General features: G+C 61.4%; 47 protein-coding genes and 3 pseudogenes (1 of these 50 running past the window's edge). 21 read left to right on the top strand and 29 right to left on the bottom strand.

Going from position 1 to position 57,671, the window contains the following annotated elements; translation table 11 throughout:
* The 5 genes from QK293_RS07005 to QK293_RS06985 form a co-directional block, all read right to left on the bottom strand.
* Positions 1–1,229, bottom strand: the 5' portion of a protein-coding gene (locus tag QK293_RS07005) for an ATP-binding protein (RefSeq protein WP_282376429.1). 367 nt of this gene lie to the left of the window's left edge; the window shows 1,229 of its 1,596 coding nt (coding positions 1–1,229); the start codon lies at positions 1,227–1,229; the stop codon falls past the left edge of the window.
* Positions 1,230–1,240: 11 nt separating this feature from the next.
* On the bottom strand, positions 1,241–1,867 hold the full coding sequence (locus tag QK293_RS07000) for a hypothetical protein (protein WP_282376428.1): 627 nt from the start codon (positions 1,865–1,867) through the stop codon (positions 1,241–1,243).
* Entirely contained in the window at positions 1,864–2,463 is a 600-nt protein-coding gene (locus QK293_RS06995; RefSeq protein WP_282376427.1) for a biliverdin-producing heme oxygenase, read from the bottom strand. The genes QK293_RS07000 and QK293_RS06995 overlap by 4 nt, the downstream gene beginning before the upstream one ends.
* A 184-nt stretch (positions 2,464–2,647) precedes the next feature.
* Positions 2,648–3,433 (bottom strand): sulfite exporter TauE/SafE family protein, encoded by a 786-nt coding sequence (locus QK293_RS06990; RefSeq protein WP_282376426.1) that lies wholly within the window; start codon positions 3,431–3,433, stop codon positions 2,648–2,650.
* 101 nt (positions 3,434–3,534) lie between these two features.
* On the bottom strand, positions 3,535–4,284 hold the full coding sequence (locus QK293_RS06985; RefSeq protein WP_282376425.1) for a hypothetical protein: 750 nt from the start codon (positions 4,282–4,284) through the stop codon (positions 3,535–3,537).
* Positions 4,285–4,491: 207 nt separating this feature from the next.
* Between QK293_RS06985 and QK293_RS06980 the strand changes: the two genes are divergently transcribed.
* The 3 genes from QK293_RS06980 to QK293_RS06970 all read left to right on the top strand — a co-directional run bounded on the left by QK293_RS06980 (position 4,492) and on the right by QK293_RS06970 (position 7,029).
* The gene (locus QK293_RS06980) at positions 4,492–5,595 is read left to right on the top strand and encodes an aldose epimerase family protein (protein ID WP_282376423.1); all 1,104 of its coding nucleotides are present in this window, start codon (positions 4,492–4,494) and stop codon (positions 5,593–5,595) included.
* Positions 5,596–5,706: 111 nt separating this feature from the next.
* Positions 5,707–6,528: an aldo/keto reductase gene (locus QK293_RS06975; protein WP_282376422.1), complete on the top strand. Its 822-nt coding sequence runs from the start codon at positions 5,707–5,709 to the stop codon at positions 6,526–6,528.
* 30 nt (positions 6,529–6,558) lie between these two features.
* Complete coding sequence (locus tag QK293_RS06970; RefSeq protein WP_282376421.1) at positions 6,559–7,029, top strand: DUF1810 domain-containing protein; 471 nt, start codon at positions 6,559–6,561, stop codon at positions 7,027–7,029.
* Here the strand turns inward: QK293_RS06970 and QK293_RS06965 are convergent.
* Positions 6,994–9,354, bottom strand: coding sequence for a DNA polymerase II (locus QK293_RS06965; RefSeq protein WP_282376420.1), 2,361 nt, complete (start codon positions 9,352–9,354; stop codon positions 6,994–6,996). The two genes, QK293_RS06970 and QK293_RS06965, sit on opposite strands and share 36 nt — an antisense overlap.
* Positions 9,355–9,438: 84 nt before the next feature.
* On the opposite strand from QK293_RS06965, the gene QK293_RS06960 reads away from it, so the two are divergent.
* Together QK293_RS06960 and QK293_RS06955 are read left to right on the top strand one after the other, a co-directional pair.
* Positions 9,439–9,603: a hypothetical protein gene (locus QK293_RS06960; RefSeq protein WP_282376419.1), complete on the top strand. Its 165-nt coding sequence runs from the start codon at positions 9,439–9,441 to the stop codon at positions 9,601–9,603.
* Between the two features lie 9 nt (positions 9,604–9,612).
* Positions 9,613–10,053 carry a CBS domain-containing protein gene (locus QK293_RS06955; RefSeq protein ID WP_282376418.1) on the top strand — a complete coding sequence of 147 codons (441 nt, stop codon included), beginning with the start codon at positions 9,613–9,615 and terminating at the stop codon, positions 10,051–10,053.
* A gap of 12 nt (positions 10,054–10,065) precedes the next feature.
* Here the strand turns inward: QK293_RS06955 and QK293_RS06950 are convergent, their stop codons facing one another.
* Entirely contained in the window at positions 10,066–10,689 is a 624-nt protein-coding gene (locus QK293_RS06950; protein WP_282376417.1) for a glutathione S-transferase N-terminal domain-containing protein, read from the bottom strand.
* 154 nt (positions 10,690–10,843) lie between these two features.
* Here QK293_RS06950 and QK293_RS06945 point away from each other — a divergent pair, with 154 nt between their 5' ends.
* From QK293_RS06945 to QK293_RS06935, 3 genes are all read left to right on the top strand, one after another.
* A complete protein-coding gene (locus QK293_RS06945) occupies positions 10,844–11,365 on the top strand; it encodes a DUF3455 domain-containing protein (protein ID WP_282376416.1) in 522 nt (173 codons plus the stop codon).
* A gap of 91 nt (positions 11,366–11,456) precedes the next feature.
* A complete protein-coding gene (locus QK293_RS06940; RefSeq protein ID WP_282376414.1) occupies positions 11,457–11,984 on the top strand; it encodes a sigma-70 family RNA polymerase sigma factor in 528 nt (175 codons plus the stop codon).
* Positions 11,981–12,700 carry an anti-sigma factor gene (locus tag QK293_RS06935; RefSeq protein WP_282376413.1) on the top strand — a complete coding sequence of 240 codons (720 nt, stop codon included), beginning with the start codon at positions 11,981–11,983 and terminating at the stop codon, positions 12,698–12,700. The genes QK293_RS06940 and QK293_RS06935 overlap by 4 nt, the downstream gene beginning before the upstream one ends.
* A gap of 173 nt (positions 12,701–12,873) precedes the next feature.
* On the opposite strand, the gene QK293_RS06930 is transcribed toward QK293_RS06935, so the two are convergent.
* Entirely contained in the window at positions 12,874–13,968 is a 1,095-nt protein-coding gene (locus tag QK293_RS06930; protein WP_282376412.1) for a DUF1615 domain-containing protein, read from the bottom strand.
* Positions 13,969–14,125: 157 nt separating this feature from the next.
* Here QK293_RS06930 and QK293_RS06925 point away from each other — a divergent pair, with 157 nt between their 5' ends.
* Complete coding sequence (locus tag QK293_RS06925) at positions 14,126–15,655, top strand: FAD-dependent oxidoreductase (protein WP_282376411.1); 1,530 nt, start codon at positions 14,126–14,128, stop codon at positions 15,653–15,655.
* An 87-nt stretch (positions 15,656–15,742) separates the two neighbouring features.
* Here QK293_RS06925 and hemB read toward each other — a convergent pair whose 3' ends face one another.
* The 3 genes from hemB to QK293_RS06910 all read right to left on the bottom strand — a co-directional run bounded on the left by hemB (position 15,743) and on the right by QK293_RS06910 (position 18,606).
* The gene (hemB, locus tag QK293_RS06920; RefSeq protein WP_282376410.1) at positions 15,743–16,717 is read right to left on the bottom strand and encodes a porphobilinogen synthase; all 975 of its coding nucleotides are present in this window, start codon (positions 16,715–16,717) and stop codon (positions 15,743–15,745) included.
* Positions 16,718–17,032: 315 nt separating this feature from the next.
* Entirely contained in the window at positions 17,033–17,875 is an 843-nt protein-coding gene (locus QK293_RS06915; protein ID WP_282376408.1) for a PhzF family phenazine biosynthesis protein, read from the bottom strand.
* Positions 17,848–18,606 (bottom strand): glutathione binding-like protein, encoded by a 759-nt coding sequence (locus tag QK293_RS06910; protein ID WP_282376407.1) that lies wholly within the window; start codon positions 18,604–18,606, stop codon positions 17,848–17,850. The genes QK293_RS06915 and QK293_RS06910 overlap by 28 nt, the downstream gene beginning before the upstream one ends.
* Positions 18,607–18,973: 367 nt before the next feature.
* On the opposite strand from QK293_RS06910, the gene QK293_RS06905 reads away from it, so the two are divergent.
* Positions 18,974–19,648 carry a histidine phosphatase family protein gene (locus tag QK293_RS06905; RefSeq protein WP_282376406.1) on the top strand — a complete coding sequence of 225 codons (675 nt, stop codon included), beginning with the start codon at positions 18,974–18,976 and terminating at the stop codon, positions 19,646–19,648.
* A gap of 36 nt (positions 19,649–19,684) precedes the next feature.
* On the opposite strand, the gene mnmH is transcribed toward QK293_RS06905, so the two are convergent.
* The 3 genes from mnmH to QK293_RS06890 form a co-directional block, all read right to left on the bottom strand.
* Positions 19,685–20,794 carry a tRNA 2-selenouridine(34) synthase MnmH gene (gene mnmH, locus QK293_RS06900; protein ID WP_282376405.1) on the bottom strand — a complete coding sequence of 370 codons (1,110 nt, stop codon included), beginning with the start codon at positions 20,792–20,794 and terminating at the stop codon, positions 19,685–19,687.
* A complete protein-coding gene (gene selD / locus QK293_RS06895; RefSeq protein WP_282376404.1) occupies positions 20,794–21,828 on the bottom strand; it encodes a selenide, water dikinase SelD in 1,035 nt (344 codons plus the stop codon). Before selD ends, mnmH begins: the two co-directional genes overlap by 1 nt.
* A gap of 130 nt (positions 21,829–21,958) precedes the next feature.
* Positions 21,959–32,374 (bottom strand): autotransporter-associated beta strand repeat-containing protein, encoded by a 10,416-nt coding sequence (locus QK293_RS06890; RefSeq protein WP_282376644.1) that lies wholly within the window; start codon positions 32,372–32,374, stop codon positions 21,959–21,961.
* A gap of 442 nt (positions 32,375–32,816) precedes the next feature.
* Between QK293_RS06890 and QK293_RS06885 the strand changes: the two genes are divergently transcribed.
* The 3 genes from QK293_RS06885 to QK293_RS06875 all read left to right on the top strand — a co-directional run bounded on the left by QK293_RS06885 (position 32,817) and on the right by QK293_RS06875 (position 33,556).
* The gene (locus QK293_RS06885; protein ID WP_282376402.1) at positions 32,817–32,945 is read left to right on the top strand and encodes a hypothetical protein; all 129 of its coding nucleotides are present in this window, start codon (positions 32,817–32,819) and stop codon (positions 32,943–32,945) included.
* 66 nt (positions 32,946–33,011) lie between these two features.
* Positions 33,012–33,239 carry a DUF6555 family protein gene (locus QK293_RS06880; protein ID WP_008152143.1) on the top strand — a complete coding sequence of 76 codons (228 nt, stop codon included), beginning with the start codon at positions 33,012–33,014 and terminating at the stop codon, positions 33,237–33,239.
* Positions 33,240–33,277: 38 nt separating this feature from the next.
* The gene (locus QK293_RS06875; RefSeq protein ID WP_282376398.1) at positions 33,278–33,556 is read left to right on the top strand and encodes a hypothetical protein; all 279 of its coding nucleotides are present in this window, start codon (positions 33,278–33,280) and stop codon (positions 33,554–33,556) included.
* 26 nt (positions 33,557–33,582) lie between these two features.
* On the opposite strand, the gene QK293_RS06870 is transcribed toward QK293_RS06875, so the two are convergent.
* The 3 genes and pseudogenes from QK293_RS06870 to QK293_RS06860 all read right to left on the bottom strand — a co-directional run.
* Entirely contained in the window at positions 33,583–33,747 is a 165-nt protein-coding gene (locus tag QK293_RS06870) for a metallothionein (RefSeq protein ID WP_282376397.1), read from the bottom strand.
* 72 nt (positions 33,748–33,819) lie between these two features.
* Positions 33,820–34,266 carry a DMT family transporter gene (locus tag QK293_RS06865; protein ID WP_282376396.1) on the bottom strand — a complete coding sequence of 149 codons (447 nt, stop codon included), beginning with the start codon at positions 34,264–34,266 and terminating at the stop codon, positions 33,820–33,822.
* A 7-nt stretch (positions 34,267–34,273) separates the two neighbouring features.
* Positions 34,274–34,603, bottom strand: a pseudogene (locus QK293_RS06860) (DMT family transporter); the annotation flags it as partial.
* A gap of 28 nt (positions 34,604–34,631) precedes the next feature.
* Between QK293_RS06860 and QK293_RS06855 the strand changes: the two are divergent.
* Positions 34,632–35,087: pseudogene (locus QK293_RS06855) on the top strand (substrate binding domain-containing protein); the annotation flags it as partial.
* 154 nt (positions 35,088–35,241) lie between these two features.
* Here QK293_RS06855 and QK293_RS06850 read toward each other — a convergent pair.
* Positions 35,242–36,924 (bottom strand): methyl-accepting chemotaxis protein, encoded by a 1,683-nt coding sequence (locus QK293_RS06850; protein WP_282376395.1) that lies wholly within the window; start codon positions 36,922–36,924, stop codon positions 35,242–35,244.
* 73 nt (positions 36,925–36,997) lie between these two features.
* On the bottom strand, positions 36,998–38,314 hold the full coding sequence (locus tag QK293_RS06845) for a Na+/H+ antiporter NhaC family protein (protein WP_282376643.1): 1,317 nt from the start codon (positions 38,312–38,314) through the stop codon (positions 36,998–37,000).
* Positions 38,315–38,507: 193 nt separating this feature from the next.
* Between QK293_RS06845 and QK293_RS06840 the strand changes: the two genes are divergently transcribed.
* Positions 38,508–40,655 (top strand): methyl-accepting chemotaxis protein, encoded by a 2,148-nt coding sequence (locus tag QK293_RS06840; protein ID WP_282376393.1) that lies wholly within the window; start codon positions 38,508–38,510, stop codon positions 40,653–40,655.
* 121 nt (positions 40,656–40,776) lie between these two features.
* Here QK293_RS06840 and QK293_RS06835 read toward each other — a convergent pair whose 3' ends face one another.
* From QK293_RS06835 to QK293_RS06820, 4 genes are read right to left on the bottom strand one after another with little or no spacing between them, the layout of a single operon-like run.
* A complete protein-coding gene (locus tag QK293_RS06835; RefSeq protein WP_282376392.1) occupies positions 40,777–42,090 on the bottom strand; it encodes a sensor histidine kinase in 1,314 nt (437 codons plus the stop codon).
* Positions 42,087–42,755, bottom strand: coding sequence for a response regulator transcription factor (locus tag QK293_RS06830; RefSeq protein WP_282376391.1), 669 nt, complete (start codon positions 42,753–42,755; stop codon positions 42,087–42,089). The genes QK293_RS06835 and QK293_RS06830 overlap by 4 nt, the downstream gene beginning before the upstream one ends.
* Positions 42,756–42,758: 3 nt before the next feature.
* Positions 42,759–43,082, bottom strand: a complete 324-nt coding sequence (locus QK293_RS06825) for a PepSY domain-containing protein (protein ID WP_282376390.1) — start codon at positions 43,080–43,082, stop codon at positions 42,759–42,761.
* Entirely contained in the window at positions 43,082–43,390 is a 309-nt protein-coding gene (locus tag QK293_RS06820) for a PepSY domain-containing protein (protein WP_282376388.1), read from the bottom strand. Before QK293_RS06820 ends, QK293_RS06825 begins: the two co-directional genes overlap by 1 nt.
* 175 nt (positions 43,391–43,565) lie before the next feature.
* Between QK293_RS06820 and QK293_RS06815 the strand changes: the two genes are divergently transcribed.
* The 4 genes from QK293_RS06815 to codA all read left to right on the top strand — a co-directional run bounded on the left by QK293_RS06815 (position 43,566) and on the right by codA (position 47,496).
* The gene (locus tag QK293_RS06815; RefSeq protein ID WP_282376386.1) at positions 43,566–44,645 is read left to right on the top strand and encodes a patatin-like phospholipase family protein; all 1,080 of its coding nucleotides are present in this window, start codon (positions 43,566–43,568) and stop codon (positions 44,643–44,645) included.
* Between the two features lie 93 nt (positions 44,646–44,738).
* Positions 44,739–45,095 carry a 6-carboxytetrahydropterin synthase QueD gene (gene queD, locus QK293_RS06810; RefSeq protein WP_282376384.1) on the top strand — a complete coding sequence of 119 codons (357 nt, stop codon included), beginning with the start codon at positions 44,739–44,741 and terminating at the stop codon, positions 45,093–45,095.
* Positions 45,096–45,178: 83 nt separating this feature from the next.
* The gene (locus tag QK293_RS06805; protein WP_282376383.1) at positions 45,179–46,009 is read left to right on the top strand and encodes an alpha/beta hydrolase; all 831 of its coding nucleotides are present in this window, start codon (positions 45,179–45,181) and stop codon (positions 46,007–46,009) included.
* 239 nt (positions 46,010–46,248) lie between these two features.
* Positions 46,249–47,496: a cytosine deaminase gene (codA, locus tag QK293_RS06800; RefSeq protein WP_282376382.1), complete on the top strand. Its 1,248-nt coding sequence runs from the start codon at positions 46,249–46,251 to the stop codon at positions 47,494–47,496.
* 54 nt (positions 47,497–47,550) lie between these two features.
* Here the strand turns inward: codA and QK293_RS06795 are convergent, their stop codons facing one another.
* The 6 genes from QK293_RS06795 to kdpF all read right to left on the bottom strand — a co-directional run bounded on the left by QK293_RS06795 (position 47,551) and on the right by kdpF (position 55,698).
* A complete protein-coding gene (locus QK293_RS06795; protein WP_282376381.1) occupies positions 47,551–48,249 on the bottom strand; it encodes a response regulator in 699 nt (232 codons plus the stop codon).
* 68 nt (positions 48,250–48,317) lie between these two features.
* Positions 48,318–50,963, bottom strand: a complete 2,646-nt coding sequence (locus QK293_RS06790; protein WP_282376380.1) for a sensor histidine kinase KdpD — start codon at positions 50,961–50,963, stop codon at positions 48,318–48,320.
* 136 nt (positions 50,964–51,099) lie between these two features.
* Positions 51,100–51,648 (bottom strand): potassium-transporting ATPase subunit KdpC, encoded by a 549-nt coding sequence (gene kdpC / locus QK293_RS06785; RefSeq protein WP_282376378.1) that lies wholly within the window; start codon positions 51,646–51,648, stop codon positions 51,100–51,102.
* 174 nt (positions 51,649–51,822) lie between these two features.
* Positions 51,823–53,880: a potassium-transporting ATPase subunit KdpB gene (gene kdpB / locus QK293_RS06780; protein ID WP_282376377.1), complete on the bottom strand. Its 2,058-nt coding sequence runs from the start codon at positions 53,878–53,880 to the stop codon at positions 51,823–51,825.
* A gap of 10 nt (positions 53,881–53,890) precedes the next feature.
* Positions 53,891–55,600 carry a potassium-transporting ATPase subunit KdpA gene (kdpA, locus tag QK293_RS06775; RefSeq protein ID WP_282376376.1) on the bottom strand — a complete coding sequence of 570 codons (1,710 nt, stop codon included), beginning with the start codon at positions 55,598–55,600 and terminating at the stop codon, positions 53,891–53,893.
* Between the two features lie 8 nt (positions 55,601–55,608).
* The gene (gene kdpF, locus QK293_RS06770) at positions 55,609–55,698 is read right to left on the bottom strand and encodes a K(+)-transporting ATPase subunit F (RefSeq protein WP_007899818.1); all 90 of its coding nucleotides are present in this window, start codon (positions 55,696–55,698) and stop codon (positions 55,609–55,611) included.
* A 240-nt stretch (positions 55,699–55,938) separates the two neighbouring features.
* Here kdpF and QK293_RS06765 point away from each other — a divergent pair.
* Both QK293_RS06765 and QK293_RS06760 read left to right on the top strand, forming a co-directional pair.
* Positions 55,939–57,157, top strand: a pseudogene (locus QK293_RS06765) (amino acid permease).
* 138 nt (positions 57,158–57,295) lie between these two features.
* A complete protein-coding gene (locus QK293_RS06760) occupies positions 57,296–57,463 on the top strand; it encodes a DUF2897 family protein (protein WP_009050155.1) in 168 nt (55 codons plus the stop codon).
* Positions 57,464–57,671: the final 208 nt, after the last annotated feature.

Raw genomic sequence — 57,671 nt, 5'->3', positions numbered from 1 at the left:
CTGCTGCAGTTGAGCTCGATGTTTTTGTGGGACGTGAGGGTCACCAGCAACCCACAGACCTCTTGAAGCAGTTTGACCACATCCAGCGGCTTGCACTCGAGTGGGTACTTGCCTGCATCGAGTTTCGACTTGTCCAGCAAATCGGCAATCAGGGTGTTCATCCTTGCGGTGGCTTGCTCCATGGTGCCCAGGGCCGCGCTCAGGCGCACGGTATGCTTGCCTTCGTCCCTGGCAACCAGGCGCTGCATCATTCCGCATTGCATGATGATAATGGTCATGGGATTGCGCAGGTCATGGGATACCACCGCCACCAACTCATCACGCTTGCGGACGGCTTCATGCTCGCGGAGCACCTGACGGGCGAGGTCGTTTTCGATGGCACTGCGGCGTAGCTCTTTGACCGCATAAGTATCCGCCGCGCTCCATTCGCGCGCCCTGCCCTCCACTTGCTGTTCCCACAGCGCAAAGGAAGTACGCGGTTGCAAACGGTTGTCGTCTCCGGCACTGAAATGCTCATCAGGATTGCCGCTCCACTTCCGGCTGGAGCGCAGTTGCGGGCGGAACCACAGGACGCCGTTGTCCACCGGTTTGGGCAGCACGAACGCCAGCAGACCGCTGGCCACGTCACTGTAGAGGGCGCTGGCACCGTGCAGGCCTTGCAGGTGGTCGGTCAACAGCGGCTCGCCGCTTTTCAGGCACTGCTCGCGCACCCACAGGTAAAGCGCGCGTACCTGCTCAACCGTCGGGCACTCACCGAACAGCTGCAAGCGGTCTTCGATCAATACGGCGACGCCACTGGCCCCGGTCAGGGCTTGCAATGGCTCCGGGTGGTTGAGCAACCCCTCCAGCACATCGCGGTCAGCCAGGCGCATCGCTGCGGTCAGTTCATTGAGCAGCCGGGATTTCTGTTCACGCTGGCGCTGTTCGTCCCGGGTGTGCAGTGCCGTGATCTGCACGCTGAGCAACTGGGCGATCGCGGCGCACATCGTGCGCACCGAATGGCTCACCAGCAACGGTTCAGGATGGGCACACGTGATCAGCCCCCAAAGCTGATCGTTCGCAAGCAAAGACAAGCTCATGGAGGCCCGCACGCCCATGTTTTCCAGGTACTGGCAGTGCACCGGCGACACGCTGCGCAGGACCGAAAAACCCAGGTCCAGCGGCTGTCCGGTGTCAGGGCGCAACACCGGAAGAATCGGCACCGGCACATAACGCGCATCCGGGATCACCCGAATCCAGTTCAGGCGATACAGCTCACGCGCCTGCGGGGGAATGTCCGAGGCGGGGAAACATTGCCCCGGTAACCGGGCAGAACCCCGCCCAGCGCCTCGCTGATGACTTGCCCATGCCCCGCCGGCTGGAAGCGATAAATCATCACCCGGTCGAAGCCGGTCAGGCGGCGAATTTCATCGACACTGACGGTGTACAAGTCGTCCAGCGTACTGGCGGCCTGCATCCGCCGCAAGGCCCGAAGCAGCATGCCGGTGTTGTCCGACGCAACGTCGTGCAACGGCTCCAGCTCAAGAATAATCACGCCGTCATGTCGGTTGAGCGATCCGTTGAATCCCCGCCCTGCCATCTCCAGCAACAACGGATTGGCTTCCTCCAGGTCATCCAACAACAGCGCCTGACGGACCTGCTCTGCCGCCGTGGCACCCGACAGCATCGTCAACGGTTGCTGCAATAAAGCCGCCGCCGTCTGACCGAGCAACGACGCACAATTGCGGCTGATCTGCTGGATGATCAACTCAGGCTCACTCAGGACCAGCAGAACGCCATGGGGCTGGATCGACCCCGGAATCCGGATCGCCTCGCGGGCGCATTCGGCGAGCGCGGCGTCGAGTTGCTCATCAGTGAGGCGATTCATACCAATACCTCGCAGCGCTCAAGCCAACCTTCGAAGGCCTCGAACGTCGCCTGGGCTGCGGTCACCGACGCCGCCCGTTCAGCGGGGTCGCACACCTCATACAGGCACTTCAGGAAACCGCGCCACATCAGCAAGGTCGACGTGCCGTACACCGCAAAAAAACGGCCGCCCGTGTGTTCGTCGACACCGAGGCGCGAGTGCAAGCCGTTGTGCAGCGATTGCCCGCCCAGCGTCGCCCCTTCAAGGACGTACAACACACCCAGCACATCGGCAATGGAGCGGGGCTGAAAGGAAAACTGGCAGAGGGGGATGGCATCGATGGCGCCAGCGTCCAGCCCCAAGGCATACAGATCGGCTTCAAGCGACGGGGTTTTGCTACGAATCAGCCAGTCCAGACCGGGAATGGTCATCGCCACCGGGAACAGCAGGTTTTCCAGCGGCCGATAAAAACCGTAGTAGGCCTCGATCAGGCGGGTGTAGAGCAATAAATCGGCGGTGAAAAACGGAATGCGTTTTTCCAGCACTTGATGCTGCCGGGTCGTGGCGGTGCGCAGCTCACTGAGAATCAGCGGCAGGCTTTTGGGCGGGGCGGTCACGACAGTCTGTCGAAGCAATACCCGGCTTCGCGGCTTTGATATTCAGCAATTAGCGTGTACACGTGCCACCTCTTGTCGATCACGGGGAAATGCCGACAGGTCATTCACGGGTAAATGAAGGCGGGCTTTCCACCGTAGCACCTATACGTTGCAGGAGGTGGTTTGTTTCTGGAACCTGTGTCGGCTAAAAGGCCAGCTTGTAACCGATCAGCACCAGCATCGTGGCCAGGCAAGGACGCAACACTTCATCGGAGATGCGGCCCGTCAGGTGGCTGCCCAGGTAAATCCCCGGCAGCGAACCGACCAGCAAGTAACCCAGCACGTGCCAATCCATGTTGCCCATGCTCGCATGGCCGAGGCCTGCAACCAAGGTCAGCGGTACGGCGTGCGCGATTTCCGTGCCCACCAGACGGCGGGTCGGCAGCAGCGGATAAAGAATGAACAATGCCACGGTGCCCAGGGCGCCAGCGCCGATGGAGGTCAGGGCAACCATGGTGCCGAGGACCAGGCCGGTGATCACGGTCAGTACATTCAAGCGGTTGCCGCTGGGGTTGTAATTGCCACCCGCACGCTTATGGGCGAAATCGAGCAGGCGTTTCTTGAAGAAAATCGCCAGCGCCGTTGCAAACAATACAAAGCCCAACGCCTGTTTGATAACAGCGTTCATCGCCTCGGGCGATGTCTGCAAGGTGCTCAGGAACCACAGCGTCAGCGCCACCGCCGGCACACTGCCGAGGGTCAACCAACCGGTAATTGCCCAGTCGATGTTCTTGTTCTTTCTGTGAACCAGCACGCCACTGGACTTGGTAATCGCTGCGTACAGCAAATCCGTGCCCACTGCAGTGGCCGGATTGACGCCGAACCACAACAGAATGGGGGTCATCAACGAACCGCCACCCACGCCAGTCATCCCGACAATAAAGCCGACTACCAGACCTGCAACGACTAAACCGAAATTACCGAATTCCATTAACACGCCCACAAAAAACGCATAAAAATCTGGCCCGCAGCATAGCGATTTTTCTTATAACCACTTATATCGATGCGATCTATCTTTATGCACTTCCTTGCTTACTGCACCGGCAAGAAATTCAAAAACAACAAACTCTGCGCGTAATTCAAACCGATCCGGCGGTAGCGTTCGTCGAGCAACTGCGTCAGCAAGTCCAGCCGCGCGACGATCTTGCCGAACTCCACGGCAAAACTCAGGTTGCTGCCCTCCTCCGATATTTCGTTGGAGAACAGCAAAGGCTCGCCGTGCTTGTTTTGCCGCTGGCTGAGTATCCAGGTGGCTTTCTCGATGTTGCGGGCAGCGTTGCTGACGAACGTCGGGTTGATCGCATCCGTCATGTAGAACTCGAGCCGATTGCCGTGGGCGGTGACGAGCATGCTACCGATGGCATAGATGAAAGCACCGACCCGGTCGCCGAGAAATTCCGGGCTCATGGCGTAACTCAGCGCGGCCAGGTCTTTTTTGCCACCCAGGGTCGGCAGCGGCTGTTGCTGTTCGATGGCCATGCGCACTTGCTTGCCAGCGGTGCGGGCATCGAGGAAGCCGGATTTTTTCAGCTCGTCCGGGTTGCGCAGGTAGAGCTTGCTCATCAGCAGGTAGAGGCTGTCGAGGTTGTCACGCATCGCCAGGGTCGCCATGCGGTCGACGCTGGTCTGGAGAAACTCCTGGGGTTTGCCTTCGCGGAACTGGCTGACGATGTCGCTGCCCTGCTGCTGACTGCACCCGGAGGCTGCGAGCATCGACAAGCAGGCCAACAGCAGGCAATGGCGGCGGATTGGCGTGGTGGTGAGGGGTAAAACTCGAGCCATGGGTTCTCGAACTTGGGTATCTGCCGGCGGTGGGGATCGCCGCAGGCTGGCCAAGGATAGAGCCGTGAATCCTGAAAAAGTGCAGTGCCGACGGTCCGTAAGCGTTGGCCGCCGTTAAGAGGATCATCACATTAGTCATACTTTATAATTGCAACAGCCCATACATAAGCTATAAATCCTTTACTCTGCGCCCTCGGACTGTCCCTGATGATCGCCACCCTCTCCGCCCAGGCTGCGCGCCTGTCCAGCGAACACAAGGCCTTCGGCAAAACCAATGACGGCACACCCGTCGAGCAATACATCTTGCGCAACAGCCATGGCCTGACTGCCACGATCATTACCTACGGCGGCATCCTGCAGTCGCTGAAAGTGCCGGACAAAAACGGTAAGTTCGAGGATGTGGTGCTCGGTTTCGATGACGTGCAGGGTTATCAAAGCGGCACGGCGTACTTCGGTGCGACCATCGGGCGCTTCGGCAATCGTCTGGCCAACGGTGCTTTCGAACTGGACGGCAAGCGCTATCAGGTGCCGCTTAACGATGGTTCCAATTCGCTGCACGGCGGCCCTCAGGGTTTTGACAAACACGTCTGGAAAGCTCAACCGAGAACAGGCAAGGATTCGGTGGGCGTGACCCTGACGTATCTGTCGGTGGACGGTGAAATGGGCTTCCCCGGCAACCTGAAAACCGAGCTCACCTACAGCCTCAACGAGGACAACGAGCTGCACATCGACTACAAGGCTTCCAGCGATAAACCCACGGTGTTGAACCTGACCAATCACAGCTATTTCAACCTGGCCGGCGCCGGTAACGGTGATGTGCTGAAACAGCTCGCCACCTTGCACGCCAGCCATTACACGCCGGTCACGGGCAAGCTGATCCCTACCGGTGAACTGGCCCCGGTGGCCGGCACACCGATGGATTTCACCCAACCGACCGCCATTGGCAAGCACATAAAAGCCGATCACCCACAGTTGAAGTTTGCCGAACCGAAACAGGGTGGCTTCGATTTCAACTGGGTGCTGAACGCCATGGGTGATCTGGGCCAACTTGCTGCCGAAGTCAGCGATGCGCAATCCGGCCGTCGATTGCAGCTCTACACCACCGAGCCCGGGGTGCAGTTCTACACCAGCAACTTCCTCGACGGCTCGGTCAAGGGCAAGGCTGGCAAGGTCTATCCGCACTGGGGAGCGTTCACGCTGGAGACCCAGCATTATCCAGACTCACCGAATCAGCCGACCTTTCCGTCCACGCGACTGGACCCCGGCAAGACCTATACCCAGAGCACTGTCCTGAAGTTCTCTGCCCAATAAACCTGCGACGCCGACGCGTTTGCTGTGACCTCCTTTCTGGTGCTCGACGGAACCACCGGGCTATTCTGCTGCCCACTAAAGTATCGAACGAAATTCAGAAAGGAGGTTTTGATGCGGACCCTAGCGTTGGCTGGCGTCAATGTACCGGTCATCGGCCAAGGCACTTGGCGCATGGGCGAAGACCGCTCCCGACACACTCAAGAAGTGGCTGCATTGCGCCTGGGGATCGAATTGGGCATGACCCTCATCGACACCGCTGAAATGTACGGCGAGGGCGGTGCTGAGGACGTGGTCGGTGAAGCCATCGCGGGCTTGCGTGACGAAGTCTTTCTCGTCAGCAAGGTCTACCCGCACAACGCCAGCCGCAAAGGCATCCCCCAAGCGTGCGAGCGCAGTTTGCGGCGACTGGATACCGATTACATCGATCTCTACCTGCTGCACTGGCGCGGCCAGTATCCCCTCGAAGAAACGGTCGAGGCCTTTGAACGTTTGCGCGAAGAAGGCAAGATTGGTCGCTGGGGAGTGTCCAATTTCGACGTCGACGACCTGGAAGAACTGGCCTCCCCGGCCTGTGCTACCAATCAGGTGCTCTACAACCTGGAGGAACGCGGCATCGATTTCGACTTGCTGCCCTGGTGCCAGCAGCAACACCTGCCAGTCATGGCCTACTGTCCGATTGGCCAGGGTGGGCATATGCTGGTCAATTCAACCCTCAAGCAGGTTGCCGCCCGTCACGGGGTGACGCCTGCCCAAGTATCGCTGGCATGGATTCTGCGACAGGAAGGTGTGATCGCCATCCCCAAAGCGGTCAAACCTGAACATGTGCAACTGAATGCGCAAGCGGCGCAATTACGGCTCGAAGCTGGGGATCTGGAGGCGCTGGACCACGCGTTTCGCGCGCCACAACACAAACAGCGGTTGGCCATGGTCTGAGCCATCGCGGTTTTGTCAGAGGGCTTCTGCATGAGAAGCACCGATCAGCTCGATTCCTTTAATCTGCAACGCTTTATCCTGGCCCAGGACCCGGTGTTTAAACGGGTCCAGACCGAGCTGAAGGAGGGTCACAAGCGTAGCCACTGGATGTGGTTCATCTTTCCGCAATTCGCAGGGTTAGGCGGCAGCGAGATGTCCCGCCACTTTGCCATTCGTTCCAAAGAGGAAGCGGCGGCGTACCTGAATCATCCGCTGCTGGGTTCACGATTGCGCACCTGCACTCAGTTGGTGCTGAACATCGAAAAGAGCTCGATTGCCGCCATCTTCGGCCACCCCGACGATCTCAAGTTTCACTCTTCCATGACGCTGTTTGCCCAGGTTGCCGGCGCTAACAGCGACTTTCATCAAGCACTGGGCCGGTATTTCCACGGCATCCTGGATGACTGGACGTTGTTGCTGCTGGATTCAAAACAGGCCCAACTGCCCACCAATCAAGGTTGAAAAGTCGTCGTCCACGAACGGCAGAATCGCGTCCGCTACCGGTTGCAGTTGCCGGGTGACGTAGTGGTCGTAGTCGATGGGCGCGCTGCGAATTTCCAGCGGTTCGGGCCCGGCGACGGTGATCACGTAACTGATCCAGCCACCGTTCTGATATTGCCGCGGGCGACCCTGCTGGTCGTTGTAATCATCGGCAATCCGCGCGGCCCGCACGTGGGGCGGCACGTTGCGCTGATAGTCATCGAGGGTGCGGCGCAGGCGCTTGCGGTAGATCAGGCGGTCGTCGAATTCTCCCGCCAACGTCTTGCGCACGTAGTCGCGTACATAGTCCTGATAGGGTTTGCGATTGAAGATGCGCAGGTACAGCTCCTGCTGGAACTGCCGGGCCAGCGGCGACCAGTCGGTGCGCACGGTTTCCAGGCCTTTGTAGATCATTTCATCGGTGCCATCGGCGCGGGTCACAAGCCCCGCATAGCGCTTCTTGCTGCCCTCCTCGGCACCACGAATGGTCGGCATCAGAAAGCGCTTGTAGTGGGTTTCGAACTGCAACTCCAGCGCACTGTCCAGACCGTATTCCTGCTGCACATGCTCGCGCCACCACTGGTTGACGTGATCCACCAGCGCGCGGCCAATCTGTGCGGCTTCCTGCTGACCGTGCGCGCGGCGCAGCCAGACGAAGGTCGAGTCAGTGTCGCCGTAAATCACCGTGTGGCCCTGGGCTTCGATCAGCTGTCGGGTACGCAGCATGATCTCGTGGCCGCGCAAGGTAATGGACGACGCCAGGCGTGTATCGAAGAAGCGGCAACCGCTGGAACCGAGCACGCCGTAAAAGGCGTTCATGATGATCTTCAGGGCCTGGGACAGCGGCGCGTTGTGTACGCGCTTGGCGGTTTCGCGACCTTCAGCAACCCGGGCAACGATAGCGGGCAGGCAATGCCGGGTTCTTGAAAATCGCGCACCGCGAAAACCCGGCACCGACTCGCTGTCATCGGGATGTTTAAGCCCCTCGATCAAGCCCACCGGGTCGATGAGGAAGGTACGGATGATCGATGGATAGAGGCTTTTGTAGTCGAGCACCAGCACCGACTCGTACAGGCCCGGTTGCGAGTCCATGACAAAACCGCCGGGGCTGGCTTGCGCAGGCTTGTTCCCGAGGTTCGGCGCAACGAAACCCTGGCGGTGCATCAGCGGCATGTAAAGGTGAGTGAACGCCGCCACCGAGCCGCCGCTGCGATCAGCCGGCAACCCGGTGACGCTAGCCCGTTCCAACAAGAAGGTCAGCAGCTCGGTCTTGGCGAAAATCCGCGTCACCAGCTCGCAGTCCTTGAGGTTGTACTTGGCCAGGGCCGGTTTGTCCTCGGCGAACATGCGGTTGATTTCGTCCATGCGCTGGTACGGATTGTCGATCGACTTGCCCTCGCCGAGCAGGGTTTGCGCGACGTTTTCCAGGCTGAACGAGGGGAAACTCCAGGTCGCCGAGCGCAGGGACTCGATGCCGTCGATGATCAGCCGGCCGGCGGCCGAGGCGAAGTAATGGTTGCGGCTACCGTGTTCGCGCCATTGCATTTCCTCGCCACCACGGCCCAGCTTCAGCGGCACCGCCAGGCGCCGGGCGTGTTCATGGAGTACGCGCAGGTCGAACTGCACAACGTTCCAGCCGATGATCGCGTCGGGGTCGTGGCGGGCGAACCACTCGTTGAGTTTTTTCAGCAGCAGGGTTCGGGAGTCGCAGTATTCGAGCTGGAAATCCACCTCGCTGTCATCACCGTTGGGCGGGCCGAGCATGTAGACCTGGCGCTCACCACAGCCTTCCAGGGCGATGGAGTACAACTCGCCCTGAGCGGTGGTTTCGATGTCCAGGGAGACCAGCTTGAGGCTCGGTCGGTAATCGGGGTCGGGTTTCATCTGCGCATCGAGCAGCAGGCCCTCGGTATTCGGCGTGCCATTGAACAGGACCGGCGCGGTGATAAAACGCTCCATCATGTAGCGTTCCGGCGGACGTACGTCGGCTTCGAACATGTCGACGCCGGCCTTGCGCAGCGCGGTTTCCAGGCGCATCAGCTGACGGTGCTGCCGGCAATACAAGCCAAGCACCGGACGGTGCTCGAAATCCAGCAACGCCAACGGCCGCAGCTCGACGTTCTTTTCGCCGCGCAGCAGCGCTTCAGCCTGCTCCCGTTGCACTGCGGGGATAAACGCCACCGACGGTTGATGAGGCAGGCGTATCCGCTGGGGACCGGCATCGGTCGCCAGCCAGAACTCGACTTCCGTGCCGGCCGGGGTATCGCGCCAATGCCGGGTCAGGACGAAGCCCTGCTGTAAATCCACCACTGCAACCTCGAATCTTATTCAGAAGGGGATTCTACGCGGGATCGGGATGGATAGCGTGGAGGCTTAAGGATTTGGCAGCCTGTGGCTCTTGAAGTTGCTGCCGAATTGCGGGCGTTTATCGATCTGGTACGTGAGGTTTTCAGAAGAAAAACCACTGAATGGCGTTTTTTGCGTGTTATCTGCCGCTTTCTCCCTTGCCCTCAGCGCCTGGGTCTACGATTCTTCAAGGACAACGACAACACCTGAGAAACCGCCATGAAAACCGTCGCCCAACTGCTGAAGTTAAAGGCTGAACAGAATCATGAAGTCCACACCATCGCGCCGCATCAAATGGTGCTGGAAGCGCTGATGGTCATGGCCGCGAAAAACGTCGGCGCATTGCCGGTCGTGAAGAATGGCGAGGTCGTCGGCATCATCAGCGAGCGCGACTATGCGCGCAAACTCGTGCTCAAGGGCCGCTCCTCCGTCGGTACGCCGGTCGGAGACATCATGGTCTCGCCGGTCATCACCGTGGACACCCATCAAACCGTCGAAACCTGCATGGGCATCATGTCCGACAAACGCCTGCGCCATTTGCCAGTGGTGGAAAACGGCACATTGATCGGCTTGCTGTCGATCGGCGACCTGGTCAAGGAGGCCATCGCCGAACAGGCTGAACTGATTCGTCAGTTGGAACAGTACATCCGCGGCGAATAAGAGCAGACCTTTTCAGGCTGGCCAATGCCGCGCAAAGACCGGTGCCAATGTCGGGTGCCGGTCGATGCGTTCCAGCCAGGCGAAAAACCCGGGGCGGGCACTGCGTAAATGCTCCCGACTGCCCGCCCACCTGGAAACCACCGCCGCCAGCACATCCAGCGCCCCCGGCGTTTCATCGCCCAGGTACAAATCGCCCGAAAACTGATCGGCAAACACCTCCCAACTCCAGTGCAGTCGCGCGCGGGTGCCGGCCATGAGGTTTTGCCTGGACGATTCATCCGCCTCGGCCAACCAGCGCTCCGGGTAATCGATGATGCCAATCGCCGAATAGCAATTACTGACGATGTACACCAGGCCGCGAATGGCCTGATCCCGCGCGGGGGCGTTTTTCGGCAGCAGGTTCGACTCGGGAAAGGTGAGCCCCAGATGAATCAGAATCGCCGCGCTCTCGGTGAGAACGCTGCCGTCGGGCAATTGCAGTGTCGGAATCTGCTTGAGCGGATTGAGTTTCTCCAGCGCCTGGGTCGCTTCAGGAGAGGATTCAACGTCGATGAAACGGTAAGCAATCTCGCAGAGCTCAAGGGCGGCTTCTATCGCCGCAGCTCCAGAGTTCTTGTGTCCGTAGAGCTGGTACATAAACACCTCCTTGCGATTGTCTCTTTGTAGCAGCTGACGCTGGCAATGTTAGAAAATTTCTTTTACCCACTGCATCCAATTCGCTTTCCGATGGGTAGTACCTGTAGCAGCCCTGATGCTGCCGAGCGGGTTACTCATTTTCGGAGAGAAATTCATGAACGCCAAACACCTGATTTGCCTTGCCGGTTTACTCGCTGCCCTACCTGCAGCTTATGCCCAGACGGGTCTGCCCGACAGCATCAAGGTGCCGGAGGGGCACAAGGTCGCCATGGAAACCACCGGGGTCGGCGAGATCACCTACGAATGCCGTGACAAGGCCAATGCAGCCGGCCAGACCGAATGGGTTTTTGTCGGGCCTAAAGCGGTGCTCAACGATCGCAGCGGCAAACAGGTCGGCACCTACTTCGGCCCCCCCGCTACCTGGCAGGCGAAAGATGGCTCGAAAGTCACCGGCACCCAATTGGCCGTCGCACCGTCGAGCCCGGGCAATCTCCCCTACCAATTGGTCAAGGCCAACCCGGCCGAGGGCAAAGGCGCGATGAGCGGCGTGAGTTACATCCAGCGCGTAGCCCTCAAGGGTGGCGTGGCCCCAGACACCGAGTGCACGGCCGCCAACAAGGGCAAGCAGGAAACGGTGAAGTATCAGGCGGACTATATTTTCTGGGCGGCCAACTGAAACCTGTTCTGCGGGAAATTGGTCTACGCTGCTCTGCACATGCCCCGGCCCTCTGGTCCGGGGCTATTGCCCACTTTGACGGCTGAGCACTGTGTCCTTGCCCCAACCCCTTTTCGATTACGAAGCCCATCTGGCCGCCTGCGCTCGCGGCGACCGTCAGGCCCTGCGGGATTTGTATGTGCAGGAAAGTCCGCGCCTGCTGGGGGTTGCCAAACGCCTGGTGCGCGACACTGCGCTGGCCGAGGATATTGTCCACGATGCGTTCCTCAAGATCTGGGCCGGCGCCGCGCGGTTCGACCCGGCGCGGGGTTCGGCGCGAGGCTGGATGTTTAGCGTGACCCGGCATCTGGCGCTCAATTTCATCCGTGACAACAGCCGCGAGGTTCAGGGCGAGATCGACATGCAGGACAACGCTGAAACCTTCGACGCTCAGGTCCACTCGTCACGCATTCATCTGTGCCTGGAACAACTGGAACCTGCGCGGCGCAGCTGCATTCTGCACGCCTACGTCGACGGTTTTTCCCACGCTGAAATATCACACAAACTCGGCACCCCGCTGGGCACCGTCAAAGCCTGGATCAAACGGAGCCTGACGGCATTGCGGGAGTGCATGGGATGATCACCAGACCTGCGAATGAAACCCCGGAAGAGCTCAACGAGCTGGCCAGCGAATATGTGCTGGGCACGCTCCCGGCGCAGCGACGTACCGAGGTGCAACAGCGCCTGCGCGACGATGTCGAACTGCGCACGGCGGTCGACACCTGGGAACGCCGCTTGCTCGACCTGACTGACTTCGCCGAACCCCTGGCACCCTCCCCACACCTGTGGCAACGCATCGAGCGCAGTGTGCATGCCTTGAACCGGCAACCAGCAGGGGCGGCAGTTGCGTCGTCATCCTGGTGGAACCTGCTGCCACTGTGGCGCGGGCTCGCGGGGGCGGGGCTGGCGGCGACCTTGTTGCTCGGCGCCTTGATGTTGACGCAAACCACGGTCAAACCGACCTATCTGGTGGTACTGGTCGCCCCTCAGGACAAAGCGCCGGGTTGGGTGATTCAGGCCAGCAATCCAAGGGAAATCCAGTTGATCCCACTGGGCGTGGCGCAAGTTCCGGCCGACAAGGCACTGGAGTTCTGGACCAAGGCTGAAGGCTGGCAAGGACCGGTGTCCCTGGGCTTGGTCAAACCGGGGCAGATGCTCTCGGTGCCGCTGGACAAGTTGCCGCCACTGCAACCCGACCAGCTGTTCGAGCTGACCCTGGAAAACCCCAACGGCTCGCCGACCGGCAAACCTACGGGGCCGATTCAGTTCATCGGTCGAGCGGTGAAAGTGATCTGACGGCGATCACCCAAGTGCCGCGATCCCCCCGCCCCAGGTTCCGGCGGCAAACACCTGAGCACGACTGGCGCCTTGTTGATAGGCGCTGCATAAATGAATGGTTTTACCGCGGTACTCAATGAAAAACCCGTCCTCATCAGCCGGGTTTTTTTACGCTTGTTTGTTGCGGTCGGTCACTTGCCCGCACGCGCCATGCAGCGCTGATAACGTTCATCGACCCGTTTGGCGAACCACGCCGTGGTGAGTTTGCGGGTGATTTTCGGGCTTTGCAGCACGATCCCTGGCAACACCGCACGCGGTAATGGCCGACCTTCTGCCTGCTCGGCCAGGGCGAAAACCCGCGCATAGAGCTGGGTGTCCTCGAACTCGACGTTTTTGCCCTCCTCCAATTGATCGCGAATGGTCGGATTGCGCATGCCCAGCTGCTTGCCGAGGGTGCGCACTGCCAATTCCGTGGTGCCAGGCATGATCGAATCGTAGCGGACCAGGTCCCCATCCAGCGCCAGCGGTATGCCCGAAGCGCGACTCACCGCGTTCTGAAACGCGGCATTGCGACTGGCGTACCAACCGGCATTAAAATCGGCGAAGCGATACAGCGGTTGTTTGTAGGTCACCGGATAACCGAGCAAGTGGGCGATACCGAAATACATGCCACCGCGACGACTGAACACTTCATGCCGGATCGAACCGTTCACCGGGTACGGATACGCCTTCGCCTGTTGCTCGGCGAAATCGATGCTGACCTGCATCGGCCCACCGGTGTGCACCGGGTTGAAGCCACCGAACAGCGTCCGGCCCATCGGCACCATGCCGATGAAATCATCGAAGATCGCGCTGAGCTCCTTTTCGCTGCGCGCCGCATTGAGTCGGTCGCTGTAGCTCTTTCCGGTGGATGAACTCACCTGCAGCGCACCGCTCACCAGCAGGCCGGGGATATGGGCTTTGGCGGCGCGGCGGTCGATCTCTTCGCGGGCGATCTTGCCCAGGCCCGGCACGGGTGGATCAACCTGAAAGGTCGACTCCTGCTCGGTGACCGCCAGTACCGCGCACAGGTTTTGGGTGGACGGATAAATGTTTTGAACAGCAAATGCTGCGTAAATATCGGTGGCCCAGCCTCGGCGATCAGTGGCTTTGACCGGCAGCAGGCGCACGATCTCGGCCTTGACCTCCGCGGGCTTGCGCGCCGGTGGTTCCTGCGTTCGCTGAGTGCCGCAACCGGCCAGAACCAGCAGCGCGGCGACGCTCATCATCAATCGATTGGCTTGCATGTTGCTCCATCAAATCCGTTGAGCCGAGTTAACCATACGATCAATGGCATGGCGCAGGCTATGACTGTGGCTGCCGCCCCCTGTTCCGTTGGGCAGCCTGCCTGACCTCACGCCTGGGCTGAACCATACTTGAGCCACACACCGAGGAGGACAGCTCATGAATCGTAGCGACGTACTGATCATCGGCGCCGGCCCGACCGGGTTGGTGCTGGCGTTGTGGCTGAGCAAGCTTGGCGTGCAAGTGCGCATCATCGACAAGACGTCGGCACCCGGCACCACGTCGCGGGCGCTGGCCGTCCAGGCGCGGACGCTGGAGCTGTATCGCCAGCTCGACCTCAGCACTGCCATTGTGCAGAACGGTCATCGAGTGGGCGCGGCGAACTTCTGGGTCAAGGGCGAACCCGTAGCGCACTTGCCGCTGACCCGCATCGGCGAGGGCCTGACGCCCTATGCGTTTCTCGAAATCTTTCCTCAGGATGAGCACGAACGGCTGCTGATAGACCGCCTCGAAGCCTTTGGTATCAAGGTGGAGCGCAACACCGAACTGGAAAGTTTCGAGGAAACCGGCGACGGCATCACCGCCCATCTGCGCCTGCCCGATGGTCAGCAGGAAACCTGTCAGGCCTGTTATCTGGCAGGTTGCGACGGTGCCCGATCGATTGTGCGCAAGACCCTGGACACCGGTTTCCCGGGGGGCACCTACCAGCAGGTTTTCTACGTCGCCGACGTGCAAGCCAGCGGGCCGACGTTCAACGGCGAACTGCACGTGGATCTCGATGAAGCGGATTTTCTCGCGGTGTTTCCCTTGGCCGGTGAAGGCCGCGCCCGCCTGATCGGCACCGTACGCGACGAGCGCGCCGATCATGCCGAAACCCTCCAGTTTGAAGACGTCAGCAGCAGGGCCATCGAGCATATGAAAGTAAAGATCGAGCAACTGAACTGGTTCTCAACCTACCGCGTGCATCATCGGGTGGCGGATCATTTTCGCACCGGGCGCGCGTTTCTTTTGGGTGACGCCGCCCACGTCCACAGCCCCGCCGGTGGTCAGGGCATGAACACCGGAATTGGCGATGCCATCAACCTTGCCTGGAAACTCGCGGCGGTGTTGAGCGGCGGCGCTGAGGCCAAACTCCTCGACACTTACGAAACCGAACGCATCGCGTTTGCCCGCAAACTGGTCGCCACCACCGATCGGGTGTTCAGTTTCGTCACGGCCGAAGGGCGTATGGCCGATTTGCTGCGCACGCGCCTGGCGCCGTTCGTGATTCCGAAAATGGCATCGTTTGAGGCATCCCGCGAGTTCCTGTTTCGGACGGTGTCGCAGATCACCCTGAATTATCGCGGGATGCCTTTGAGCATGGGCGCTGCCGGTCATGTTCACGGTGGCGACCGCCTGCCTTGGGCTCACGACGGTGAGGGGGACAATTTCGAATCACTGAAGTGTCCGACCTGGCAGGTGCATGTGTATGGCGACACCAGCGACGAAATGATCGCCTGGTGCCACGAACATCATTTGCCGTTGCATGTGTTTGACTGGCGGCCGGCGTTTGAAGCGGCTGGCCTGGGGCGTAACGGGTTTTATCTGTTGCGGCCGGATACGTACGTGGCGATCGCCGACAACTCTGCCGATCCCAAGGTGATCGAGCGGTACTTCCGGGATCACGGGATTCGGCCGTTTTTCGGTTGAGAATCAAAAGATCGCAGCCTGCGGCAGCTCCTACAGGGAATTGAGTACTCCTGTGAGCTGCCGCAGGCTGCGATCTTTTGGTTTTGATCAGATCCCGGCCAGGGCGAGATCCATCGCAAAGTAGGTAAAGATCAGATCCGCCCCTGCCCGCTTGATCGCGCCAAGGCTCTCACGCACCACGCGATCTTCATCGATCGCCCCGGCCTGCGCCGCGAATTTGATCATCGCGTACTCGCCGCTCACCTGATACGCCGACAGCGGCAAACGCGAGGCTTCACGGATGTCGCGGATGATGTCCAGGTACGCGCCGGCCGGTTTGACCATCAGCGCGTCGGCGCCTTCCTGCTCATCCATCAGTGATTCGCGCACGGCTTCACGGCGGTTCATCGGGTTCATCTGATAGCTTTTACGGTCGCCCTTGAGCGCGCTGCCGCCAGCTTCACGGAACGGACCGTAGAGCGCCGAGGCAAACTTGGTCGAATAGGCCATGATCGCGGTCTGGCTCAATCCCGCTTCATCGAGCGCCCGGCGAATGGCCTGAACCTGCCCGTCCATGGCTGCCGACGGAGCGATCACATCGGCGCCGGCACGAGCCGCAGCTACCGCTTGTTTGCCGAGGTTGATCAGGGTCTGGTCGTTGTCGACTTCATGGTGGTGCAGCACGCCGCAATGGCCGTGGTCGGTGTACTCACAGAAACAGGTGTCGGACATCACGATCATGTCCGGCACTGCATCCTTGGCGATGCGCGACATGCGCGACACCAGACCGTTGTCGCTCCAGGTGTCGCTGCCGTTGCCGTCCAAATGGTGCGACACGCCGAACGTCATCACCGACTTGATCCCGGCCCGGGCATAACGCTCGATCTCACCCGCCAATTTCGACTCCGGAATACGCATCACCCCGGGCATGCTGTTGATGGGGACGAAGTCGTCGATTTCTTCCTCGACGAAAATCGGCAGCACCAGATCGTTCAAGCTGAACTCGGTTTCCTGGAACAGGCTGCGCAGGCTCGCATTGCGGCGCAGACGGCGGGGACGTGCTTCGGGGAACTGACTGGACATGAGGGGTTCCTGAAAAACGGAGGACGAGACGAAAGTCGTAGGGGACAAAGCTTATGCCCTGCAAGGCGCAGGGCACAAACCTCAGGCGCGGAATAAGCCCTTACCGGTTCGGCAATAATCACTGAGATACGAGCCTTGTAGCAGCTGTCGAGCCTGCGAGGCTGCGTTCGGCTCGGTCCGCGCTCGGGCGAAGCGGTCGTAAAACCTGCAACCGTGTTCTTTCAGGCAGTTCGCGTTCACCGGACACGACCGCTTCGCCCGAGCGCGGACCGAGCCGAACGCAGCCTCGCAGGCTCGGCAGCTGCTACATGCCTCCTACAGCGTCAAGGTTCCGCTGATACAGGTCACCACCGCGCCGCCGATCCAGATCTCGTCGCCCACTTGCTCGACCTGAATGCGCCCGGCACGGCCCATCGTCAGGCCCTGGCTGACCACATAGGACGCAGGCGCCAGTCCTTCGCTGAGCAGCCATTGGGCAATCCCGGCGTTCAGGCTGCCGGTGGCGGGGTCTTCCGGCATGCCGTCGCCAGAGATGAACGCCCGCACTTCGAACTGTGCGCCATCGCCATCGCGCTCGGGATGCCAGGGCGCGATGACACCAACGGCCAGGCCGAGCATTTGCGAATGATCCGGTTGCAGGTTCAGCACCTGCTGGCGATCCTCGACCATTACCGCCAACCATCCGGCGCCGTTATCGACCCACTGGGCCCTGACTATCGCGCCCTGCTCCAGCCCGAGCCCTGACCGCAAACGCGCCATCAAGTCGGCGTCCACCGGCCCGGTTTTTATCAGAGGCGGCGCGAGAAAGGCCAGCTCCGTGCCCTGTCGACGGACCCGCACCAGCCCCACCCCGCACTCCTGAATGATGTCTTCGCCCTTGGGCACGCCACCGGCCTCGAGCCAGGCATGGCAGGTACCCAGTGTCGGATGACCGGCGAACGGCAATTCGTTCAGCGTGGTGAAGATCCGTACCCGGTAGTCGGCACGAGGGTCGCGCGGTTCGAGTATGAATGTGGTTTCGCTGAGGTTGGTCCAGCTGGCAAACGCCGCCATGCGCTCATCGCTGAGCTCATCGGCGCCGAACACTACCGCCAGCGGATTGCCCTTGAGTGCAACGCGGCTGAAGACATCTACTTGCTTGAAATCGAATGAGTGCATGGCCTGCCTTGGTCTTGATCAAATCGAAGCGTTTTACTTGGGGATTCCAGCCCGCGCATCACCGCCGGCCGCGCCAGAAAGCGCTCCAGCACCCGCGTGACGTTCGCGAAGTCCTTGATGCCCACCCGCTCGCCGGCCTCATAGAAGCCAATCAGGTTGCGCACCCAGGGGAAGGTCGCGATGTCCGCGATGGTGTAACGCTCGCCCATGATCCAGTCGCGACCTTCCAGACGGTTGTTGAGGACGTTGAGCAGGCGTTTGCTTTCATCAACGTAGCGGTCGCGCGGACGTTTGTCCTCGTAGTCCTTGCCGGCAAATTTGTTGAAAAACCCGAGCTGACCGAACATCGGCCCGATGCCTCCCATCTGAAACATCAGCCACTGAATGGTTTCGTAACGCGCTGCCGATTCCTGATCCAACAATTGCCCGCTCTTGTCGGCCAGGTAGATCAGAATCGCCCCGGACTCGAACAACGCCAGGGGTTTGTCTCCCGGACCGTGGGGGTCGAGGATCGCCGGGATCTTGTTGTTGGGGTTCAGCGAAAGAAATTCGGGGGACATCTGATCATTGGTATCGAAGCCCACCCGATGCGGTTCATAGGGCAGCCCGATCTCTTCGAGCATGATCGACACCTTGACGCCGTTGGGTGTTGGCAAGGAGTAAAGCTGGATCCACTCAGGGTACTGGGCGGGCCATTTTTGAGTGATGGGGAATGCGGACAAATCGGTCATGGGGAGCATCCACGCGGAAAAGTAGACGCTAATCATAATGTAGGCGCTGCCGTAGACTGCGATCTTTTGGCGTTATCAATATTGCTGATGAGCAAGATCAAAAGATTGCAGCCTTTCAGCGGCGCCTCACGTGTACTGTGTCCATAAATCCGCAACATCTTATCGATAACCTGCTCCAACCCATCTAAGGTTGCCGCTACAGTGCTGCGCACTCGCTCGGATCGAACCAAATGGGCTTCAGAGGACTCTGAAGATTGCCCTTTCGGAAACGGACCGGCCCAACGACATGGAAAACACCCGAAGCTGGGAGCTCGCGGTGTAAAGGTTTGTCAGCCTTAACCGAATGCGCTGAAGATCACCTATTCAAATGATGAACCCTTTGAAACTCGTCAAACGCTTCAAACATTGCGCGTATGTCGTCCTGCCCTCCCTGTTGGCGGCCAGCGCGCTGTTCCTGTTCCTTGAGTCCAGCGAAAGCCGCGCTCAACCGGCAGACGGCACCCAGACGCTGGTGTTCCTGCGTCACGCGGAAAAACCCGAAGGTGGCCTCGGCCAGCTCAACTGCCAGGGTCTGAATCGCGCCATCGACCTGGCCACCTTGCTGCCGGAAAAATTCGGCAAGGCCAACTACGTGTTTGCCGCCAACCCGACACGCAATGTCGAGGAAGGCGAACTGGACAATTCCTACAGCTACATCCGCCCCCTGATGACCATCAGCCCCAGCGCGATCAAGCTCGGCTTGCCGGTGAACATCAATTTCTCGGCCAACGACACCAGCGACCTGGCGGATGAATTGCTCCACGACAAGTATCACAACTCGGTCATCTACACCGCCTGGTCCCACGGTTACCTGCCCGAGTTGATCAACAAGGTCGCTGGAGAAGCCGTCGGCAAGAAACAGAACATCACCGATGACTGGGAGTCCAGCGACTACGACTCGCTGTACGTGCTCACCCTGACCTGGCACAACGGCAAGGCCAGCGTGCAGAGCCACGCCTACAAGCAAGGCCTGGATAACGGGCGCGAGACCTGCCCGACGTAAGTGTCGGCTGCAGCGGGTTGATCGGGGCGGCGCTGCTTAACCCTCAGCCCTCTGGCTGCTACGCGCTCGCAGGTAGTCGAGCACGGCAGCCCGCTCCCCGGCGAACTCAATGCGCCCCCCCTTCTTCTCCCGCTGAAACGCATACATCGGGTCGTAATACTCGCGAAGCAACCCTTCAATCCAACCCCGATGCAGGTCCACTGCCCCACTGCTCGCCTGCGCCGCCAGCGCGTCTTCCATCAAAATCAACATCCGCCGATGGCGTTCACCGCCCAAACGTTTCTGCACATTGTTCAGGCTCTCCAGCAGGCGCTCGGAAAACAGCGCAAAGCCTTCATCGCCATGCACGCCGATGAACTCGGCACACAAGTCCACCACGTAATCGCGCAGGATCCGTTCGACCCGCCCTTCCAGGCTGTCTTCAAGCCAGACCATCGGAAACTGTTGCATGCCCTGAAACAGTGGCAGCGACAAGGCGCAACTGCCGACCATACGGCTCTCGTCTTCCAGCACAAACTGCTCGATGCCGTGGGCGCGCTTCTTCAGCACGTCCACCGCCAGGTGGTTCTCAAAATCGATGTTGGAGGGTTGGCCGGTGGCGCGTTTACCGAAACTGGAGCCGCGATGATTGGCGTGACCTTCAAGGTCCAGCCCGTTGCTCAACTGCGTGAGCACTTCGGTTTTGCCAGTGCCGGTCATGCCGCCCAGCAAGACAAAATCACACTGGGCAAGCGCCTGATCGACCGTGTCGAGCAAGAAGGTGCGCATAGCCTTGTAACCGCCAGCGACTCGCGGATAGTCGATGCCCGCCTCGTCCTTGAGCCATTGCTGAACGATCTGCGAACGCAAACCACCACGAAAACAATACAAATACCCATCAGGATGCGCCCGGGCAAAATCGGCCCAGGCCTGGATGCGAGCGGTTTTTATCTCGCCGGACACCAACTGGTGCCCCAGCGTGATGGCGGCTTGCTGACCGTGCTGCTTGTAGCAAGTGCCGACCTGTTGCCGCTCGAGGTCATTCATCAGCGGCAGGTTGATGACGCCGGGGAATGAGCCTTTGAGAAACTCGACCGGCGCGCGGGCATCCATCATCGGCCGGTCGTTGAGGAAGATGTCGCGGTAATCGGTGAATTCCATAGACATCAAAACACCTCAACCGCGTTGGTCTGTCGCTCGATCAGCTCACCGATCGGCTCAAGCGTCAGGCCCAGTTCGGCAGCCACGTTGAGGAATTGCTCATTGCCCTCGGGGGTGACCGCAACCAGCAGGCCTCCGCTGGTCTGCGGATCGCAGAGCACGCGTTTGTGCATTTCCTGAAGACGTCCAAGCTTGCTGGCGTAGCTGTCGAAGTTACGCAGCGTCCCGCCCGGCACGCAGCCTTGGTCGAGGTAATACTCGACACCCGGCAGACGCGGCACACGGTCGTACTCGATGCGAGCGGTCACGTTGCTGCCGTCGGCCATTTCCACCAAATGCCCCAGCAGACCAAAACCGGTGACGTCGGTCATCGCGGTGACGCACTCGAGTTTGCCGAAGCGGCTGCCGGGTTTGTTCAGGGTGCACATCCAGTCGCGGGCCAGGCCGATGTCGGCATGGCGCAACTTGCCCTTCTTTTCGGCGGTGGTGAGGATGCCGATGCCCAGCGGTTTGGTGAGGTAGAGCAGGCTACCGGCGGTGGCGGTGTCGTTGCGTTTCATGTGGCGCTTTTGCACCAAACCAGTCACGGCGAGGCCGAATATCGGTTCCGGTGCGTCGATGGAATGCCCACCGGCCAGCGGGATCCCCGCTTCATCGCAGACCGAACGCCCGCCGCGAATCACCTCCCGGGCAATCTCCGGCGCCAGTACGTTGACCGGCCAGCCAAGGATCGCAATCGCCATCAACGGATCGCCCCCCATGGCGTAGATGTCGCTGATGGCATTGGTGGCGGCGATGCGGCCGAAATCGAACGGGTCGTCGACGATCGGCATGAAGAAGTCGGTGGTCGATACCACGCCGCGTTCTTCATCGATGGCATACACCGCTGCGTCATCGCGCGAGGCGTTGCCGACCCAGAGATTCGGGTCAAGGTTCTGCGCCCCGCTGCCGGCCAGAATCACCTCCAGCACCTGGGGAGAAATCTTGCAGCCGCAACCTGCGCCGTGGCTGTACTGGGTCAGACGAATCGGTTCGCTCATGGGGGCACCTTGTGGGGGTCGATCCGAGCGAGTCTAGCATTCTGAGGGGCCAACTGATCGTTCCCACGCTCCGCGCAGAGCGTGGGAACGATCACCGCCCTTACGGGCGGCTAAAACACTTCAATGCCGATCAGAATCCAAGGCTGAAGCTGATCGTCATTGCGTGGTCCTCGTTTTTACCCGACACCTGCCCCGAATAACCGAGGCCGAGTTTGCCGGTCGGGCTGATCTGGAAGTCGATGCCCGCTTCCAGCAGTGCGCTGTCCTTGGCAATCGGCACACCCTGGATGCTGAACGAGGCGCCGCCATCGATGAAGCTCAGGTCGGCGTCCGGTTCGGTATCGTCGAAAGCATGGCGCCAGCCGAGGGCGGCACGGGGGGTGAATTGCCCGCCGTTGGCCAGGGTGATGACTTTGCCGGCGCGTAGCCCGAGGGTGGAGAAGGTGATGTCCTGTTCGGCGTCGGCCTTCAGGCGCCCCACTCCACCTTTTTCATGGGCGGTCTCGCTGTCGTAGTTGACGTAGGACAGACCGGCAAACGGTTCCAGTGCAATGCCGGCCGCTTCGACGGTGTATCCCACTTCACCGAACACTTGTGCACTACGCGCGTCGTAATGGGCCTCCAACCGATCGTTATAGGCGCCGACGCTGACGTCGCGTTTGCTTTCGATATCGTGCCAGCTGTAAGCCGCACCCAGGCGCACGGCCAATGCATCGAACTGCGAGTTTAGATACGCCGCCAGGTGGTAGCTCTCGACCGTGGCGTCGGAACGTCGGTCCTGCGCGTCCAGATCGCTGCGGGTGTAACCGGCGGCCATCCCCGCCCGCCATTGATCGTCGATCTGTTTGTCGGTGCCGAGCATGAAGCCACTGAGGTTGCGATCAAGCTTGGCGCTGTTGCTGTCGCCATCCATCTCGCCCCAGGCGCCAAGTGCACGCATCCAGCCGACCATTTCGCCGTGGCAACCGCCGCTGGTCAGGCGATTCTCGCTCGGGGCCAGGGTCCGGCGTGGATCATCCCGCCCACTGCAGGACGGTTGGCGCATGCGGTCGTTGACGGCGTCACGGATGTAACGCGAGTCTTCAAGTATCGCGCTGGCGGTGCTGGCGTGAATTTCCCCGGACAAGCTGTCGAACGCAGCACGGGCACCGGCGCTACTAAGGTTGACGATTTCGTTCTGCAGCGCCGCACCGGCGACGCCATTGCGGGTCAGGGCCGAGGCCGTGCTGCGCTGGTTACCGGTGGCCGCGACATCAACGAAGGATGTCTGGTTGCGGCTGACGGCCAGGTCGACTCCGTTGGCGTTGTACACCAGCGAGGTGTCGAGGAATGCTGTGTCCGGCAGATTGATGGTGCTAAACGTGCCGTTGACGCCTCCGCCCGCCGTAATCAACGCATAAGTGGTGTTACCGGTAAATGGCACGAGGTTGCTCACTACAAGGCTTCCATTGAGGGTCGCCGTGCCGCCCACCACCAGTGGCGTGACGGTTGCTGACGTGAGTGTCAGCGCCAACACACCCTCCGCTTCGTTGGTGAAGTTACCGGCGATGCGCAGGTTGCCCTGGCTTGCACCAGACACCACCAGACCATGGTTGTCCACCGAACCGACGCTGCCGTTACCACTCAACCCGGCGCCATTGGCCACGGTGACCTGACCACCAAAAGTACTCGGCGTCGCAGCATCGCCCACCTGCAACACGCCTTGCTCCACTTCAACAGTGCCACTGAACGGCTGATCCCCCGTCAGCAGCAAGACCCCGGCGCCTTGTTTGACCACGTTGCCGGTGCCGCTGAGTACTCCGTTGAAACGACCGTTGGTGTTCTGCGCAAACAACATCCGCGCTTTGTTCAGGAAACGCCCCCGCAGGCTGGTGGTGTTACCGACCAACGTACCGCCACTGACCGTCGTGCCGCCGCTGTAGGTGTTGGCACCGCTCAGCACCAGGATGCCGGAATCCAGCTTCTCGATCCCGCCGCTGCCCACCACAGGCGCGGAGATTTCCGTGGTGACGCCGCCATTGATCCGCACAGCGGCCAGGCTGCCATCGGTCGCGTTGATCGGCGTCAGACTGCCGCCCGGGCCTTGAACCAGGCTGTAACCATTGTCGAGGACCTGCAACCCGGTGAAGCCCTGATTACCAAGCACGGTGACGGTACCGCCCCGCCCACCAAACACCGCGAACCGGCGGTTCGAACCCAGGCTCGCGGTGCCGCTGGCGTTAGTCCAGTTAGTGCTCGGGCCCCATATGCCGCTGCCGCCAACGATGCTGCCATCGGCATTGGTTTTGCCACCGTTCCAGAACTGCACTTCACCCGCGGCACTTTGCACCAGCAGGTTGACCTGATTGGCCAGCGCCGTTTGCAGGGTCAGGCTTGCTGCCGACACCCCACCCGGCAACGTGCCATAGGCCAGGCCGTTGTCGGCCAGGCTGCCGCCGTAGCGGAACAGTTGATAGACACCGGTGCCGAAGCTGCCGGCATTGCTGATGTTCAGCGTACCGTCGAGAGTCAGGTTACCGGCGACGTCGACCACAGTGGTCGAGCTGCTGGCCGAGCCGAGACTGAAGTCCAGGTTAGTACCCGAAGACAACGCCAGGGAACCGACCGACAGCGGCGTTGCACGGCTGCCACCGATCAGGGTCGCACCGCTGGCCAGTTGCACCGCGCCGCCGAGTTGACCGCTACCACCGATCTTTGCCCCGCTCGCCACGTTCACGTTGGCACTGTCGAGGGTGCCATTGACTAGCAACGAGCCGGCCTGGACGTTGGTGTTACCCGTGAAGCCGCTGGTGCCGGTCAACAACAAGTCGCCCGCGCCGTTTTTGCTCAGCGTACCGCTGCCGGTGAGGTTGCCGGTGTAGCTGCCGTTGCTGGTTTGCTCGAAGGTCAGTGCGGCGTTGTTGAGGATCGCGCCTTGCAGGCTGCTGGTGTTCCCGCGGGTACTGCCGCCGTTGAGGGTGGTGCCGCCGCTGTAGGTACTGGCGCCGCTGAGCAACAGCACACCATTGCCGTTTTTCACCAGACTGCCGATGCCGGCGATTACGCCACTGAGCGTGGTGTCCTGGGTGCCGACCAGGTTCAACTGGCCAGCGAGGTTGATGGCGTTCGCCAATTGCAGGGCGGCTGCGCTGTCCAGTTGAGCACTGCCACCGACGCCGAGCGCACCGGTACCGATGGCGCTGTTGTTGCCAAGCATCAACGAACCGGCGTTCAACTGCGTGCCGCCTGCGTAAGTGTTGCTGCCATTGAGGGTCAGGCTTGAAGCGCCATTTTTGATCAAGCTGCCGGCGCCGCTGACGACGCCGCCGAGGGTCAGCGCGTTGGAGCCCGCCACGCGCATCCCGCCGTTCAGCACCACCGCGTTAGCGAGGCTGACCGCGATGTTGCTGTCCAGCGCAGTGCCGTTGGCGGCGGTCAATACACCGCTGCCCAGGGCGCCGTTGTGGCCCACGACCAGTTTGCCGCCGTTCAGCGTCGTGCCGCCGGTGTAGCCGTTGGCCGCGTTGAGCACCAGGGTGCCGGTGTCGTATTTGCCGAGGGTGCCGGCACCGTTGATGGCCACGCCGATCGTGGCAGTGGCGTTCGGATCGACCCGAACGGTCGCGTTGCCCAATGCGCCATTGGCCAGCGTCAATTGGCCCGCCGTACCATTCAACAGGGTGTAGCCGTCAGTGACGAACTGCATGCCGGTGATGGTTTGCGCACCGTTGACAGTGACGTTGCCCGCCGTGCCCTGGAACACCGCAAAGCTGGAAGCCCAGGCCTGATTGAGGGTACCGTCGACATTGGTCCAGTTAGTGGTGCCGCTGCCCCAGGCGCCGCTGCCGCCATTAATCGCGCCGTTGCCGACCAGTTGCGCGCCGTCCCAGAACTGCACGGTGGTGTTCGGTGCGGTGACCAGCAGGTTGACTTGGCTGCCCACGGCCGTCTGCACTTGCAGGTCACCCGGCACTACACTGCCCGGCACGCTGCCGACCACCAGACCGTTGTCGGTCAAGGCGCCGGTGTAGTTGATGATGCGATACACGCCGCTGCCGAAGCCGCCGATGTCGCTGACGTTCAAGGTGCCGTCGAGGGTCAGGTTGCCGCCGACATTGATCAGCGCATTGCCGCCACCGGACACCGGCACACCGAGCCCGACGTCAAGGTTGGAGTTGCCACTCAAGGCCAGTGAACCCACTGACAACGTGCTGCCGGTGGCCAGTGCAACGCGGCCGCCATCGGTGACATTCACCGCGCCGTTGAGGCGGCCGCTGCCGGCGAGGGTGCCGCCGCTGTTGACCGCAACGTTGGCACTGTCCAGCGAACCGCTGACATTCAGGGTGCCGCCGTTGATGCGGGTGTCGCCGGTCAGGGAATTGATGCCCGTGAGGGTGAAAGTGCCGCTGCCGAGTTTGTCCAGCAAACCGCTGCCGGTGAGATCTCCGTCAAAAGTGCTGCTCGAATTGTTGCCGCCGATGCTTAGCGTGTTGCCAGCACCAATAAGCGCCGCACCGCTGCCAGTGAGGCTGGCGAGGCGGGAGGAAGCGCCGAGGTTGAGGTGGGTTCCCGCCCCCAGATTGACTCCGGCGTTGTTGCCCAAGGCCGTGGCGATGGTGGTGCTCAAGCTGCCGCCCAGTACGTTGAAGGTGCCGCTGAAGGTGTTGGTGCCGCTGAGGGTCAGGTCCGCCGCGCCATTTTTCGTCAGGGTCCCGACACCGGCAACAACACCGGACAAGGCCAGGTTATGGGTGCCGGCCAGATTCAACGCAGCATTGACGTTGAGGTTGTTGGCCACGCTCAACGCCGCGCTGTTATCCAGCGTGGAAGCGCCAGCGACGGTCAACGCCCCAGTGCCCAGCGCTGCGGCGTTGCCGAGGGTCAGGGTGCCGGCGTTCAGGGTGGTGTCACCCTGGGTGTTGACGCCGTTGAGGATCAGGTTGGCCGCGCCATTCTTGGTCAGGCCAGCGGTGCCGCTGAGCACACCGCCGAGGGTCAGGTCATTGCTGCCGCTCACCGCGAGGTTGGCGTTCAGCCCGATGTTATTGGCCAGGTTCAGCGCCGTGTTGGTATCCAGCGTCGAGGCGCCAACGACTGTCAGGTTACCCAGGCCAAGGCCCGAGGCATTACCGACCGTCAGGGTCCCGGCATTCAGGGTGACACCGCCGAGAAAGCCGTTGAAGCCATTCAGGGTCAGGTTGGCCGCGCCGTTTTTGCTCAGGCTGCCCGCGCCGTTGACGGCACCGTTAAGGGTCAGGTCTGCGGTGCCAGCGACGGCGAGGTTACCGGCCAGGTTGACCACGTTGTTGACGGTGACCGCAGAGGCGGCGTCGAGGGTGGTGCCGTTGGCGGCATTCAGCGCACCTGCGCCCAGCGCCGAATTGGAAGCCAGAATCAACCCGCCAGCGTTCAACGCGACCGGGCCGAGGAAGCTGTTGTTGCCACCGAGGGTCAGGTTAGCCGCGCCGGCTTTGATCAAACCGCCCACACCGCCGATTGCCCCGTTGAGGGTCAATGCATTCGAACCACCGACGTTCAAGTTGCCGGCCAGATCGACGGTATTGCTGAGGGTGACGGCGTTGTTGCTGTCAAGGGTGACGCCCGAAGCGGTAGTGAGAAGACCGCTGCCCAGCGCCGTGTTGCTGCCAACCACTATCATGCCGCCATTAAGCAAGGTGCCGCCGGTATAACTGTTGGCGCCGTTGAGTACCAGGGTGCCGCTGTCGAGTTTGGCCAGGGTGCCGACGCCGTCGATACCGACGCCGATGGTCGCTGTGGAGCCCGGATCAACCCGGATCGCTGTATTGCCGCCGGTGCCGTTCACCGCAGTCAACTGCCCCGCCGCGCCGGTCAACAGGTTGTAGCCGTCGGTGACGAACTGCATGCCGTTAAAGGTCTGCGTGCCGTTCACCGTCACGTTACCCGCCGTGCCCTGAAAGATTGCGAAGTCGCTGGCCCAGGTCTGGTTCAGCAAACCATTGACCGAGGTCCAGTTGGTGCTGCCGGAACTCCAGGTCCCGGTGCCGCCGTCCACCGTACCGTTTGGCGAGGTTTGGCTGCCGTCCCAGAAACGCAGGTTCAGGTTTGGCGCCGTCACCAGCAAGTTGATCTGGTTGCCGACCGACGTTTGCACCGCCAGGTCCGCCAGGCTGAAGCCGACCGGGATGGCGCCCACGTTCATACCCAGGTTCAGCAGGCTGCCGGTGTAGTTGATCAAGCGATACACACCGATACCAAAACCACCGGCGTCGGTGACGTTGAGTATGCCGTCCAGGGTCAGGTTGCCGCCGATGTTCAGCAGCGAATTGGTGGACGGTGCGCCGAGGGCGACGTCCATATTGGAGGTGCTGCCCAAGGCCAGCGAACCGACCGACAAGGTGTTGCCGCTAATCAGGTCCAGATGACCACCGTTGGCCACGCTCAATGCGCCCAACAACGAACCGGTGCCGGTCAGGGTCGCGCCACTGCTGACGCCAACGTTGGCACTGCCCAGCGAACCGCTGAGGTCCAGGGTGCCGCCGCTGACCAGGGTGTCGCCGGTGATGCCATTGATGCCGGTGAGGTTGAGGGTGCCGGTGCCGACTTTGGTCAAGCCGCCAGCGCCGGCCAGGCCACCGTCGAAGGTGCTGGTGGTACTGACGCCGCCCACCGACAAGGTGCTGCCCGAGCCGATCAGTACACCACCGCTGCCGCTAAGGCCTGCGAGGCTGGCATCGCTGCCCAGGTTGAGGCTGGCGCCGGCGCTGATGGTCGCGCCGGAGGAGTTGCCCAATGCGCCGGTGCTGGCGGCGGTGACGCTGCCGGATAAAATGTTCAAGGCCCCGGTGAAGGTGTTGTTGCCGCTCAGGGTCAGGTCGGCCAGGCCGTTTTTGTTCAGCGCACCCGCGCCGTCGATGACGCCGCCCAGGTTCATATTGTTGTTGCCGGCCACACTCAGATCGGCATTCAGCGTCAGGGCGTTGGCCAGGGTGAAGGTGGCGCTGTTGTCCAGCGTTGAAGTACCGGCCACGGTCAGTGCGCCGGAGCCCAGCGCCCCGCCACTGCCCAACGTCAGGGTACCGGCGTTCAGGGTGGTGCCGCCCAGGTAGGTATTGACGCCATTGAGAGTCAGGTTGGCCGCGCCATTCTTGATCAACTGATTGGTACCGCTGATCACGCCGCCCAAGGTCAGGCCCTGGGTGCCGCCGACGGTCAGGTCGGCACTCAGTGCAACGTTGCTGCCCAGGTTGACCGGGGCGTTGCTGTCGAGTGTTGCCGCACCGCCAACGGTCAGGTTGCCCAAGCCCAGTGCCGAGCCGTTGCCGACGGTCAGGGTGCCGGCGTTCAGGGTGGTGCCGCCGAGGAAGCCGTTGGCGCCGTTGAGGACTAGATTCGCCGTGCCGTTTTTCACCAGACTGCCGGCGCCGTTGACCAGCCCGGTCAGGGTCAGGTCAGCCGTGCCGCCGATGTTCAAAGCACCGGCCAGGTTCACCTGATTGAGGAGGCTGACGGCGGTGTTGCTGTCCAGCGTGGTGTTGGCCGCCGCGTCCAACGCGCCGCTGCCCAAGGCACCGCTGGCACCGACGATCAGCTTGCCGCTGTTCAGCGCGGTGGCGCCGAGGTAGTTGTTGGCGTGGTTGAGGGTCAGGTCGGCCGCGCCGCTTTTGATCAGCCCGCCAATACCGCTGACGGCGCCATTAAGGATCAGCGCATTACTGCCACCGAGCGTCAGGTTGCCGCCCAGGTTGACCGCGTTGGCCAGGGTTGTCGCGGTGCTGGCATCAAGGGTGGTGCCACCGGCAACGTTCAATGCGCCGGCGCCCAACGCGGTATTGGACCCGACGATCAGTGAACCGGCATTCAGAGCGGTGGTGCCCACATACGTGTTAGCGCCGGTGAGGGTCAGGTTGGACGCGCCAGTCTTGATCAGCCCGCCCGCGCCGCCGATGATGCCGTCGAGAGTCAGCGCGCTGGCGCCGCCGGTGGTCAGGTTGGCGTTGAGGTTGATTGCGTTGCTCAGGCTCAGGGCCGAGCTGCCAGTAAGCGTGCTGGCGCCGCCCACGGTCAGGGCCCCGGTGCCCAGCGCGTTGGTGTTGCCGACGGTGATGCTGCCGTCATTGAGCGTGGCGCCGCCCTGGAAGGTGTTGATGCCGTTGAGGCTCAGGTCGGCCGCGCCGTTCTTGATCAACTGGCTGGTGCCGCTGAGCACGCCGTCGAGGATCAGGGTATTGGTGCCGCCGACCGTCAGGTCTGCGTTCACGGCAATGTCATTGGCGATAGCGACACCGGTGCTGCTGTCCAGCGTCGATGCGCCGTCGACAGTCAGCGCGCCGCTGCTCAAGGCACTGGCGTTGCCGACGGTCAGGCCGCCCGCATTCAGGGTGGTGCCGCCGAGGAAGGTATTGGCGCCGTTGAGCGTAAGGTTGGCGGTGCCGTTTTTGGTCAGGCCGCCGCTGCCGCCGACCGCACCGCTGAGGGTCAGGTTGGCGGTACCGCCGATGTTCAGGTTACCGGTGGTGTTCACCGCGTTGGTCACCGCAACGCCGGTGCTAGCATCTAGTGTGGTACCGGCGGCGGTGTTCAGGGTGCCCAGGCCCAATGCGGAGTTGGAGCCGAGTATCAGCGTGCCGGCGTTCAGTGCGGTGTCGCCGCCGTAGCCGTTGGTGCCGCCAAGGGTCAACGCGGCGCTGCCATTCTTGATCAACCCACCCGCGCCATTGACCACGCCGGCCAGGTTCAACGCCTGGGTGCCGCCAATGGTGAGGTCGGCGCCGAGGTTGACCGCGTTAGCCAAAGTAACGGCAACGCTAGTGTCGAGGGACGTGCCGGCTGCGGTGTTCAACGCACCGGTTCCCAGCGCCGTGTTGGACGCCAGAATCAGCGCGCCGGCATTTAGCGCGGTCGGGCCGAGATAGTTGTTGTTGCCGCCCAGGGTCAGGGTCGACAGGCCATTCTTGATCAAGCCGCTGGAGCCGGAAATCAGGCCATTGAGGGTCAGCGCGTTGCTGCCCACTACGGTCAGGCTGCCATTCAGTGATATGGCGTTGTTCAGGGTGACGCCGGTGGTGGTGTTGAGGCTCGCCGCCGCGTTGACGTTCAGCGCGCCGCTGCCGATGGCATTGCTGTTGCCCAGGCTCAAGGTGCCGGCGTTCAGGTCGGTGCTGCCGGTGTAGCCGGCATTGTTGCCGGTCAGCGCCAGGGTGCCGCTGCCGTCTTTCGAAATACCGCCCGCGCCACTGATCAGCCCCGCCAGGGTCAGGTTCCCGACACCTGAAGTGCCGACGGCGCTGTTGAGCACAATGGCGTTGTTCAGTGTAATGGTGCCCGGCGCCTGCAGTACGGTCGAACCGTCCACGGTCACCGTGCCGGTGCTGAACGCCAGGTTGTTGCCCAGTTGCACCGAGCCGTCATTGAGGGTGGTGCCGCCCAAATAGGTGTTGGCGCCGTTGAGAATGAGTTGGCCGGTGCCGTTTTTGGTGATGCCGCCACTGCCGCTCACCACGTTGCCTAGGGTGATGGCGTTGGTGCCGAGCAACTGCAAACCGCTGACGCCCAGAGTGATCAGGTTGCTCAACGACAAACCGCCGCTACTGGCCTGCAACCCGCCGCCATTGGAAGTCAGCACGCCGCTGCCGAAGGTCGAGCTGTTGTTGAACTGGGCGATACCGCCATTGAGCGTGGTGCTGCCGGAGATCAACGGACCTTGCAGGGTCCAGGTACCGCTGTTGACCGTCAGGTTGTTGAAATTGACGTAATTGAGACTGGAAACCGTGCCGGCGCCAGAGGTGCCGCCGCCGATGCCGATCGGGTTTTGCAGGATCAGCGAGTTGATGCCCCCGGCCCCGCCATCAATCTGGCCCGTCGGCGCAAAAGTCAGGTTGACGTTGATCAACCCGCCCAGCGCCAGGCCAATGCCGCCGCCGGTGGAAATGGTCGAACCGGTAATCGCGGTGAAGGTGTTGGTGCTGCCGTCGCCCATCGATACGCTGCCGGTGAGGGTGCCGGAGTTGATAAACGTATTGCCGCTGGCCGACGATTCGAAAGCCACCCGGCCGTTTATTGTGCCGGCGTTGATCACATTGACCTGGGCGCCGCCACGTGCCGCCACAATCGGGGTGTCGGCCGAGAACAGCGTCACGTTCAACAAGGCAGTCGAATCAAGGGTGCCGTTGTTGACGATGTGGGTGCTGCCGCCAGCGCTGTTGTTGATGTTCAACGCCATGCCGTTCAGGCTGGCCAGGTTCACGCCGAGCAAGTCGGCGGTACCGCGGATAATGCCCGTCGAGGCGTTGGTGATGTTGACCACCGAAGCGCCGGCATTGCCGATCACCGCGCCCGCGCTCAGCAAAGTCACTGCGCCCAGCAAGGCAGGGTCTATCAGCCCGGCGTTGTTCAGCGTGATGTTGTTACCCGTGAGGTTCAGCACCTGCCCGCCCAGCGTGGCGTTCAGTTGCGCGGCGGACCCGACGTTGATGGTCAGGTCATTCACCCCACTGGAAAAGTCGTTGAGGAACAGCGGCAGCGACGGCACACCGCTACAGGTCACCGTCCCGCCCGTCGCCGGGCTGCCCGGTAAACAGGACGCCATCACTTGGGGACTGGCAAGGGTGACAACCACCCCGACGATACCGAGGCGAGCAGCGAAAAAAAGAGGGGAAGTACGCGAAATCGGAACAATGACGGATCTAAGATCCACGGGTAATTCCTTTACTTGGTTAAACCTTTCTTCCTTGAAGGGCGTGCCACAACGGCCATCATGGCCTAGTACCGATCCACACGCGAATCAAGACTGCGACGGTTAAAAAAAACCGTATCACTCCCGATACACGTTAGTTGACCCTCGCAAACCCAACGGTTTAATTACATTAATACGTTAATACTTCGGTGCACGAGGCTCTGGACCAGGCTTGACGGGGAATCCGTTGGTGCAGGAGATTTTGAAGAACTGGTCGGCGTGGGAGACAGGCGTTCCCGAGGCTTGACTGTGAACAGAGTATCTACAGGGATGGAATGACGACCGAAGGTAGATATTGCGCATCTGCATCGGTGTCACTCAGGTCTGGGTGGGCGGCAAGGCCATGGACCGCAATCATTGGGGGTTTCAGAGATTGCAGGGTAACGAGCCACCAACCTTGTCGCTACTGGCGGCATTCATCTGACAATCCGAGTGAATTTTCGGTAACCCAGACGATCCTTGTATTACCACAGGGAGGAATACGGGCTCTATGAACAACGCAAAACTTTTCGTCATTGAATACACCCTTCATGGCGCGCCCAAGTCTTTCATCATCCGCCTGGACAAGATGGATAACGCGGAGGCCTGGCATTGGGCGAGTTGCGACGCGGGGGTCGGAAGAATCCCTCGCTTCGGTCGAGAGAAGGTGCAAAAAACCAGCAAGCCGATGGCGGAAAAATTCGGCGTGGAAAACGTCAAGTGGCGGCCGGCGAATTAACGGATGGCGCAGCTTTGGATAGTTGGAGGGATCGGCGCATGAAAACCACGCAACTCACTCGCACGGCACACCTCGACTACGGCCTCGATACGCTGTTCGGTCGAATCACCAAAAGTGCCGAGTGTCAGGTCGGCCTTGAACAAGTCGAGCATGACCCGACCCGCTTCGCACTACGCATCCAGTCCCCTATACCGCAAGATCTGGAACAGGCAAAGACGGTGTTGGTGAAGGTGGATGGACGACGACTCAATGGAATCATCCGCCATACCGAACGGCTGGAAGATCAAAGTCTGAAACTGGAAGTGGAGCCCGAATAGGCTCCACGTTCTGTGCGTGGCTGATGTCAGCCTTTGGCGCACTTGCAGCCCTTGCTGGCACATTCTTCGCCATGTTCGTGGTGCTTGGCGCAAGCTTCACAGCAATAGTGCTTGCCGTGGCGTGCGATCGGGTGCTCGCCCAGTTTGCAGGAGCATTTGGGGCAGTCGCATTTACTGTCACTGTTGATCATGTGTCTGACTCCAGGGTTGTGGTCGTCCGGGTCTCGCAAATACGACCCGTACCACCAGTGTAGGAGCTTGCGTCAGCCCTGCCGCGTACTGCTGCGATACATGAACACCAACGCCAACGCGAGACACACCATCGCCAGCATCCGGCTACTCGACAACTCGATCGCCGGGTTCCCCAGCCAGCCGAAGTTATCAATCAACATCCCCATCCCCAGTTGCCCGACGATCGCCGCCACCGCCGTGCCGACCCGTGGCACCGCGCCGACCATCACCATCATGTACACCACCCCGAACAGCGCGCCGCTGAGCTGCCATTTCGGCACGTCCAGCAAACTCACGGCATGGGCCGGCTCGAAAAACACGATCAGCAGCCCGGTGGTCACTGCACCGACCACGAAGGTCAGCAAACTGCTGCGCAACACGCCGACCGTTTCGCCCAGCCGCCCATTGATCGCCGCCTGGACACTCAACACCGCACCGGCGGCCACGACCCCCGCCAACAAAATAATCAGATTCATCATCAACCCAAGCGATCAGAACAAGTGCCACGACAATCAGCAACAAAGCCAGCCAACGTTCACCGTTGACCTTTTTGCGTGTGGCGCCGAACCAGCCGAAGTGGTCGATCAACACGCTTTTGCCGACCTGCCCGGAAAGGATCGCGATCATCGTCATGGCAATGCCGATGTGCGGCGTGGCCAGGGTCAGCACGATCACGTACATCGGCCCGAGCAAACCGGCCTCCACGGAAAGGCCCATACCGGCCAGAATCACCAGCGGCAGCAGCAACAGCCGCAACCCTGGCCGGGTGGTCGGCGAGGCGACAACGCCAACGTCGTCGATTGAAGAAGTGTGCATAGAGAAAACCTGCCTGAAGTAAACAATGGCGCGCATTCTGGCGCCCCATCGCTTTCAAGTCACCGCGAGCCCGGCCTATTTGGAGCGTCACGGCACACCGCAACATCCCGAAGAGCTGGCAGCGCATCAGTGCCTAGCCTACAAAGGCGTGACCGGCCAGCAACGCTGGTTTTTCCGCAAGGATCAGCAGGACTGGACGCCCTACTCGGTGAAGGGACCGATCACCGGCAACCACGCCGACACCCTGACTCAAGCCGCCGAACAAGGCTTGGGGTTGGTGATGTTTCCATCGTGGCTGATGGGTGAAGCGGTGCGCAACGGCACGCTGGTGCCGGTGCTCGGGGCGTATCAGGTGTCCAACAGCCTTGAACCGCAGATTGCCGTGCTCTGGCCCGGCAGCCGACGGTTGTCGGTGAAGGTGCGGACGGTGATCGATTTCTATGTTGAGTGTTTTGGGGCCGTACCGTATTGGGACAGGCTGTAACCCCCTGTAGCAGCTGGCGCAGCCTGCGTTCGGCTGCGCAGCAGTCGTGAAATCAGGCAGCGCGGTGTATCAGGTAAACCGCGAGCACAGGGTTTACGACTGCTGCGCAGCCGAACGCAGGCTGCGTCAGCTGCTACAAGTGATGCGTCGCGGCTCAGATGCGGAACTGACCCACCAGTTTGCCCAGGCGTTGACCGAGGTCGGCGAGGCTGCGGGAGGTCTGGGCGCCGAGTTGGGTTTCATCGGCCACGCTGTCCACGGCCACGGCGATCTGATGCACGCTGCGGTTGATCTCTTCGGCCACGGCGGTTTGCTCTTCGGCAGCGCTGGCGATCTGCGCGTTCATCGAATTAATGGTACCGATCAGTTGGGCCATGGTATCCAGCGACGCACCCGCTTCGTTGGCCTGAGCGGATGTGCCGTCGCCAGCCTCGCTGGAGCGGCGCATCGCTTCCACGGCCGATTGGGTACCGGCCTGCAAGCGGTCGATCATGCCCTGGATTTCCTGAGTACTGATTTGCGTGCGACTGGCCAGCGCTCGGACCTCGTCAGCGACCACGGCAAAACCACGACCGGCCTCACCGGCGCGGGCGGCTTCAATGGCGGCGTTGAGTGCCAGCAGGTTGGTCTGTTCGGCAATCGAACGGATCACGCCGAGCACGCTGACAATCGACGACACGTCTTTTTGCAGGCTGTCGAGGGACACGCCGCTGCTGCGAATGTCGTCCACCAACGCATGAATCTTCACAATGCTGCCGGCGACCACGCGCTTGGCCGCCTGGCCTTCTTCGTCGGTCTGCTGGGCAGCCACCGCCGCGTTTTGCGCACTCTTCGCCACTTCCTGGGCCGCCGCCGACATTTGGTTGATCGCCGTGGCGACCTGATCGGTCTCGTGACGTTGACGTTCCATCGCCTGATCCGAACGCTGGGCCTGGTCGGAGACCTGATTCACCAGCCCGGTCAGTTGCGAGGTCATTTCGGTGATCTGGCGCACCAGGCCGTGGATCTTGTCGACGAAGCGGTTGAACGAGCCGGCCAGTTCGCCGAGTTCGTCCTGGCTGGTGATGGTCAGGCGACGCGTCAGATCGCCCTCGCCCGCCGCGATGTCATCAAGGTTGTCTTTCATCAGGTTCAGCGGACGCAGGATGGTGTTGGCCAGCAGCAGCCCGGCGGCGGCGATCACCAACAGCACCACCACGGCAATCCCGACGATGCTCAGCACCACGCCTTGCATGCGCTCCTGAACCTTGGCCTCAACCAGCGCGACTTGTGCTTCGATACCGTCAAGGTTCACCGAAGTACCGACCGCCATGTCCCACTTCGGCAGGTATTCGGTGTAGCCCAGTTTAGGCACCAGCACTTGGGTGTTGCCGGGCAGTGGCGAGCTGTATTGCAGGTAGTGAGTGCCATCCTTGGCGACTTTCACCAGGTCGCGGTTGACGTAGACGCCGTTCGGATCGCGGTTGTCCTTGAAGCTCTGGCCCACGCCTTCCGGGCTGCTGGCCTTGAACAGGCGCACGGTGTTGGAGTCGTAGCCGAAGAAGTAGCCGTCCTTGCCGTAGGTGATGCTCGACAGCAGCTTGACCACCTGGGCCCGCGCTGCGTCATCACCGGGGGCGGCCGCATCGTAGAGCGGTTTGATCGTGGTCATGGCCACGGCGACGTAGCTTTGCAGCGTCGCCTTGGCATCGCTGAGCAGGCGCTGGCGAGTTTCCTCGACTTCCTTGCGGGCCTGCTCCTGCAGAATGAACAGCGTGGTCAGGCTGATGACCAGCGCAAAGAGCAACACCGGGAGGATGGCAAGGGACAGGACTTTAGCCTTCAGGCTCATGCGCATACGGTTCACTCTTTTGATTTTATTGGCGTGGTTAAAGGCTTTAACGGCATGCCGGATCAAAAGTTGAATGCGGTTACAGGACCATCGCAGCCACCCAACCAAACGCCAGCAGCGGCAGGTTGTAGTGCAGGAAGGTCGGCACCACGGTGTCCCAGATGTGGTGATGCTGGCCGTCGATATTCAGACCGGAGGTCGGGCCGAGGGTCGAATCCGAAGCTGGCGAACCGGCATCGCCCAACGCGCCGGCGGTGCCGACGATGCTAACGATCGCCAATGGGCTGAAGCCCAGTTGCACGCACAACGGCACGAAAATCACCGCCAGAATCGGTACGGTGGAAAACGACGAGCCGATGCCCATGGTCACTAACAGGCCCACCAACAACATCAGCAACGCGCCAATGGCTTTGCTGTGGCCGATCCATGAAGCCGATGTTTCGACCAGCGTTTGCACTTGCCCGGTGGCTTTAATCACTTCGCCAAACCCGGACGCGGCGATCATGATGAAGCCGATCATCGCCATCATTTTCATGCCTTCGGTGAACAGGTCATCGGTGTCGCGCCACTTCACAATGCCCGATACCGAGAAGATCAGGAAACCCGTCAGCGCGCCGATGATCATCGAGTCCAGCAGCAGCTGAATGATGAACGCTGCTGCGATAGCCAGACCGGCCACCATCAGGCTCAGCGGGTTGTACTGCACCGCGACCTGTTCGACTTGCTCGATCTTTTCCAGGTCGTAGACGCGCTTCTTGCGGTAGCTGATAAACGCCGCCGCGAGCCCGACGACCATGCCCAATGCCGGAATACCCATGGCATGGGTGACGTTGATGCCGCTGATGTCCACACCGCTACGGGCGACGTTGGCCAGCAGGATTTCATTAAGGAAGATGTTGCCGAAACCCACGGGCAGGAACATGTACGGCGTAATCAAACCGAACGTTATGACACAGGCAATCAGCCGGCGGTCCAGCTGCAGCTTGGTCAGGACATACAACAGTGGCGGTACCAGCAACGGAATAAAGGCGATATGTATCGGCAAGATGTTCTGGGACGCGATGGCCACCACCCACAACAAACCGATCAACAGCCATTTGACCTGACGGCCACCGCTGGCGTGCTGACGGTCGACCATCAGCAAGGCTTTGTCTGCCAGGGCATGGGCCAGGCCGGACTTGGCAATGGCCACGGCGAAAGCGCCGAGCAAAGCGTAGGACAACGCGACCGTCGCGCCGCCACCGAGGCCGCTGTTGAAGGCTTTCAGTGTCGCGTCGATGCCCAGGCCACCGGTCAAACCACCCACCAGCGCGCCTACGATCAGCGCGATTACTACGTGCACGCGGGACAGGCTGAGGATCAGCATGACGCCAACCGCGGCAATTACTGCATTAATCATTGTTACCTCAAGGCAAACGGAATGAGCCCGGCCGGCAGTCTGCAAAGAGCCGCCAGCGGATTAAAGAGAGGGTTTTATTAGAGGGCGCGCACTTTGAAGGAAGCAGCCGCAAGCTGCAAGCCTCAAGAAAGCCGATTTGCCGCCGCTACAGTGCAAAGTCTCAGATATTTACCGAATAAAGGACGTCTCCATGTCGCTCAGACAACTTTCCATTCAATGGAAAATCACCCTGCTGGCCGGGCTTTGCCTGGCGGGTATCGTGACCCTGCTGGTGGGTCTTTCGCTGTATCGCATGGAGCACAGCTCCGCGCTGGTGAAAGCCTCGAGCATGGAGATGCTCACCGAAGCCGCCCAGGCCCGGATCGAATCCCAGGGTGAAAACCAGGCGCTGGGGATTCGCCAGCAGTTCATGGATGCCTATCAATATGGCCACGGCTTTTCGCGTCAGGTGCTGTTCCTGCGCGACCAGGCCGAGAAGCGCTTCCTCGATGCCTTTGACCTGCGTGAAGACCTGACTCGCCAGGTCAAGTCGGCCCTGCAAGCCAACCCGGAACTGCTCGGTCTGTCGCTGGTGTTCGAAGCCAATGCGTTGGATGGCAAGGACGATCTGTTCGCTGGTCAAACGGAGCTGGGCAGCAACGACAAGGGCCGTTTCGCCCTTTATTGGTCGCAACCGACTCCGGGCAAGGTGACGTCCATGGCGCTGCCCGAAAGCGACATGGCCGACACCCGCACCGGCCCCAGCGGCGAACCGGCCAACGCCTGGTTCACCTGCCCGCGCACGACCCTCAAGCCCTGCGTGATCGAACCTTACTTCTATGTGATCGATGGCCAGAATGTGCTAATGACCAGCATCGTTTTCCCGCTGATGGTCAACGGTAAAGTCATCGCTTCGCTGTCGGTGGACATCAACCTCAACAGCCTGCAAGCCATCAGCCAGAGCGCGAGCAAGAAGCTCTATGACGGCCAGACCAACGTCAGCATTGTTAGCCCGGTCGGTTTGCTGGCCGGCTACAGCCCGGACGCCAGCAAGCTCAGCCAGCGCCTGGATGCCGTGGACAAAACCAACGGTGCCGAGCTGATCCGCCTGCTCGCCGCCAGCAGCAAGACCGAAAGCCTGCACAATAATCAACAGCTCAAAGTGCTGTCGCCGTTCCAGCCAATTCCCGGTGGCAAGTCCTGGGGCGTGCTGCTCGATGTGCCGGAGAAAGTCCTGGTCGGCCCAGCCGAAGCGCTGAAAAAACAACTTGATGACAGCAACACCGCCGGCACCCTGGTCGAACTCGGCCTGGGTGTGCTGGCCGCGTTGATTGGCCTGTTGCTGGTGTGGCTGATGGCCCGCAGCGTGACCAAACCGATCCTGGGTGTGGCACACATGCTCGAAGACATTGCCAGCGGCGAAGGCGATCTGACCCGGCGCCTGGCCTACGACAAACAAGACGAACTGGGCCAATTGGCCGGCTGGTTCAACCGCTTCCTCGACAAGCTGCAACCGATCATCGCCGAGGTTAAACGCTCGGTGCAGGATGCGCGCAGCACGGCGGATCAGTCGTCCGCCATCGCCACGCAGACCAGCGCCGGCATGGAACAGCAATACCGTCAGGTGGATCAGGTCGCGACCGCGTCCCACGAAATGAGCGCCACGTCTCAAGACGTCGCTCGCAGCGCAGCGCAAGCAGCACAGGCGGCGCGGGATGCGGATCAGGCAACCCGTCGCGGTTTGACCGTGATCGACCGCACCACCACCAGCATCGACAACCTCGCCGCCGACATGAGCGCGGCGATGGTTCAAGTCGAAGGCCTGGCGGCCAACAGCGAGAAGATCGGCTCGGTGCTGGAAGTGATTCGGGCCATCGCCGAACAGACCAACCTGCTGGCGCTTAACGCCGCCATCGAGGCCGCTCGTGCCGGTGAAGCCGGACGCGGTTTTGCCGTAGTGGCCGATGAAGTGCGCAACCTGGCACGCCGGACCCAGGAGTCTGTCGAAGAAACCCGTCTGGTGATCGAGCAGTTGCAGAGCGGCACGCAGGACGTGGTCGGCTCGATGAACAACAGCCACCGCCAGGCTCAGGGCAGTGTCGAGCAGGTGGGTCAGGCGGTGACCGCGCTGCGGCAGATTGGTGAGGCGGTGACGGTGATCAGCGACATGAACTTACAGATTGCTTCTGCTGCGGAAGAGCAGAGCGCGGTGGCTGAGGAAATCAACAACAATGTGGCGACCATTCGGGATGTGACGGAGTCGCTGTCGGAGCAGGCCAATGAGTCGGCGCGGGTGAGTCAGTCGCTCAATAGCCTGGCGAATCAGCAGCAGAGTTTGATGGATCAATTTCGCGTTTAACCCCCTCAAATGATCGTTCCCACGCTCCGCGTGGGAATGCCGCCCGGGACGCTCCGCGTTCCGCTTCTGGAGGTGACGCAGAGCGTCACGGGATGCATTCCCACGCAGAGCGTGGGAACGATCAGCGCTTGGGCAACTCGATCATCACCTTCAACCCGCCCCACTCACTCTCCTCCAACCGCAACACCCCGCCCCACGTATCAACGATATCCCGCACGATCCCCAACCCCAACCCATGCCCATCCGTCTGTTCATCAAGCCGAGTCCCCCGGCTGAACACCTGATCGCGCTGGTGTTCGGGAATCCCCGGCCCATCGTCTTCCACGCTTAACTCATACCCTTCGGCCGTCTCGACCACGCTCAACCGAACCTCGGCATCCGCCCACTTGCAGGCGTTGTCCAGCAGGTTACCGAGCAGTTCGAGCAAATCCTCACGGTCCCACGGCAGTTGCAAACCGGCCGGTGCACGGTAGCTGAGTTCAAGATGCTCACCATGGATCATGTTCAACGTCGCCAACAACCCCGGCAATTGCGCATCGCAATCAAATAACGCCCCCGGCAGCGCATCGCCGGATAACCGTGCGCGATTGAGTTCACGATTGAGTCGTTGCTGGACCTGCTCCAGTTGTGCCTGAATCACCTTGCGCAGTTCCGGATGCGCGTCGAGCTTCTCGCTTGAGGCCAGGCTCAACAACACCGCCAGCGGGGTTTTCAAGGCGTGGCCGAGATTGCCCAGCGCATTGCGCGAGCGCTTGAGGCTGTCTTCGGTGTGAGCGAGCAAATGGTTGATCTGCGCCACCAGCGGTTCAAGCTCTACCGGCACCTGATCATCGAGTTGCGAGCGCTGGCCCTGCTGCAACTGGGCGATCTGCTCACGAGCCTTTTCCAGTGGGCGCAAGGCGCGGCGCACGGTAATCCGTTGCAGCAGCAGAATCAGCAGCAACCCCGCCAATCCCAGACCGAGACCCACCTGTTGCATACGCAGGAAGCTCTCGCGAACCGGCGTGTAATCCTGGGCCACGCTGATCGAAATTGATTGGCCGAGCCGTCGATAGTCCGACCGCAGCACCAGCAATTGCTGCCCTTCCGGCCCCAATTGCAGGTTGCTGTGCAGGCCGGCATGGTCGAGGCGCGGCATGTCCTGATCCCATAGCGAACGGGAGCGCCAATGGCTGTCGGCGAAGTCGATGCGGAAGTAATGCCCGGAAAACGGTCGCTGATAGGCCGGTGACAGGTGCCGCTCATCCAGCTGCAACCCCTGCGGCCCACGCACCAGCGCCACCAGCAGGTTTTCGCTGTCGTTGCGCAGGCCGGCTTCGAGGTAGCGCTGCAAACCCATTTCAAACAGCCACAGGCTGGTCTGCGCCAGCACCAGGCCGACGATCACCATCACGCTGATCAGCCCCAGACTCAAGCGGCGCTGGATCGACCTCACTGGGCTTGCCCGCCGAACAGGTAACCCTGGCCACGACGGGTTTCGATAACGCTGCGCCCGAGTTTGCGCCGCAGGTGGTTGACGTGGACTTCGAGCACGTTGGAGTCGCGCTCGGTTTCACCATCGTAGAGGTGTTCGGCGAGGTGGCTTTTGGAAAGAATCTGCTCGGGGTGCAGCATGAAATAACGCAGCAGACGGAATTCAGCGGCGGTGAGCTGAATGTCGGCGCCGTCGCGGGTCACGCATTGACGGCCTTCGTCCAGGTGCAGTCCGGCAGCCTTGAGTGTCGGCTGGTTGGCATGGCCATGGGAGCGGCGCAACAGCGCCTGGACCCGCAAATGCAGCTCTTCGGGGTGGAAGGGTTTGGTCAGATAGTCGTCAGCGCCAGCCTTGAGGCCTTCGATCCGTTCGGCCCAGGAATCACGGGCGGTGAGGATCAGCACGGGGGTGGCCAAGCCACCGGCCCGCCATTGGCTCAGCACGTCGAGTCCTGGCAAACCTGGCAGACCGAGGTCAAGGATGATCAGGTCATAAGGCTCGCTGCTGCCCTGATACACCGCATCGCGACCGTCGGCCAGCCAGTCCACGGCGTACCCCTGCCGATTGAGGCCGGCCATCAATTCGTCGGCCAGCGGCACATGGTCTTCCACCAGAAGCAAACGCATCGATCAATCTTCCTTGTCTTTCAATAACTGGCCAGTGGTGGCGTCGAGGTCCAGTTCGCGGACCACGCCGTCGGTGGTCAGCAGCTCGACTTCATAAACGTAGACGTCGTGTTTCTCTTCAAGCTCGGCTTCCAGCAATTTGGCCCCGGGATAGCGGTCCAGCGCTTGCTGCAACAGCTGCTCCAGGGGCAGGATCACGCCCTGTTGACGCAGGCGCAGGGCCTCGTCCTGATCCAGGTCGCGGGCCATGACCACCGAGCAAAAAGCCAGAAGCGCCAGGGCCATTCGACCGCTCGCGCACCGATGTGAAAAAGAAGACACCTTCATTACGTATCCTGATGATCCTTGAGAACCTGCCCGCTGACAGCGTCCAATTCCAGGTCCCACTCAAGGCCCTGTGGGTCGCGCAATTCCACCTGATAGATGTACTTGCCATACTCTTCCTCCAGCTCGGTTGCGGTGACCTTGGCGTCGGAATGTTTGGCCAGAGCGGTGGCGTTGAGCTTCTCGAAAGACACAATGGTACCCGCGTCACGCAGTCTCAGGGCTTCGTCGGGGCCGAGGTCGCGAGCGTGGGCAATGCTGGCGGTCATGCCAATGATGGACGCGGTGAACAGGGCAGTCAGGGTTTTCATGGGGTGTCTCCGTTTTTTTTGTGTGTTGCCGGTGTAAGCCACCTTAGCGATCTGAACTTAACTGAAACTGAATTGCCATCATTGGTCATGACAACCTGACATCAATATCAGGCAGCTACATTGATCGGGTGCGACGCGTTTATAATCCGCACGTTCGCCAACTATTGAGACCGGCATGACCGCCATCCACATCAAGTTCCCCTCCCTGACCCTCAAGGCCGGCCCTCGCGCCTTCGCGCGCATCCGTGAAAACGGTTTGAGCGCCGCCGATGTCGGCACACTGCCAGGTGCCGCCGGTGGTCCCAAGGCGTTGGGGATTCAAGGTCTGGACCTGGCGTTGTTCGGTGAATGGCTACCGGCGGCGCCCCGGGAACGTTCGCTGATCGGTGCGTCGGTGGGTTCCTGGCGCTTCGCCAGCGCTTGTCTACCGGATGCCGCCGAAGGCATCCGCCGCCTCGGTCACCTCTACACCGAGCAAAACTTCGCCAAGGGCGTGACCATGGCGCAGATCAGCCAGAGCTCCCGGCGCATGCTCGATGACCTGCTCGATGGCCGCGACGCCTCGATTCTGGACAACGCTCATTACCGACTGAACATCATGCTGGTCAAAAGCCACGGCTTGTTGGCGGACGATCATCGCGGCCGACTGGGGCTGGGCCTGTCAGCGGTGATCGCCGACAACCTGCGGGGGCGTGCGCGGTTGTCGCGGCATTTCGAGCGGCTGATCATCCACGATCCGCGCCGGGCACCGCCGGTCAATGCACTGAACGATTTCCCCTCGCGCTTCGTTGCGCTGCAGGTCGGCAACCTGCGCCAGGCCTTGCTCGCCTCGGGCTCGATCCCGATGGTGATGGAAGGCGTGCGTGACCTGCCGGGCGCAGGTATAGGGACATTTCGCGATGGCGGTCTGCTGGACTATCACCTCGACCTGCCCTACAGCGGCAACGACATCGTGCTCTACCCGCATTTCACCGACCGGGTCATTCCCGGCTGGTTCGACAAGACCCTGCCGTGGCGCCGCGCTTGTCCTGCGCGTTTGCAGGATGTCCTGTTGCTGTCACCGTCGAAAGAATACCTGGCGCGCCTGCCCTACGGCAAACTCCCGGACCGTAACGACTTCAAGCGCTTCATGGGCGATGCCCCGAGCCGGCAGAAATACTGGCGCACGACGATGGATGAAAGCCGCAGGCTCGGTGACGAATTCCTCGAACTGGCCGCCAGCGGTCGCCTCGGGGAGCGCTTGCTGACCCTTTAGTCAGTGTTTTCCCGCAATGCCAAACGCAAACTGTTAAACTCGCCGCCTGCCCAAATCGCTGCGGCGATCGCCACCTGACAGAGCTCAAACCCCTTGGAAATCTTCAAAGAATTTACCTTCGAATCCGCCCACCGCCTGCCCCACGTGCCGGAAGGCCACAAATGCGGCCGCTTGCACGGTCACTCGTTCAAAGTGGCGATTCACCTTAGCGGCGACCTCGATCCGCACACGGGCTGGATCCGCGACTTCTCGGAAATCAAGGCGATCTTCAAGCCGCTCTATGAGCGCCTGGACCATAACTACCTGAACGACATTCCCGGCCTGGAAAACCCGACCAGTGAAGTCCTGGCCAAATTCATCTGGAGTGAATTGAAGCCTCTGCTGCCGGAACTCAGCGCGATCCGTATCCACGAGACGTGCACCAGCGGCTGTATCTATCACGGCGAGTAAGCCAATAGATCAAAAAAACCACCGAGACCGGTGGTTTTTTTATGCCTATGCTTTTGGCTCGAACACGCCAAGAGGACACGCGCATGACTGACTGGCCGCTGGCTCAGACCTATCGCTTCAACAGGCACTCCATTCGCTACGCCGTACGGGGCGACGGTCCGTCGTTGGTGTTCGTACATGGCACGCCCTTCTCTTCTTATGTGTGGCACCGAATTGCGCCGCACTTCATCGCCACGCACCGGGTGCATTACTTCGACCTGCTGGGCTATGGGCAATCGGAGAAAATCGAGGGCGATGTGTCGCTGGGTGTGCAAAACGACCTGTTGGCTCACTTGCTGGATCACTGGGGGCTTGGGCGACCAGACGTCGTCGCTCACGACTTCGGCGGCGCCACCGCCCTGCGTGCTCACCTGCTGAACGGCAAGGACTACCGCAGCCTGACGTTGATTGATCCTGTGGCGCTGACGCCCTGGGGTTCGCCGTTTGTGCAGCATGTGCGTCAGCATGAGGCGGCGTTCAGTGGCCTGCCTGATGACATTCAACAGGCGATCGTGCCGGCCTATCTTCGCGGGGCGATCAAGCGTGAAATCCCGGACGACGAACTCGCGCCTTACGTGCAGCCGTGGCTGGGCGATCCGGGGCAAGCGGCGTTCTATCGGCAGATCGCGCAGATGGATGAGCGTTATACCCGTGAGGCCGAAGGGCTGTACCCGACGATTCGCTGCCCGGTGCAGATTCTTTGGGGGGAAGACGATCAGTGGATTCCCATCGAGCGTGGGCGGGCGTTGCATCAAATGATTCCAGGGTCGCAATTTCACCCCATTCCCAATGCCGGGCATTTGGTTCAGGAAGATGCACCGGAAGCGATCGTCGCGGCGTTGCTGCGGTTTTTGCTGCAACACAAATCCTCTTGACGAAACAAAATCCACTGTGGGAGCAAGCTCGCTCCCACATGGGTCCTGTGTTCCGTCAGCGGCACCGCTTTCGAGCCCTCCCCGGGCCAAGTCTCCCTGCTCGACTAAAATAACTACTCCAATCCACGTTTGGCACGACCCCTGCAACACTCCCCGGCGCGGTGATCAGTACGTTGCCGGCGTGCTGGGTGCCCGTACTGCCAACGCACCATTACAAGATCTATAAAAGGATTCGCCTGATGCACATCATCAACGCCCGCCTGCGCAACCAAGATGACCTGCATGAATTGCACCTGGAAAACGGCCTGATCAGCAGCATCGCCCGACAGACCGAAGCACCCACCCTGGGCCCCGATGATCTGGACGCCGGCGGCAACCTGGTGGTGCCGCCCTTCGTCGAGCCGCACATCCATCTCGACGCAACGCTCACTGCCGGCGAGCCGCGCTGGAACATGAGTGGCACGCTGTTCGAAGGCATCGAGTGCTGGGGCGAGCGCAAGGTGACGATCACCGAGGAAGACACCAAAACCCGTGCCAAGAAAACCATCCAGACCCTCGCCGCCCACGGTATCCAGCACGTACGCACCCACGTCGACGTCACCGACCCGCAGCTCACTGCGCTGAAGGCGATGCTCGAAGTACGCGAGGAAAGCCGTCACCTGATCGACATGCAGATCGTTGCGTTCCCGCAAGAAGGCATCGAGTCGTACCGCAACGGTCGGGCGTTAATGGAAGAAGCGATCCGCATGGGCGCCGATGTGGTCGGCGGCATTCCGCATTTCGAGTACACCCGCGATCAAGGCGTGAGCTCCGTGAAATTCCTGATGGACCTGGCCGAGCGCACCGGTTGCCTGGTGGATGTGCATTGCGATGAAACCGACGATCCGCACTCACGCTTTCTGGAGGTGCTGGCCGAAGAAGCCCGCAGCCGCGATATGGGCTCGCGGGTCACCGCCAGCCACACCACGGCCATGGGCTCTTACGACAACGCTTACTGCGCCAAACTGTTTCGCCTGCTCGGGCATTCGGGGATCAGTTTTGTCTCCTGCCCCACCGAAAGCATTCACCTGCAAGGGCGCTTCGACAACTTCCCGAAACGCCGGGGCGTGACCCGAGTGAATGAATTGCTGGAAGCGGGGATGAACGTGTGTTTCGGCCAGGATTCGATCGTCGACCCGTGGTATCCGCTGGGCAACGGCAACATCTTGCGAGTGCTCGAAGCGGGTCTGCACATCTGCCACATGCTCGGTTACCGCAACCTGCAAAGCGCGCTGGACCTGGTCACCGACAACAGCGCCAAGGCCATGAACCTCGGTGATCGGTATGGACTGGAACGCGGGCGGCCGGCGAATTTGCTGATTCTGTCGGCGGACAGCGATTACGAGGTGATCCGCAGCCAGGGCCTGCCGCTGTATTCGGTGCGTGATGGCAAGGTGTTGATGAAACGGCAGATGCCAGTGGTGGAGTTTTATGGCGGTTTGAGCTGAGGTTTGCGTTGATTGGGCTTGCCCGCGATGGCGCCGGATCATTCAACACTAAAACTAAAGGCTGCCCTCACTCAACAACCGATACCCAACCCCGGCTTCGGTGACGATGAACCGCGGCTGCGTCGGGTCGTCTGCCAGTTTCTGGCGCAAGTGCCCGACCACAATCCGCAAATAGTGAGTGTCCTCGGTATGGGTCGGCCCCCAGATGTCCTTGAGCAGTTGCTGCTGGGTGATCACCCGCCCCGGATGCCGCGCCAGTTGCGCCAGCACCGCGTATTCCTTGCGGGTCAGCGCGACTTCGGTGCCATCGAGCAGTACCCGGCGATAAGCCAGATCGACGGTCAACGGGCCGAACGTCAGCGCCGCCGATTGAGCTTCTCCCGCGGGTGCCTGACGCAACAACGCACGAACCCGGGCCAGAAACTCCTGAATACCAAACGGCTTGGTCACGTAGTCGTTGGCACCACCATCGAGGGCTTCGACTTTCTGCCCTTCACTGGCACGCACCGAGAGCACCAGCACTGGCACCTTAGACCACTCGCGAAACTCGCGCAGCACTTGCTGGCCGTCCATGTCCGGCAAGCCGAGGTCAAGCACTAGCAGGTCCGGTTTATTCAGCGCAGCGTGGGCCAGGCCTTCGGTTCCGGTACCGGCTTCGAGCACTTTATAGCCCTGGGAGGCGAGGCTGATGCGCAGGAATTTGCGGATCTGTGGTTCGTCATCAATGACCAAAATGGTCGCGGTCTGGCTCATGAATTCACATCAACACAAAGAAGTGGCAAGAGAGTAACGCAAGCACGATCAGGCTTCACTTTCGGCTCTTAATTTTCAAAGGCCGGCTGAGCCTGCAACGGCAGGTGCACCGTGATGCAGGTGCCCCGCCCTTCGATGCCATCGGCGACGCTGATCCGCCCGCCATGGGCACCGACCATGCCCTGACAGATCGCCAGCCCCAGTCCGGTGCCCTGTCCACCACGATCACCGCGCGCAGCGGTGTAGAACATGTCGAAAATCTTCGCCCGTTCTTCCTGCGGAATCCCCGGCCCTTCATCGCTCACTGAAAAAAACAGCTCGCTGTCATCGGCTCCGGCGCGCAATTGCAGGCGACCGTGAGGCGGTGAAAACCGCGCGGCGTTTTCGAGCACGTTGACCAGCGCCTGTTCGATCAGCGCGGCGTGGACGTAAAGCAGCGGCAACTGCGGCGGCACTTCGGTGGTCACCTGCAACGGCGCCAGCACGGCGCGCAGACGATTGAGCGAACTGCCGACGATGTCGGCCGGTGACACCCAGTCCCGCGCCAGCTTCAGGGCGCCGTGCCCGAGGCGGGTCATGTCCAGCAGGTTTTGGATGTAGCGATCGAGGCGTTCGGCTTCATCGCGAGTGCCTTCGAGCAGTTCGCGGCGATCCTCCAGCGGGATCGCTTCACCGAGGGCCAACAGGCTGTCGATGCTGCCGCGCATGGAGGTCAGCGGCGTGCGCAAATCGTGGGACACCGAGGCCAGCAAGGCACTGCGCAGTTGCTCGGTTTCGCCGTGCAACCGAGCGGCTTCCAGGTCCTCGGCCAATTGCGCACGCGCCAGCGCCTGGGCCAGCGGCTGGCTCAACGCGGTCAACAAACGGCGACGCTGCCCGCTCAGGGTCTGGCCCTCTTTGGCACACACACCGAGCAATGCCAGCGGCCCGTCTTCCACCGACAACGGCCACCACCACCAGCGTCCGAACGGCAGCGTGCCGGTGCCCGCGCCGGCCGGTTGATCATGTTGCCAGGCCCAATCAGCGGCAGCGCGCTCGGCTTCGGAAAACTCCAGCGGCCCACCGGTTTCGACTTTCCAGCCGCCCTGCCCGTCTTGATTGAGCAGGCACAGTTGCAGATCACTCCAGCCGTTGAGGTGCTGGGCCGCTGCGCTGACCACCGCCTGACGGTCGGTGGCGGCAGTGAGTTTGCGTGACAGGTCGAGCAGTTCGGTGGTTTCTTCCTGAGTGTCGCGCAGGGCTTGTAACTGCCGCCGCTGTCGGGCCGCGAGGTTACCGGTGAGCGCCGCCATCAGCAGGAAGAACAGCAAGGTCAGCACGTCTTCTTCGCGCTGGATGCTGAAAGAGAAAGTCGGCGGAATGAACAAAAAGTCGTAGGTCAGAAACGACAACGCCGCACAGGCCAGCGCCGGGCCGAGGCTGCTGCGCACCGCCACCAGCAACACCGCGGCGAGAAACACCAGCGAGATATTGGGCAGCGGCAAGACACTCGCCACCGCCCAGGCCAAGGCGCTGGCGAGCACCGTCGCCATCAGCGCCAGCGCGTAGTCGAACCACACCAGCGTCTGCGCCGAACGCTGACGCGGCTGATGCTGTTCGTGGTCGCTGTCGAGGACGTTGATTTCCAACCCGCGCGCATCGCGCAGCAAACGTGACGCCAGACCGCCGCCGAACAATCGCCGACGCAACCGCTGCCGGGACTGCCCCACCAACACTAGGCTCGCGCGACGTTCGGCGGCGTGCTGGATCAAGGTTTTCGCCACCTCTCCGGCGCGCAACAACACCACTTCGCCGCCGAGGCGTTCGGCCAATTGCTGGGCACTTTGCAGACGCAGGCGCGACTGCTCGTCACGCACGCTGCCGTTGTCCACATGCACCAGGCTCCACGGCAAATGCCGACGCTGGGCGACGCGACTGGCGTGACGCACCAGGCGCTCGGCCTGAGCATCGCCATCGACACCAACCAACAGGCGACCGCGTACCGCCGGCGCCGCTTGGCCGAGCTGGCGATAGCCCTGGGCCAAATCATCATCGACTTGAGCGGCGGCGGTTTGCATCGCCAGCTCACGCAGGGCCGTGAGGTTGGTCTGGGTGAAGAAAGCATCGATGGCCGCCCTCGCCTGCTCCGGCACGTAGACCTTGCCATCGCGCAGACGCTCGAGCAGCTCGCGCGGCGGCAGGTCGATCAGCAGCAGTTCGTAGGCCTCTTGCAGCACCCAGTCCGGCAGGGTTTCGCGGACCTGCACACCGGTGATGCCACGCACTTTGTCGTTAAGACTTTCCAGGTGCTGGACGTTGACCGTGGTGAACACGTCAATGCCTGCAGCGAGCAATTCCTGAATGTCTTGCCAGCGTTTGGTGTGGCGACTGCCGGGCGCGTTGCTGTGGGCCAGTTCGTCCACCAGCACCAGTTTCGGTTTGGCCGCGAGCAAGCCGTCGAGGTCCATTTCTTCGAGCATCACGCCACGGTATTCCGAGCGCACCAACGGCTGCTGCGGCAAGCCGCCGAGCAGCGCTTCGGTTTCGGCGCGGCCATGGGTTTCGACCACGCCGGCAATGACTTTCACACCCTGGCGCAGTTGGGTGTGGGCCGCTTGCAGCATGGCGTAGGTTTTGCCGACACCGGGCGCGGCGCCGAGAAAAACCTTGAGCCGGCCACGGCCATCCCGGGGCAGGTCTGCTAACAACGCGTCGGCGCGGCCGGAGTCACTCATGCTTGAAGTTCTCTTTTTTCAGATTGATCGTTCCCACGCTCTGCGTGGGAATGCAGCCCGGGACGCTCCGCGTCCCATCCAAGCGGACGCAGAGCGTCCATTGATGCATTCCCACGCGGAGCGTGGGAACGATCGTCTACCACAGGTTTTCCAGCGCCAGGTTCAACGCCAAAACATTCACCACTGGCGGGCCAACGAGTGGCTGTTCAATGTGCGCCTCCAGCAGTTGCTGAAGGGTCGCCACCGGCAGATTGCGCGCGGCCGCAACACGCGCCAGTTGATAGGTAATCGCTGCCGGTGGCAAGTGTGGATCGAGACCGCTGCCCGAGGTGGTCAACAGGGCCAATGGCACCGGACCCTGGCCCGGCACCAGCAGTTTATTGGCATCGTCGATCACCCGAGTGGCCAGGGCCGGGTTGCTCGGCGAGAGGTTACTGGCACTGCTCGACACGGTGGCAAAGGCACCGGCCGATGGCCGTGGATGGAACCAGGCGTCACCGACGAAATCCTGGGCAATCAGGGACGAGCCGCGGACCTTGCCATCGGCGTCGTGGACCAGGCTGCCGTTGGCTTGATCGGGGAATGCGACCTGGGCGACACCGGTGACTACCAAGGGGTAAGCGACGCCGGTGATCAGGGTCATCAGGACGAGCAGGCTCAGGGCCGGGCGTATCATTGTGGACATTTCAAAATCCTCGAATTCGGTGAACAAGTCAGCGTTCATTCAGCTGCACCGTGGTGCATTCATCGCGAGCAAGCTTTGCTCCTACGGGTTGGCGTCGTACACGAGCTTTGCGAACACCTCAAACCCTGTAGGAGCGAGGCTTGCCCGCGATCGAGCGCGAAGCGCTCGCCAGGGTCAAACCAAATGCAATGCAGTGAGCAGCATGTCGATCGCCTTGATCCCCACAAACGGCACCAATAGCCCGCCCAACCCATAGATCAATAAATTGCGACGCAGCAACGCCGCCGCACTCGCCGCTTGCACCCGCACACCGCGCAGCGCCAGCGGAATCAGCACCACAATGATCAAGGCGTTGAACACAATCGCCGACAGAATCGCGCTCTGCGGACTGCTCAGGTGCATGACGTTCAGCACGCCCAGTTGCGGGTAGATCGAGGCGAACAGCGCCGGCAGGATGGCGAAGTACTTGGCCACGTCGTTGGCGATGGAAAACGTCGTCAGCGCACCGCGGGTCACCAGCAGTTCTTTACCAATCTGCACCACGTCCAGCAGCTTGGTCGGGTCGCTGTCGAGGTCGACCATGTTCGCCGCCTCGCGCGCCGCTTGCGTCCCGTCGTTCATCGCCATGCCCACGTCCGCCTGGGCCAGGGCCGGGGCGTCGTTGGCGCCGTCGCCGCACATGGCGACCAGGCGACCGTCGTTCTGCTCGTGGCGAATGCGCGCCAGCTTCTTCTCCGGTGTGGCTTCGGCCAGCACGTCATCCACGCCCGCCTCGGCCGCAATCGCGGCGGCGGTCAGCGGGTTGTCGCCGGTCACCATGACCGTGCGAATCCCCAGTTTGCGCAGCTCGGCGAAACGCTCGCGGATGCCGGGCTTGACCACGTCCTTGAGGTGGATCGCGCCGAGCAATTTACCGTCGGCGCAGACCAGCAACGGCGTGCCGCCGCTCTGGGCGATCTTGTCGATTTCCCGGGACAGCGGCGCTGCAAGGTCGGCGCGTTTCAGGCCGACGAAGGCCAGCAACGAGTCCACCGCACCTTTGCGATACACGCGGCCCTGATAGTCGACACCGGACAGGCGCGTCTCGGCACTGAACGGTACAACGGTCAGCAGTTCGGTGGACGGCTCAGGCTGTGGCTGAGTGCCGCGCAGGTACTCGACGATGGATTTACCTTCAGCCGTGTCATCGGCCAACGAGGCGAACAACGCACCCTCGGCGAGTTCCTTGGCGGTGACGCAAGGTGCCGCGTAAACCGCGGTGCAACGACGGTTACCGAAGGTGATGGTGCCGGTCTTGTCCAGCAGCAGGACGTGTACGTCCCCCGCCGCTTCCACGGCGCGACCGGATTTGGCGATCACATTCAGGCGCACCAGACGGTCCATCCCGGCGATACCAATGGCCGACAGCAAACCGCCAATGGTGGTCGGAATCAGCGTGACCAACAACGCCACCAGGAACACCAACGGCAGGCTGCCGTTGGCGAAGTGGGCGAACGGTTGCAGGGTAACGACCACCAGCAGGAAGATCAGGGTCAGGCCGATCAGCAGGATGTCGAGCGCCACTTCGTTCGGGGTTTTCTGGCGTTTGGCGCCTTCGACCAGGGCGATCATGCGGTCCAGTGTCGACTCGCCAGGGTTGGCCGTGATCCGCACCAGCAGCCAGTCGGAGACCAGGCGGGTGTTGCCGGTGACGGCCGAGCGGTCGCCACCGGATTCGCGAATCACCGGCGCCGATTCACCGGTAATCGCCGCTTCGTTGACCGCCGCGATGCCTTCAATCACCTCACCGTCACCGGGGATCATTTCCCCGACTTCAACGCGCACCACATCGCCCTTGCGCAGGCTGGTGGCCGGCACCACTTGAAAGGCACCGTTACTGGTTTTGCGTCGAGCGCTCAAGCCTTCGCTGCCGGCCTTGAGGCTGTCGGCGCGGGCCTTGCCGCGACCTTCGGCCAGGGCTTCGGCGAAGTTGGCGAAGAGCACGGTGAACCACAACCACAAGGCGATTTGCGCGGCGACAAAGGTCGGCACCGCCGCGTCGGGAATGAAGCACAGCACGGTGGTCAGGACCGCGGTCAGTTCGACCACCAGCATCACCGGCGCACGCTGCAATTGCCGTGGGTCGAGCTTGACGAAGGCTTGCACCAGCGCCGGGCGCCAGAGGGCCGAGATCGCGGTTTTCGGTTGTTCTGGCACCTTGACGGTGGCGGTTTTAGTTACGGGCATATTCATCATTCAATCCTCAGCTCTTTAACCCAAAAGCAGCCAAACTCAAATGTTCAGCAATAGGACCCAGCGCCAATGTCGGCAGGAAGGTCAAACCACCCACCAGCAAAATGGTCACGGTCAACAGGGTCACGAACAGCGGGCCATGAGTCGGGAAGCTGTTCTGGCCGATCGGCGCGGTTTTCTTCATCGCCAGGCTGCCGGCCAGGGCCAGAACCGGGAGGATGTAACCGAAGCGACCGATCAACATGCCCAGGCCGAGCATCAAGTTGTGGAACGCGGTGTTGGCACCGAAGCCGCCGAACGCCGAACCGTTGTTGGCACTGGCCGAGGTGTAGGCGTACAGCAACTGGCTGAAACCGTGAGCGCCGGGGTTGCTGACGGCTGCGACCGGACCGGGCAGGCTCGCGGCAATCGCGCCGAGCACCAGCACGCCGACCGGCATCACCAGCAAGGTCACCACCAGCAACTGGACCTCCTTGGCCTGCAGTTTCTTGCCGAGGTATTCCGGGGTGCGGCCGATCATCAGGCCGGCGAGAAACACGGCGATCAACACGTTCAACAACATGCCGTAGAGCCCGGCACCGACACCGCCGAAGATCACTTCGCCGACCATCATGTTGACCATCGCGACCATGCCACTCAGCGGGTTAAGGCTGTCGTGCATGCCGTTGACCGAACCGTTGGACGCCGCGGTGGTAGTCACCGACCACAGCACCGTGGCGGTGGTGCCGAAGCGCGCTTCCTTGCCTTCCAGCGGCGCGGTCTGTTCGACGGCGACATTGTTCAGGGTCGGGTTCGGCTGGTATTCAGCCCACAGCGACGTGGCGCCGCCGATCAGGAACAACGCCAGCATGCAGGCGATGATCGCGCGGCTCTGACGCAGGTCTTTCACGTAGTGGCCGAAGGTGAACACCAACGCCACCGGGATCAGAATGATCGAGCCGACTTCAAACAGGTTGCTCCACGCCGTTGGGTTCTCGAACGGGTGCGCCGAGTTGACGCCGAAGAAACCACCGCCGTTGGTGCCCAGTTGCTTGATCGCAATCTGACTGGCGGCCGGGCCAAGCGGGATCACCTGATCGACGCCTTGCATCGTCACGGCATTCACGTAGTGCGCGAAGGTTTGCGGTACGCCCTGCCAGACCAGATACAGCGCCAGCAGCAGGCACAGCGGCAACAAGCCGTAGAGGGTGGCGCGGGTCATGTCGACCCAGAAGTTGCCGAGGGTCTTGCTCGACTTGCGACCAATCCCGCGACACAGGGCAACCAACACGGCGAGGCCGGTGGCGGCGCTGACGAAGTTCTGCACGGTGAGGCCGACCATCTGACTCAGGTAGCTCAGGGTCGCTTCGCCACTGTACGACTGCCAGTTGGTATTGGTCATAAAGCTGACGGCGGTATTGAACGCTTGCGTCCACTCTTGACCCGGCAGGTTCTGCGGGTTCAGTGGCAAGTGGTCCTGGAACAACAGAATCGCGAACAACAGCAAAAAGCCCGCGAGGTTGAAGGCGAGCAAGGCCAGGGTGTACTTCTGCCAGCTCTGTTCGGCCTGCGGATCAACGCCGGCCACCCGATAACAGCCACGTTCCACCGGTCCGAGGATCGGTGAAAGCCACGTGCGCTGACCTTCCATCACCTTGTAGTAAAAGCGCCCCAGGAACGGTGCCGGAATCAGCACCACGGCGAAGAAGGCGAGGATCAGCCAATAGTCATAACTGTGCATAGCCGCTCCTAGTTCCGGTCCGCGCGCAACAGCGCAACCAACAGATAAATGAACAGCCCCACTGCCAAAAGCAGTGACACCCCGTCCAGAACGCTCATGGAAATTCTCCGTGTTACGGCGTATTGCCGCGTGTGGAGCCATTGTCGGCAGGGAGGCTGTAAAGGAACGAGATCGAGGGTGTTGGCTGTTCATAAAGAAAACGTAAAGAGTGGGTTTATGCCGGCGTTACAGCGGTGTCCGGGCGGGCCTCATCGCGAGCAAGCTCGCTCCCACAGGGATCGTCGTTGTCTGGGTAAACGCATTTCAAATGTGGGAGCGGGCTTGCTCGCGAAGGCAGCATGAACACACAACTCAAACCCACGCTGGGCACGCTGCACCTGTGGGGCATTGCGGTCGGGCTGGTGATATCCGGCGAATACTTCGGCTGGAGTTACGGCTGGGGCGTGGCGGGCACGCTCGGTTTTCTGGTGACGTCCTTTATGGTCGCCACCCTGTACACCTGCTTCATCTTCAGTTTCACCGAGCTGACCACGGCGATTCCCCATGCCGGCGGTCCCTTTGCCTACAGCCGTCGCGCCTTTGGCGAGAAAGGCGGATTGATCGCCGGGCTGGCGACGCTGATCGAATTCGTCTTCGCCCCGCCGGCCATTGCCTTGGCAATCGGTGCCTACCTCAACGTGCAGTTTCCCGCGCTCGACCCGAAGCACGCAGCAGTCGGCGCCTACATCGTGTTCATGGGCCTGAACATCCTCGGGGTGAAACTGGCCGCGACGTTCGAGTTGATCGTCTGCGTCTTGGCCGTGGCCGAACTGCTGGTGTTCATGGGCGTGGTCGCCCCGGCGTTCAGCTTCGGCAATTTCGCGCTTAACGGCTGGGCCGGTTCCGATGTGTTTGGTAGTGCTGCTGGCCATGGGCGTGATGTTCTTTGCCGGCGGCGTCGGTGACTGGCGCACCCTGTCGAACATCAACGATCCGCTGCCGCAAGCGATGAAAACCGTGGTGGGCGAAAGCTCGGGCTGGTTGCACATGCTGGTGTGGATTGGCCTGTTCGGTCTGGTGGCGAGTTTCCACGGCATCATCCTGGGCTACTCGCGGCAGTTCTTCGCTCTCGCCCGTGCCGGTTACTTGCCGGCGTCCCTGGCCAAGTTGTCACGTTTTCAGACCCCGCACCGGGCAATCATCGCCGGCGGCGTGATCGGCATTGCCGCGATCTACAGCGATGGTTTGATCAACCTGGGCGGCATGACGCTGACGGCAGCGATGATCACGATGGCGGTATTCGGGGCGATTGTGATGTACATCATGAGCATGCTCAGCCTGTTCAAACTGCGCAAAACCGAACCGAATCTGGAGCGCACCTTTCGCGCGCCTTGCTACCCATTGGTGCCGATGATTGCGCTGGTGCTGGCGGTGGTCTGCCTGGTGGCGATGGCCTGGTTCAACACCTTGATCGGGTTGATCTTCCTGGGCTTCATGGCGGTGGGGTTCGTGTACTTCATGCTCACGGCGCAACTGCGTGCCGATGCACCGGCTGACGCGATGCTGACCGGACTTTAAACAGGCGAAGTGTTGCTGTCATAACAGGCATAGAATGGAATGACTGCGATGGAACCAGTGCGAAAATCCATCGCTCAAAGTGGTATGCACGATCGATTGGCGAAACCCGCCAATCGGCCTGCCCTTAAGGAGAGCCCTATGCCTTGGTATGCCTGGTTAATTCTGATCGTTGCAATCGGCTCGATCGTTGGTGGTTTGATGATGTTGCGTGACACCGCCAACAAGGTCGAACTGACCGATGAGCAACGCAAACGCGTCGCTGAACGCAACGCGGAAGCGGATGCCAAGGATGCGCAGGACCGCTAAACCAAACTTCGCCAGCCAGGTCTGGCGAAAATCACCTGTAGCAGCTGGCGAAGCCTGCGTTCGGTTCGGGCCGCGTTCGGACGCAGCAGTCGCAAATCCTGTTAAAGCGGTCTATCTGACGTACCGCGTTCGCTGACATTACGACTGCTTCGCAGCCGAACGCAGGCTTCGCCAGCTGCTATGTATGGACTCGCCCCCACTGTCTACC

The sequence above is a fragment of the Pseudomonas sp. AL03 genome, assembly GCF_029960815.1.
In the GTDB taxonomy this organism is placed as follows: Bacteria; Pseudomonadota; Gammaproteobacteria; order Pseudomonadales; family Pseudomonadaceae; genus Aquipseudomonas.
The sequence above is the reverse complement of the archived record's forward strand: the minus strand, read 5'-3'. Positions and strand labels throughout refer to the sequence as shown.

What these genes read in the sequence shown, in the direction of transcription:
- QK293_RS07000 (WP_282376428.1), bottom strand. Translation starts at nt 1,867, where the DNA reads ATGAATCGCCTCACTGATGAGCAACTCGACGCCGCGCTCGCCGAATGC.
- QK293_RS06990 (WP_282376426.1), bottom strand. Translation starts at nt 3,433, where the DNA reads ATGGAATTCGGTAATTTCGGTTTAGTCGTTGCAGGTCTGGTAGTCGGC.
- QK293_RS06985 (WP_282376425.1), bottom strand. Translation starts at nt 4,284, where the DNA reads ATGGCTCGAGTTTTACCCCTCACCACCACGCCAATCCGCCGCCATTGC.
- QK293_RS06980 (WP_282376423.1), top strand. Translation starts at nt 4,492, where the DNA reads ATGATCGCCACCCTCTCCGCCCAGGCTGCGCGCCTGTCCAGCGAACAC.
- QK293_RS06975 (WP_282376422.1), top strand. Translation starts at nt 5,707, where the DNA reads ATGCGGACCCTAGCGTTGGCTGGCGTCAATGTACCGGTCATCGGCCAA.
- QK293_RS06970 (WP_282376421.1), top strand. Translation starts at nt 6,559, where the DNA reads ATGAGAAGCACCGATCAGCTCGATTCCTTTAATCTGCAACGCTTTATC.
- QK293_RS06955 (WP_282376418.1), top strand. Translation starts at nt 9,613, where the DNA reads ATGAAAACCGTCGCCCAACTGCTGAAGTTAAAGGCTGAACAGAATCAT.
- QK293_RS06950 (WP_282376417.1), bottom strand. Translation starts at nt 10,689, where the DNA reads ATGTACCAGCTCTACGGACACAAGAACTCTGGAGCTGCGGCGATAGAA.
- QK293_RS06945 (WP_282376416.1), top strand. Translation starts at nt 10,844, where the DNA reads ATGAACGCCAAACACCTGATTTGCCTTGCCGGTTTACTCGCTGCCCTA.
- QK293_RS06935 (WP_282376413.1), top strand. Translation starts at nt 11,981, where the DNA reads ATGATCACCAGACCTGCGAATGAAACCCCGGAAGAGCTCAACGAGCTG.
- QK293_RS06930 (WP_282376412.1), bottom strand. Translation starts at nt 13,968, where the DNA reads ATGCAAGCCAATCGATTGATGATGAGCGTCGCCGCGCTGCTGGTTCTG.
- QK293_RS06925 (WP_282376411.1), top strand. Translation starts at nt 14,126, where the DNA reads ATGAATCGTAGCGACGTACTGATCATCGGCGCCGGCCCGACCGGGTTG.
- hemB (WP_282376410.1), bottom strand. Translation starts at nt 16,717, where the DNA reads ATGTCCAGTCAGTTCCCCGAAGCACGTCCCCGCCGTCTGCGCCGCAAT.
- QK293_RS06915 (WP_282376408.1), bottom strand. Translation starts at nt 17,875, where the DNA reads ATGCACTCATTCGATTTCAAGCAAGTAGATGTCTTCAGCCGCGTTGCA.
- QK293_RS06910 (WP_282376407.1), bottom strand. Translation starts at nt 18,606, where the DNA reads ATGACCGATTTGTCCGCATTCCCCATCACTCAAAAATGGCCCGCCCAG.
- QK293_RS06905 (WP_282376406.1), top strand. Translation starts at nt 18,974, where the DNA reads ATGATGAACCCTTTGAAACTCGTCAAACGCTTCAAACATTGCGCGTAT.
- mnmH (WP_282376405.1), bottom strand. Translation starts at nt 20,794, where the DNA reads ATGTCTATGGAATTCACCGATTACCGCGACATCTTCCTCAACGACCGG.
- selD (WP_282376404.1), bottom strand. Translation starts at nt 21,828, where the DNA reads ATGAGCGAACCGATTCGTCTGACCCAGTACAGCCACGGCGCAGGTTGC.
- QK293_RS06890 (WP_282376644.1), bottom strand. Translation starts at nt 32,374, where the DNA reads ATGGCGTCCTGTTTACCGGGCAGCCCGGCGACGGGCGGGACGGTGACC.
- QK293_RS06880 (WP_008152143.1), top strand. Translation starts at nt 33,012, where the DNA reads ATGAACAACGCAAAACTTTTCGTCATTGAATACACCCTTCATGGCGCG.
- QK293_RS06875 (WP_282376398.1), top strand. Translation starts at nt 33,278, where the DNA reads ATGAAAACCACGCAACTCACTCGCACGGCACACCTCGACTACGGCCTC.
- QK293_RS06870 (WP_282376397.1), bottom strand. Translation starts at nt 33,747, where the DNA reads ATGATCAACAGTGACAGTAAATGCGACTGCCCCAAATGCTCCTGCAAA.
- QK293_RS06865 (WP_282376396.1), bottom strand. Translation starts at nt 34,266, where the DNA reads ATGATGAATCTGATTATTTTGTTGGCGGGGGTCGTGGCCGCCGGTGCG.
- QK293_RS06850 (WP_282376395.1), bottom strand. Translation starts at nt 36,924, where the DNA reads ATGCGCATGAGCCTGAAGGCTAAAGTCCTGTCCCTTGCCATCCTCCCG.
- QK293_RS06840 (WP_282376393.1), top strand. Translation starts at nt 38,508, where the DNA reads ATGTCGCTCAGACAACTTTCCATTCAATGGAAAATCACCCTGCTGGCC.
- QK293_RS06830 (WP_282376391.1), bottom strand. Translation starts at nt 42,755, where the DNA reads ATGCGTTTGCTTCTGGTGGAAGACCATGTGCCGCTGGCCGACGAATTG.
- QK293_RS06825 (WP_282376390.1), bottom strand. Translation starts at nt 43,082, where the DNA reads ATGAAGGTGTCTTCTTTTTCACATCGGTGCGCGAGCGGTCGAATGGCC.
- QK293_RS06820 (WP_282376388.1), bottom strand. Translation starts at nt 43,390, where the DNA reads ATGAAAACCCTGACTGCCCTGTTCACCGCGTCCATCATTGGCATGACC.
- QK293_RS06815 (WP_282376386.1), top strand. Translation starts at nt 43,566, where the DNA reads ATGACCGCCATCCACATCAAGTTCCCCTCCCTGACCCTCAAGGCCGGC.
- QK293_RS06805 (WP_282376383.1), top strand. Translation starts at nt 45,179, where the DNA reads ATGACTGACTGGCCGCTGGCTCAGACCTATCGCTTCAACAGGCACTCC.
- codA (WP_282376382.1), top strand. Translation starts at nt 46,249, where the DNA reads ATGCACATCATCAACGCCCGCCTGCGCAACCAAGATGACCTGCATGAA.
- QK293_RS06795 (WP_282376381.1), bottom strand. Translation starts at nt 48,249, where the DNA reads ATGAGCCAGACCGCGACCATTTTGGTCATTGATGACGAACCACAGATC.
- QK293_RS06790 (WP_282376380.1), bottom strand. Translation starts at nt 50,963, where the DNA reads ATGAGTGACTCCGGCCGCGCCGACGCGTTGTTAGCAGACCTGCCCCGG.
- kdpC (WP_282376378.1), bottom strand. Translation starts at nt 51,648, where the DNA reads ATGTCCACAATGATACGCCCGGCCCTGAGCCTGCTCGTCCTGATGACC.
- kdpB (WP_282376377.1), bottom strand. Translation starts at nt 53,880, where the DNA reads ATGAATATGCCCGTAACTAAAACCGCCACCGTCAAGGTGCCAGAACAA.
- kdpA (WP_282376376.1), bottom strand. Translation starts at nt 55,600, where the DNA reads ATGCACAGTTATGACTATTGGCTGATCCTCGCCTTCTTCGCCGTGGTG.
- kdpF (WP_007899818.1), bottom strand. Translation starts at nt 55,698, where the DNA reads ATGAGCGTTCTGGACGGGGTGTCACTGCTTTTGGCAGTGGGGCTGTTC.
- QK293_RS06760 (WP_009050155.1), top strand. Translation starts at nt 57,296, where the DNA reads ATGCCTTGGTATGCCTGGTTAATTCTGATCGTTGCAATCGGCTCGATC.